The sequence below is a fragment of the Methanobrevibacter sp. TMH8 genome (assembly GCF_020148105.1).
Taxonomy (GTDB): domain Archaea; phylum Methanobacteriota; class Methanobacteria; order Methanobacteriales; family Methanobacteriaceae; genus Methanobinarius.
The window spans coordinates 1-57,671 of sequence record NZ_JAHLZE010000015.1 but is presented as its reverse complement, the minus strand read 5'-3'; the positions used below and the strand labels follow the sequence as shown (position 1 = coordinate 57,671).

At 24.1% G+C, this 57,671-nt stretch carries 54 protein-coding genes and 2 pseudogenes; 19 read left to right on the top strand and 37 right to left on the bottom strand.

Features of this window, described 5'->3' with window-relative positions:
• Nucleotides 1–57: 57 nt before the first annotated feature.
• The 3 genes from KQY27_RS03550 to KQY27_RS03540 form a co-directional block, all read right to left on the bottom strand.
• Complete coding sequence (locus KQY27_RS03550) at nt 58–543, bottom strand: TIGR00645 family protein (RefSeq protein WP_224425206.1); 486 nt, start codon at nt 541–543, stop codon at nt 58–60.
• Between the two features lie 315 nt (nt 544–858).
• Nucleotides 859–1,497, bottom strand: coding sequence for a TMEM175 family protein (locus KQY27_RS03545; RefSeq protein ID WP_224425202.1), 639 nt, complete (start codon nt 1,495–1,497; stop codon nt 859–861).
• An 82-nt stretch (nt 1,498–1,579) separates the two neighbouring features.
• The gene (locus KQY27_RS03540; RefSeq protein WP_224425201.1) at nt 1,580–2,965 is read right to left on the bottom strand and encodes a cation transporter; all 1,386 of its coding nucleotides are present in this window, start codon (nt 2,963–2,965) and stop codon (nt 1,580–1,582) included.
• Between the two features lie 605 nt (nt 2,966–3,570).
• Between KQY27_RS03540 and KQY27_RS03535 the strand changes: the two genes are divergently transcribed.
• The 7 genes and pseudogenes from KQY27_RS03535 (at nt 3,571) to trpA (ending at nt 10,728) form a co-directional block, all read left to right on the top strand.
• Complete coding sequence (locus KQY27_RS03535) at nt 3,571–5,112, top strand: anthranilate synthase component I family protein (RefSeq protein ID WP_224425200.1); 1,542 nt, start codon at nt 3,571–3,573, stop codon at nt 5,110–5,112.
• 159 nt (nt 5,113–5,271) lie between these two features.
• Entirely contained in the window at nt 5,272–5,850 is a 579-nt protein-coding gene (locus tag KQY27_RS03530) for an aminodeoxychorismate/anthranilate synthase component II (protein ID WP_224425199.1), read from the top strand.
• Between the two features lie 75 nt (nt 5,851–5,925).
• Entirely contained in the window at nt 5,926–6,936 is a 1,011-nt protein-coding gene (trpD, locus tag KQY27_RS03525) for an anthranilate phosphoribosyltransferase (RefSeq protein WP_224425198.1), read from the top strand.
• Between the two features lie 52 nt (nt 6,937–6,988).
• Nucleotides 6,989–7,819 carry an indole-3-glycerol phosphate synthase TrpC gene (gene trpC, locus KQY27_RS03520; RefSeq protein WP_224425197.1) on the top strand — a complete coding sequence of 277 codons (831 nt, stop codon included), beginning with the start codon at nt 6,989–6,991 and terminating at the stop codon, nt 7,817–7,819.
• Nucleotides 7,820–7,938: 119 nt separating this feature from the next.
• Nucleotides 7,939–8,553: pseudogene (locus KQY27_RS09335) on the top strand (phosphoribosylanthranilate isomerase); the annotation flags it as partial.
• A 210-nt stretch (nt 8,554–8,763) separates the two neighbouring features.
• A complete protein-coding gene (trpB, locus tag KQY27_RS09330; RefSeq protein ID WP_224425205.1) occupies nt 8,764–9,954 on the top strand; it encodes a tryptophan synthase subunit beta in 1,191 nt (396 codons plus the stop codon).
• Entirely contained in the window at nt 9,955–10,728 is a 774-nt protein-coding gene (gene trpA / locus KQY27_RS03505; RefSeq protein ID WP_224425196.1) for a tryptophan synthase subunit alpha, read from the top strand. It begins immediately after the preceding gene.
• Between the two features lie 273 nt (nt 10,729–11,001).
• On the opposite strand, the gene KQY27_RS03500 is transcribed toward trpA, so the two are convergent.
• On the bottom strand, nt 11,002–11,178 hold the full coding sequence (locus tag KQY27_RS03500) for a hypothetical protein (RefSeq protein ID WP_224425195.1): 177 nt from the start codon (nt 11,176–11,178) through the stop codon (nt 11,002–11,004).
• A 2-nt stretch (nt 11,179–11,180) separates the two neighbouring features.
• On the bottom strand, nt 11,181–11,525 hold the full coding sequence (locus KQY27_RS03495; protein WP_224425194.1) for a ribbon-helix-helix domain-containing protein: 345 nt from the start codon (nt 11,523–11,525) through the stop codon (nt 11,181–11,183).
• Nucleotides 11,526–11,684: 159 nt separating this feature from the next.
• On the opposite strand from KQY27_RS03495, the gene KQY27_RS03490 reads away from it, so the two are divergent.
• Together KQY27_RS03490 and KQY27_RS03485 are read left to right on the top strand one after the other, a co-directional pair.
• The gene (locus tag KQY27_RS03490) at nt 11,685–12,179 is read left to right on the top strand and encodes a nucleoside deaminase (RefSeq protein WP_224425193.1); all 495 of its coding nucleotides are present in this window, start codon (nt 11,685–11,687) and stop codon (nt 12,177–12,179) included.
• A 13-nt stretch (nt 12,180–12,192) separates the two neighbouring features.
• Complete coding sequence (locus KQY27_RS03485; RefSeq protein WP_342765738.1) at nt 12,193–12,696, top strand: GNAT family N-acetyltransferase; 504 nt, start codon at nt 12,193–12,195, stop codon at nt 12,694–12,696.
• Between the two features lie 154 nt (nt 12,697–12,850).
• On the opposite strand, the gene KQY27_RS03480 is transcribed toward KQY27_RS03485, so the two are convergent.
• Complete coding sequence (locus tag KQY27_RS03480) at nt 12,851–13,558, bottom strand: SprT family zinc-dependent metalloprotease (RefSeq protein ID WP_224425191.1); 708 nt, start codon at nt 13,556–13,558, stop codon at nt 12,851–12,853.
• Nucleotides 13,559–13,795: 237 nt separating this feature from the next.
• Here KQY27_RS03480 and KQY27_RS03475 point away from each other — a divergent pair, with 237 nt between their 5' ends.
• Both KQY27_RS03475 and KQY27_RS03470 read left to right on the top strand, forming a co-directional pair.
• Entirely contained in the window at nt 13,796–14,143 is a 348-nt protein-coding gene (locus KQY27_RS03475) for a VOC family protein (protein ID WP_224425190.1), read from the top strand.
• A 97-nt stretch (nt 14,144–14,240) separates the two neighbouring features.
• Nucleotides 14,241–15,194: a radical SAM protein gene (locus KQY27_RS03470; RefSeq protein WP_224425189.1), complete on the top strand. Its 954-nt coding sequence runs from the start codon at nt 14,241–14,243 to the stop codon at nt 15,192–15,194.
• An 83-nt stretch (nt 15,195–15,277) separates the two neighbouring features.
• On the opposite strand, the gene lysS is transcribed toward KQY27_RS03470, so the two are convergent.
• The 3 genes from lysS to thiC all read right to left on the bottom strand — a co-directional run bounded on the left by lysS (nt 15,278) and on the right by thiC (nt 20,315).
• A complete protein-coding gene (lysS, locus tag KQY27_RS03465) occupies nt 15,278–16,864 on the bottom strand; it encodes a lysine--tRNA ligase (protein ID WP_224425188.1) in 1,587 nt (528 codons plus the stop codon).
• A gap of 604 nt (nt 16,865–17,468) precedes the next feature.
• On the bottom strand, nt 17,469–18,572 hold the full coding sequence (locus KQY27_RS03460) for an acyltransferase family protein (protein WP_224425187.1): 1,104 nt from the start codon (nt 18,570–18,572) through the stop codon (nt 17,469–17,471).
• Nucleotides 18,573–19,010: 438 nt separating this feature from the next.
• Nucleotides 19,011–20,315 (bottom strand): phosphomethylpyrimidine synthase, encoded by a 1,305-nt coding sequence (gene thiC, locus KQY27_RS03455; RefSeq protein ID WP_224425186.1) that lies wholly within the window; start codon nt 20,313–20,315, stop codon nt 19,011–19,013.
• A 376-nt stretch (nt 20,316–20,691) separates the two neighbouring features.
• On the opposite strand from thiC, the gene KQY27_RS03450 reads away from it, so the two are divergent.
• Nucleotides 20,692–21,411, top strand: coding sequence for a hypothetical protein (locus tag KQY27_RS03450; RefSeq protein ID WP_224425185.1), 720 nt, complete (start codon nt 20,692–20,694; stop codon nt 21,409–21,411).
• A 120-nt stretch (nt 21,412–21,531) separates the two neighbouring features.
• Here KQY27_RS03450 and KQY27_RS03445 read toward each other — a convergent pair whose 3' ends face one another.
• The 12 genes from KQY27_RS03445 to KQY27_RS03390 form a co-directional block, all read right to left on the bottom strand.
• A complete protein-coding gene (locus KQY27_RS03445) occupies nt 21,532–22,587 on the bottom strand; it encodes an acyltransferase family protein (protein ID WP_224425184.1) in 1,056 nt (351 codons plus the stop codon).
• Between the two features lie 549 nt (nt 22,588–23,136).
• Complete coding sequence (locus KQY27_RS03440; RefSeq protein WP_224425183.1) at nt 23,137–23,850, bottom strand: BRO family protein; 714 nt, start codon at nt 23,848–23,850, stop codon at nt 23,137–23,139.
• Between the two features lie 389 nt (nt 23,851–24,239).
• A complete protein-coding gene (locus KQY27_RS03435; protein ID WP_224425182.1) occupies nt 24,240–24,680 on the bottom strand; it encodes a hypothetical protein in 441 nt (146 codons plus the stop codon).
• A gap of 242 nt (nt 24,681–24,922) precedes the next feature.
• Entirely contained in the window at nt 24,923–26,050 is a 1,128-nt protein-coding gene (locus KQY27_RS03430) for an endo alpha-1,4 polygalactosaminidase (protein ID WP_224425181.1), read from the bottom strand.
• A 213-nt stretch (nt 26,051–26,263) separates the two neighbouring features.
• Complete coding sequence (locus tag KQY27_RS03425; protein ID WP_224425180.1) at nt 26,264–26,869, bottom strand: hypothetical protein; 606 nt, start codon at nt 26,867–26,869, stop codon at nt 26,264–26,266.
• A gap of 162 nt (nt 26,870–27,031) precedes the next feature.
• Entirely contained in the window at nt 27,032–27,310 is a 279-nt protein-coding gene (locus tag KQY27_RS03420) for a hypothetical protein (protein ID WP_224425179.1), read from the bottom strand.
• A 110-nt stretch (nt 27,311–27,420) separates the two neighbouring features.
• Entirely contained in the window at nt 27,421–27,807 is a 387-nt protein-coding gene (locus tag KQY27_RS03415; protein WP_224425178.1) for a PIN domain-containing protein, read from the bottom strand.
• Nucleotides 27,804–28,280: a hypothetical protein gene (locus tag KQY27_RS03410; protein ID WP_224425177.1), complete on the bottom strand. Its 477-nt coding sequence runs from the start codon at nt 28,278–28,280 to the stop codon at nt 27,804–27,806. The genes KQY27_RS03415 and KQY27_RS03410 overlap by 4 nt, the downstream gene beginning before the upstream one ends.
• Before the next feature lie 349 nt (nt 28,281–28,629).
• On the bottom strand, nt 28,630–29,367 hold the full coding sequence (locus KQY27_RS03405; protein ID WP_224425176.1) for a methyltransferase domain-containing protein: 738 nt from the start codon (nt 29,365–29,367) through the stop codon (nt 28,630–28,632).
• A 163-nt stretch (nt 29,368–29,530) separates the two neighbouring features.
• Nucleotides 29,531–30,991, bottom strand: coding sequence for an aminoacyl-histidine dipeptidase (locus tag KQY27_RS03400; protein ID WP_224425175.1), 1,461 nt, complete (start codon nt 30,989–30,991; stop codon nt 29,531–29,533).
• Between the two features lie 211 nt (nt 30,992–31,202).
• The gene (locus KQY27_RS03395) at nt 31,203–31,475 is read right to left on the bottom strand and encodes a transcriptional regulator (RefSeq protein ID WP_224425174.1); all 273 of its coding nucleotides are present in this window, start codon (nt 31,473–31,475) and stop codon (nt 31,203–31,205) included.
• Between the two features lie 371 nt (nt 31,476–31,846).
• Nucleotides 31,847–32,134: a winged helix-turn-helix domain-containing protein gene (locus tag KQY27_RS03390; RefSeq protein WP_224425173.1), complete on the bottom strand. Its 288-nt coding sequence runs from the start codon at nt 32,132–32,134 to the stop codon at nt 31,847–31,849.
• 453 nt (nt 32,135–32,587) lie between these two features.
• Here KQY27_RS03390 and KQY27_RS03385 point away from each other — a divergent pair, with 453 nt between their 5' ends.
• On the top strand, nt 32,588–34,648 hold the full coding sequence (locus tag KQY27_RS03385; protein ID WP_224425172.1) for a right-handed parallel beta-helix repeat-containing protein: 2,061 nt from the start codon (nt 32,588–32,590) through the stop codon (nt 34,646–34,648).
• Nucleotides 34,649–34,960: 312 nt separating this feature from the next.
• Here the strand turns inward: KQY27_RS03385 and KQY27_RS03380 are convergent, their stop codons facing one another.
• The 5 genes from KQY27_RS03380 to KQY27_RS03360 form a co-directional block, all read right to left on the bottom strand.
• Nucleotides 34,961–36,796 carry an AlwI family type II restriction endonuclease gene (locus tag KQY27_RS03380; protein ID WP_224425171.1) on the bottom strand — a complete coding sequence of 612 codons (1,836 nt, stop codon included), beginning with the start codon at nt 36,794–36,796 and terminating at the stop codon, nt 34,961–34,963.
• A 9-nt stretch (nt 36,797–36,805) separates the two neighbouring features.
• Nucleotides 36,806–37,711: a Dam family site-specific DNA-(adenine-N6)-methyltransferase gene (locus KQY27_RS03375; protein ID WP_224425170.1), complete on the bottom strand. Its 906-nt coding sequence runs from the start codon at nt 37,709–37,711 to the stop codon at nt 36,806–36,808.
• An 8-nt stretch (nt 37,712–37,719) separates the two neighbouring features.
• Nucleotides 37,720–38,862 carry a DNA adenine methylase gene (locus KQY27_RS03370; protein ID WP_224425169.1) on the bottom strand — a complete coding sequence of 381 codons (1,143 nt, stop codon included), beginning with the start codon at nt 38,860–38,862 and terminating at the stop codon, nt 37,720–37,722.
• Between the two features lie 1,058 nt (nt 38,863–39,920).
• The gene (locus KQY27_RS03365; RefSeq protein ID WP_224425168.1) at nt 39,921–40,169 is read right to left on the bottom strand and encodes a hypothetical protein; all 249 of its coding nucleotides are present in this window, start codon (nt 40,167–40,169) and stop codon (nt 39,921–39,923) included.
• A 39-nt stretch (nt 40,170–40,208) separates the two neighbouring features.
• Nucleotides 40,209–40,499: a nucleotide pyrophosphohydrolase gene (locus KQY27_RS03360; RefSeq protein WP_224425167.1), complete on the bottom strand. Its 291-nt coding sequence runs from the start codon at nt 40,497–40,499 to the stop codon at nt 40,209–40,211.
• A 362-nt stretch (nt 40,500–40,861) separates the two neighbouring features.
• Between KQY27_RS03360 and KQY27_RS03355 the strand changes: the two genes are divergently transcribed.
• The 3 genes from KQY27_RS03355 to KQY27_RS03345 all read left to right on the top strand — a co-directional run bounded on the left by KQY27_RS03355 (nt 40,862) and on the right by KQY27_RS03345 (nt 43,017).
• Nucleotides 40,862–41,827, top strand: a complete 966-nt coding sequence (locus KQY27_RS03355) for a hypothetical protein (RefSeq protein ID WP_224425166.1) — start codon at nt 40,862–40,864, stop codon at nt 41,825–41,827.
• A gap of 102 nt (nt 41,828–41,929) precedes the next feature.
• Complete coding sequence (locus KQY27_RS03350; protein WP_224425165.1) at nt 41,930–42,712, top strand: hypothetical protein; 783 nt, start codon at nt 41,930–41,932, stop codon at nt 42,710–42,712.
• Nucleotides 42,713–42,807: 95 nt separating this feature from the next.
• Nucleotides 42,808–43,017 carry a KTSC domain-containing protein gene (locus tag KQY27_RS03345; protein ID WP_224425164.1) on the top strand — a complete coding sequence of 70 codons (210 nt, stop codon included), beginning with the start codon at nt 42,808–42,810 and terminating at the stop codon, nt 43,015–43,017.
• Between the two features lie 32 nt (nt 43,018–43,049).
• Here KQY27_RS03345 and KQY27_RS03340 read toward each other — a convergent pair whose 3' ends face one another.
• From KQY27_RS03340 to KQY27_RS03300, 9 genes are all read right to left on the bottom strand, one after another.
• Nucleotides 43,050–44,774: an AAA family ATPase gene (locus KQY27_RS03340; protein WP_224425163.1), complete on the bottom strand. Its 1,725-nt coding sequence runs from the start codon at nt 44,772–44,774 to the stop codon at nt 43,050–43,052.
• Nucleotides 44,775–44,823: 49 nt separating this feature from the next.
• A complete protein-coding gene (locus KQY27_RS03335; protein ID WP_224425162.1) occupies nt 44,824–45,561 on the bottom strand; it encodes an MBL fold metallo-hydrolase RNA specificity domain-containing protein in 738 nt (245 codons plus the stop codon).
• 39 nt (nt 45,562–45,600) lie between these two features.
• Nucleotides 45,601–45,891, bottom strand: coding sequence for a nucleotide pyrophosphohydrolase (locus KQY27_RS03330; protein WP_224425161.1), 291 nt, complete (start codon nt 45,889–45,891; stop codon nt 45,601–45,603).
• Between the two features lie 34 nt (nt 45,892–45,925).
• The gene (locus KQY27_RS03325; protein ID WP_224425160.1) at nt 45,926–46,867 is read right to left on the bottom strand and encodes a hypothetical protein; all 942 of its coding nucleotides are present in this window, start codon (nt 46,865–46,867) and stop codon (nt 45,926–45,928) included.
• Nucleotides 46,867–47,277: a zinc-ribbon domain-containing protein gene (locus KQY27_RS03320; protein WP_224425159.1), complete on the bottom strand. Its 411-nt coding sequence runs from the start codon at nt 47,275–47,277 to the stop codon at nt 46,867–46,869. Before KQY27_RS03320 ends, KQY27_RS03325 begins: the two co-directional genes overlap by 1 nt.
• 60 nt (nt 47,278–47,337) lie before the next feature.
• Nucleotides 47,338–49,917, bottom strand: coding sequence for a HEAT repeat domain-containing protein (locus tag KQY27_RS03315; RefSeq protein ID WP_224425158.1), 2,580 nt, complete (start codon nt 49,915–49,917; stop codon nt 47,338–47,340).
• Between the two features lie 97 nt (nt 49,918–50,014).
• Nucleotides 50,015–50,563, bottom strand: coding sequence for a class I SAM-dependent methyltransferase (locus KQY27_RS03310; RefSeq protein WP_224425157.1), 549 nt, complete (start codon nt 50,561–50,563; stop codon nt 50,015–50,017).
• 220 nt (nt 50,564–50,783) lie between these two features.
• Nucleotides 50,784–51,704, bottom strand: a complete 921-nt coding sequence (locus tag KQY27_RS03305) for a carbohydrate kinase family protein (protein WP_224425156.1) — start codon at nt 51,702–51,704, stop codon at nt 50,784–50,786.
• Nucleotides 51,705–52,620: 916 nt separating this feature from the next.
• Nucleotides 52,621–53,535, bottom strand: coding sequence for a LysR family transcriptional regulator (locus tag KQY27_RS03300; RefSeq protein WP_224425155.1), 915 nt, complete (start codon nt 53,533–53,535; stop codon nt 52,621–52,623).
• Between the two features lie 394 nt (nt 53,536–53,929).
• Here KQY27_RS03300 and hxlB point away from each other — a divergent pair, with 394 nt between their 5' ends.
• A complete protein-coding gene (gene hxlB / locus KQY27_RS03295) occupies nt 53,930–54,520 on the top strand; it encodes a 6-phospho-3-hexuloisomerase (protein WP_224425154.1) in 591 nt (196 codons plus the stop codon).
• 89 nt (nt 54,521–54,609) lie between these two features.
• Here hxlB and KQY27_RS03290 read toward each other — a convergent pair whose 3' ends face one another.
• Together KQY27_RS03290 and fdhD are read right to left on the bottom strand one after the other, a co-directional pair.
• Entirely contained in the window at nt 54,610–54,918 is a 309-nt protein-coding gene (locus KQY27_RS03290; protein ID WP_224425153.1) for a carboxymuconolactone decarboxylase family protein, read from the bottom strand.
• Between the two features lie 167 nt (nt 54,919–55,085).
• Nucleotides 55,086–55,841: a formate dehydrogenase accessory sulfurtransferase FdhD gene (gene fdhD, locus KQY27_RS03285; RefSeq protein WP_224425152.1), complete on the bottom strand. Its 756-nt coding sequence runs from the start codon at nt 55,839–55,841 to the stop codon at nt 55,086–55,088.
• A 482-nt stretch (nt 55,842–56,323) separates the two neighbouring features.
• On the opposite strand from fdhD, the gene KQY27_RS03280 reads away from it, so the two are divergent.
• Entirely contained in the window at nt 56,324–56,563 is a 240-nt protein-coding gene (locus tag KQY27_RS03280) for a hypothetical protein (protein ID WP_224425151.1), read from the top strand.
• A gap of 981 nt (nt 56,564–57,544) precedes the next feature.
• A pseudogene (locus KQY27_RS03275) lies at nt 57,545–57,671 on the top strand (formate/nitrite transporter family protein); the annotation flags it as partial.

Below are 57,671 nucleotides of genomic sequence, written 5' to 3'. Positions count from 1 at the left end.
ACAAATTCTCTTTTCATAATATTTATTTGAAAAAATTTTGTTTTTAATATTATAAATTTATTCTTCAGTTTTACTTTTTGCAGATATGTAATCCATTAATGCAAATAATACACCAGATATAACAAATACTATGTGTAATAATATTCTCCAAAATTCAATGTTTGGATCAACACCTTGTGCAGCTTCTAAAAAATCATGAAGTAATTCTATTAAGGATATTACAACTATTGAACCTACTATTTTGAGTTTAAGTCCTGAAAAATCTAAATTTCCCATCCATGATGGTCTGTCTTTGTGATCTTGAGCAGGATTAATTTTTGATACAAAATTTTCATATCCTGAAAAAGTAACCAATAAGATAAGATTTCCTAACAAGGCTAAATCTAAAAGGTTTAAGGCACCCATAGCTACTTCTTCAAAAGACATTCCCATACTTTCTGGAATAAAACCAATTAATAGCTGGAAGAACTTTATAAAAATTATTGCTATAACAACTATCATACCTAAAAAGATTGGAGCAAGTAACCATCTACTTGAGAATATTATACTTTCTGCACTATCTTCAATAAGATTTAAGATTCCTTTATTTTCATCGTCTTTACTTATATTAAAACCTCTGTTAGAATAAATGCTTAATTTAAATTAAATTTATTTCATATTTCTTAAATTTATTTTATTTTATTTATAAGTTAATATTTTTATTTAAATTCCTATTATTAAATAATAATTTCAATTATTTTTTATATATTTCTTCAAAGGTTTTTATAATTTTTTATATAATTTTTTATTCAAGATAATTAATAAATAAATTCTTATTTTTATAATATTTCTAAAACTTCCTATTATAAATCAAATAAATTAACTTTTATTGGATCTAAAATAATCAGGGATTTTGACTATGTAATCATCGAAAAATAGTAAGAAGTAAATGATACTACTACCAGATTCTAAGAAATATGATAAAATTAAAGCAATTAAAGCAATCAGTGGGAAAAATACTGCAGTTCTTTTCTTATAGCCATAATCTTCGATATTACCAAAAAATTCTTTTTTTTCTGCATAGATATATTGAGTTAACATCAAAATTCCTATCATTAAAAGATTTATATCAAAGAAATATCTAAAAATAGGGAACTGTGTTCCAAAATCACTTATCAAAGGATATGTAACAGGAACTAAAACAACAAACATTAAAATTAATAATGTTAACCACATAAATATTTTATTAATTTTTTCTAAATTATGGAGTAAAAATCTCATTTCAATCCATATTGATCCTAAAATTAAAAAACAAAGAATAAATAGGGATATATCAAGTGTGAATCCTTGTAAATATGAATTTAATTGAATCATAGTAGTTAATTCATTTTTAAGTGGAGTATGAATAGCTAAAACTAAAATTGTCATTGCAACCGCAAATATTCCATCAGTAATAGCCTCAGCACTTTTAGTAGACACAAAATCTTTTTCATCCCTTTGATTAAAAATACTCTTCATAATTTCGCCTTTGATCTTTCATAATTTAATATTAAGCCATTTTATTTAATCTTTATTAGGTAATTTATCTAGTAAAAACCAATCAGCTCTCATCAGACAATTTAAGAAACAATGAGTCTGAAAATTTCACATCAAAATCATCAAAATCACTCAATATAATATCTAAATGTTCAAGTCCAGATTTAGTTATTTCATATCTATTTTCATTCTTTTTTATCCAATTATTCTCTATTAAATGATTAATAACTTCATCAAAATTATTTTTAAAGTCTAAATATTTATTTGGTAATAATTCAAGTTCTGATATAACAGGAATATAGCTATCATTAAGCATATCATTAAAGGATTTAATCAAATCTTCTTGGGTATTAACATTTTTATTAGGAATTGCAAATAAAATCCATAATCTAAAAGTTTCTAAATGATTAATATTCATATAATCTCCGAAAACTGTTTTATATTTAGAAAAATCTGTTTTTTCACCTTCATATGAAGATTTAGCATCTTTTAAAAGGTTAAACGCATCTCTTAAAATTCCAATTCCTATAAATATACCTACTATTGCATCAACCCAAAAAATATTAAACAATGATAAAACAGCTCCAATTATAACAGCTGATCCAATAAAAATATGATTTTTAGAATCAACAGATTGGGAAATAATAGTTAAATTATTAAAAGATCTTCCTATATGGCGTTGATATACAAATAACCCAATAGCAGCTAATATTGCAATTGTTTCAACTCCAACAACTAATGGAACTTGATTAATAGGGTTAACAGTATTATTTAAAATTTCAATAATCCTAGATATAGATTCATAAGTAGCACTTATCCCTGCTACAAATAACATAAATATAACAAGTATTGTACTTAAAAACTCATGATGGAATTTAATTCCCAACCAAACAAAAAATGCAGAAATAGTATCTGTTATTGCATCTAATCCATCTGATATTAAACCAACACTTCCGCTAATAAAACCAGCAGATAATTTTAAAACAGCTAATAAAAAATCAACAAAAATATTATTTCTAGCTACAGCATTAGTACTGAATAAATATTTATCAATCTCTTTATTTCTTTTTTTCATGGTATTAACAAGAGATTCTCCTGTTCCATGGCCAAATTCAGTTAATTTATAGGTTTTATCATCTTTTTTTTCAACCAAACCAAATTCAATCAATCGAATAAAGTTGTTATGGGAATTTATCTTTCCAAGCTCTGCTTCAAATTTGTTTCCATTATTTGCATGACCTTTTTTGAAGAAATATCTTGCCTTTTCTATACTATCAATCACTGAATTTAAAAAAGATTTATCTTTTTCACTCCATTGTTGATACCATATTGATGAAATAAAAATAATCGTTTTATCATTAATCTGTTTTAAACTTAATGCGCCTTCAACATATAAAGCCATTAAAATAAATTTGTCAAAGCCTCCCAAAGTTTTACCATTAATTTTCATGGAAAATATCCTGCAGAATCTTTTAAAAATAATTGGGTTAATTTATATATTAATTGAGCTAATTGAATTAATTAAATTAATTTAGATTAATTATAAAAATTGTTTGTATAAAATAATTCATATATAAATAGGTAATTCTATGAAATACCTTCTCATATATATTAACTAATTATATAATTATATGAAAAATATATAAATCTTTCTATAATTCATAATAAAGCTTATATTTAATATAAAAAATATACATGTTTACTTTAAACATATATATCTTATAAAAAAACTATTGAAAAATATTTCAATGATTTTTTATCTTTTTTATCTTTTTTTTCACTTTTTTCTACTTTTTTTACTTTTTTTAGAATTATATTTCATAATATCATCTACATTATTGCATATTTATAGTACATAAAAGTACTACAAAGGTTTAAATAATACAATAAACAACTTATTCATACTATGTCATAAACATTTTGAAATGACATATTTAAAAAAACATTGAAAAATTAAAAATATTAATTAATTGTTTTAAAATCGATTAATTATTCTTAATAGCTATAATTTAGATTTAAAATTAAAAAATTTGATTTACCAAAAGGAGGTATACAATGATTTTCCCATTATTAAAGGAAGCAAAAAAAATTATTAAAGAAGGAGATTATAACTCTATTCCTATTGCTTATGAGATAATGTCAGATATAAAGACTCCAATTGAAGTACTTAAAATCTTAAAAAATAATAGTAAGCATTGTTTTATGTTAGAAAGTATAGAGGATCTGAAAAGATGGGGAAGATATAGCATATTGGGATTCGATCCAATACTAGAAATTACATGTGAAAATGAATTTCTTCAAATAACTGATTATTTTGATTCAGGATATTTGATGGGAGAAAAATATTCAGACTTTCAATTTTCCAAAGATAAAAAAACATTATCCAAAAAAACTAAAAATCCTAGAAAATATATCAAACAAATCATTTCTGATAATAAAGCTCCAAATTTAGCTAATTTGCCTCCTTTTACAGGAGGATTAGTAGGATATTTTGCTTATGATTATATAAAATATAGTGAAAGTTCACTTAATTTAGATAAAAATTCTATTGAAAATGAAGAATCTTTCAAAGACGTTGATTTAATGTTATTTGATAAAGTCATTATTTTTGACAATTATAAACAAAAAATGATTCTTATTATTAATATTAAAACCGAAAATATTGAAAAGGAATATAAAAAAGCTACTCTTGAATTGGTTAATTTAATTGATTTAATTGAAAATGGTGAACCAATTGATGAAGTAGAAAATAAAATCAAATTACAAGATGATTTTAAGCCATTATTTTCTAAAAAAGAATATTTTGGCATGGTTAACAAAGCTAAAAACTATATAAAAGAAGGAGATATATTCCAAGTTGTTCTCTCTAATCCATTGTCTTGTGATATGGAAGGTAGCTTATTAGATACTTACAGAATACTTCGAACAACAAATCCTTCTCCATATATGTTTTATTTTTCAAGTGATGATATGGAAATAGCTGGAGCTTCACCAGAAACTCTAGTAAAATTACATAATAAAAAATTATATACTTTTCCATTAGCTGGAACAAAACCAAGGGGAAAAACTGATATCGAAGATAAAAAATTTGAATCAGAACTACTTTCTGATGAAAAAGAACTTGCTGAACATAATATGTTAGTAGATCTTGGAAGAAATGATATTGGAAAGGTGGCTGAATTTGGTTCAGTAAAATTAGAAAAATATCTAAGTATTGAAAGATTTTCTCATGTAATGCATATTGGTTCAACTATAAAAGGAAAATTAAGAGAAAATAAAGATTTTCTTGATGTGATTGATGCAATTCTTCCTGCAGGAACCTTATCAGGAGCTCCAAAGATAAGAGCTTGTGAAATAATAGAGGAATTAGAAAATAATAAAAGAGGAATTTATGGAGGGGCTATTGGATATATAAGTTTATCTGGTAATCTGGATACTTGTATAGCTATTCGAATAGCTTATAAAAAAAATAATAAAGTATTTGTACGCTCGGGTGCAGGAATTGTTGCAGATAGTATTCCAGAAAATGAATTTGAAGAATGTATGAATAAAGCAGAAACAGTTTTAAATGCTTTAAAATTAGCTGAAAACATATAATAAAAGATAAATTTTAAATTAAATTGTATAAAACAAAAATAAAATAAAAATAAAATAAAAATAAATTAGAAATAAATTAGAAATAAATTAGGAATGAAGTAAAAATAAAATAGAAATAAAAAAATGAAACATAAAAATTGATATTAATGTGGTGATTGTATGATTTTACTTGTAGACAATTATGATAGCTTTTCATATAACCTTTATCAAATGATAGGTGAAATAAACTCTGATATAAAGGTAATAAGAAATGATGAGTTAGAACTATCTGAAATTCGCGATTTAAATCCCGATTCAATAGTTATATCTCCTGGTCCTGGAAGACCAATTGATGCAGGATTTTCAATAGATATTGTAAAAGAATTTTATAAAGATATTCCTATTTTGGGAATCTGTTTAGGTCATCAATGTATTTATGAAGCTTTTGGAGGAGAAGTTAGCTATTCAAAAAAATTAGTTCATGGTAAAACTTCTAATATAGAGATAGATAATTATAATTCATTATTTTCAAATTTAAATAATGAAATTATTGTAGGGAGGTATCATTCACTTTCTGGAATAGAAAGTTCAATACCTAATGATATTTCTTTAATTGCTAAATCAAAAGATGATGATGAAATAATGGCTATAGTTCATAAAAATTATAATGTCTATGGTCTTCAATTTCATCCAGAATCAATACTAACTCCAGATGGATCTATTATTCTAAAAAACTTTTTAGAAATAGCTAAATCTTAATTATATTTATTAAAATTAGGTTTTATGATAAAATTATATGATAATAATCATTCATGATGAAAAGAGTATGATAATATGATAAAAGAAGCTATTTTAAAATTAGCTAAAAGTCAAGATATTTCCTATGAAATGGCAGAAAATTCAATGGATGAGATAATGCAAGGAAAAGCTAGTGATGTTCAAATGAGTTCATATTTAACTGCATTATCTATGAAAGGTGAAACCATAGATGAAATCACTGCTTCAGTTGCATCACTTAGAAATCATTGTATAAAACTACTTCCAGACATGGATGTTTTAGAGATAGTTGGTACTGGTGGTGATGGTTCTAATTCATTTAATATTTCAACTGTTTCAGCACTTGTAATTTCTTCAGGTGGTGTTCCAGTAGCTAAACATGGAAATAGGGCTGCATCTAGTAAATGTGGATCAGCCGATGTTTTAGAATCTTTAGGTGTTAATATTGAATTATCTCCAGAAAAAAGTAAGGAAATGCTTAATAAGATTGGCATATGCTTTTTATATGCTCAAAATTATCACATAGCTATGAAATATGTAGCTCCAATAAGAAGAGAATTGGGGATTCCTACAATATTTAATATTTTAGGTCCTCTTTCAAACCCAGCTGGAGCTAATATGGAAGTTCTTGGTGTTTATGATGAATCTCTTGTTCTTCCTATAGCTATGGTTATTCATAATTTAGGTGTTAAAAATGCTATGGTAGTTTATGGCCAAGATAAATTAGATGAAATTTCAATTTCAGCTCCAACAACTGTTTGTGAAATAAAAGATGGTAAATTTTCACAATATACATTAAATCCTGAAGATTATGGTTTTAAAATGAGTCAAAAATCAGAGATTGCTGGAGGTTCAACTAAAGTAAATGCACAAATAGCTTTAAATGTTTTAAATGGTGAAAAAGGCCCTAAAAGAGATGCAATTCTCCTTAATTCTGCAGCTGGATTGTACATTGGTGGAAAAGTAGCTAATTTAGAAAAAGGAATATCATTTGCCGAAAAACTCATTGATAGTGGTAAAACAAATGAAAAATTAGATGATTTTATTAGTATTTCTAATAATATTTGATTATAATTATTAGTTAGTTATTAGTTAATTATTAATTAAAGGTTGAATTTTCATGATATTAGATGAAATTGTAGAAGTTACAAAGGAGATTGTTGAAAAAAAGAAAAACAATCTCTCTTTAGAAGATTTAAAAAAAGAATTAGATATCAAATTCAATCATAGTGAAAATTCTAATATTAATTCTAATATTAATTCTTTTGAAAAAGCATTGAAAAGTGAAGGAATGTCTTTTATTTGTGAAGTAAAAAAAGCTTCTCCTTCAAAAGGGTTGATATGTGAAGATTTTGATCCTTTGAAAATAGCTAAAGATTATGAAAGTGCAGGAGCATCAGCTATTTCAGTTTTAACTGAACCTAAGTTTTTCAAAGGAAATGATAATTATCTTTTTGAGATAGCTAATTCTATAGATATTCCAATTCTTAGAAAAGATTTTGTTGTAGATGAATATATGATTTATGAAGCAAAATTATTAGGTGCTTCAGCTATACTTCTTATAGTTTCAATTTTAGATAAAAAAGAATTAAAGAATTTCATTGAATTAGCTTATAAACTAGATCTATGTCCTTTGGTTGAAACTCATACAAAAGAAGAGTTGAAAATAGCTATTGATGCTGGAGCAAAGATTATTGGAGTTAATAATCGAAACTTAATGGATTTTTCTGTTGATATTGAAAATACTATATATATAAAAAAATATTTGGAAAAATATATGTCTGATTATAAAGATAATGGAATTATATTTGTTTCAGAGAGTGGAATAAAAACTCCTAAAGATATAAAACTTCTCAATGATTATGATGTTGATGGTGTATTAATTGGAGAATCTTTAATGAGGAGTAATGATAAAAAAGTAGCTATTAATGATTTAAAATCATTGATTTAATTATATTAACTATATTTAAATTTAATTATAAACTAATTTATTTATATTAAGTTAAATTATTTATATTAAATTTAATTAAATTTAATTATTCTTAATTTGTTTAAATTTACTATCATATAATGGAAATTGATAATATGAATCAAAATCAAACAAAAATTAAAATATGTGGATTAAAAAGAATTGAAGATATTGAAATTGTTAATAAATTTAATCCAGATTATGTTGGTTTTGTTTTTGCTGAAAGTAAGCGAAAAATCGATTTTGAACAAGCTAAAATCTTGAAAAATAGACTTAATAAGAATATTTTGGCTGTTGGTGTTTTTTTAGATCATGATATTGAGGATATATTTTATTTACTAAATAACAATATCATAGATATGGTTCAACTTCATGGAAATGAAAATAAAGAGTTTATAAAAAAATTAAAAGATTTTGATAAAAAAATTGAGATTATTAAATCTATTGAAATCAAAGATAATGAAGATAAAAAAGATATAGAAAATAGGATTAAATATTGGGAAAATTCCCTTGTTGATTACTTATTGCTTGATAGTGGAAAAGGCAGTGGTAAAACTTTTGATTGGCAATTGATAGAAGATATCAAAAAGCCATTTTTCTTAGCTGGAGGAATTAATAGTGAAAATATTAAGGAAGCTCACAAAATTAACCCTTTAGTAATTGATTTAAGTTCAGGAACAGAGGAAAATGGTGTTAAAAGTTCTAAAAAAATAGCTAAAATTATGAATGTGTTAAATAATCTGAACAACTTGAATAAATTGAATAATCCAAATGATGTGAATGGGGTGAAATATATGGTTAGCAATGATTTAAATGATGGAAATATTAAAAATGATATAAATGATATAAATAGTGGAAATCTTGGAAATGAGGGGAATAGTCGAAATAGTCAGAATGATGGAAATGGTGGAAGTGGAAGATATGGAATATATGGTGGGCAATATGTTCCTGAAACACTAATGAATGAATTATTGAGCTTAGGAGAACAATATGAATTTTATAAAAATGATCCTGATTTTAAAAATGAGTTACAAACTTTGCTCAATGAATATGCTGGAAGGCCTTCTCTTTTATATTATGCTCAAAGAATGACTGAAGATTTAGGAGGAGCTAAGATTTATTTAAAACGTGAAGATCTTAACCATACTGGTTCTCATAAAATCAACAATGTTCTAGGTCAAGTTCTTCTAGCTAAAAAAATGGGAAAAACACGAATTATTGCTGAAACTGGTGCTGGTCAACATGGAGTAGCTACAGCTACAGCTGCTGCATTTTTGGACATGGAATGTGAAATTTTCATGGGTGAAGAAGATACTAAACGTCAAGCTCTCAATGTTTATCGTATGGAATTGTTAGGAGCTAAAGTAAATACTGTATATAGTGGAACTAGAACTTTAAAAGACGCTGTAAATGAAACAATGAGAGAATGGACTACAAGAGTTCATGATACTCACTATGTTTTTGGTTCTGTAATGGGTCCACACCCATTTCCAATGATTGTTCGAGATTTTCAAAGTGTTATAAGTGAAGAAATAAAAGAACAACTATATAAAGCTGAATCAAGATTACCTTCTGCTGTTGTTGCATGTGTTGGTGGTGGAAGTAATGCTATTGGTTCATTTTACAACTTTATAGATGATAAAGATGTGAAATTGATTGGATGTGAAGCCGGTGGTGAAGGAATTGATACTGAGTATCATGCAGCAGCTCTTAGTAAAGGAAAAATTGGAATATTTCATGGGATGAAATCTTATTTCTGTCAAGGTAATTATGGTCAAATATCACCTGTTTATTCAATTTCTGCAGGTTTAGATTATCCAGGAATTGGTCCAGAACATGCTAACCTTCATGATACAAAAAGGGCTGAATATGTTCCAATTACGGACAGCGAAGCAGTAGAAGGATTTGAATATCTAGCTAAGCAAGAAGGAATCATTTGTGCAATTGAAAGTGCTCATGCTATAGCTCAAGCTATGAAAATGGCAAAAACAATGAATAAAGATGATATTATTGTAGTTTGTCTTTCTGGAAGAGGAGATAAAGACGCTGAATCCATCCAAAAATATAAATTAGCTAAATCAAGAGACAATGATAATAATTATGGTGGGGAATTCTAAATGAGTAAAATTACAGAAATTTTTAAGGATGAAAAAGCATTTATTGGATTTTTAACAGCCGGAGATCCTTCAAAAGAAAAAACAATAGAATATATATTAGCTATGGAAGAAGCTGGAGCAGATATTATTGAGATAGGAATTCCTTTTTCAGATCCCATAGCTGAAGGACCAGTAATACAAAATGCTAATACAAGAGCTTTATCTCATGGAATTAATACTGATAATATTTTTGACTTGGTAGGGGATGTTCGAAAGAAATCTGATGTTCCTTTAGCTTTTTTAACTTATTTGAATCCAGTTTTTTATTATGGTTATGAAAAATTCTTTAAAAAATGTAAAAAAATCGGAATCAATGGAATTGTAATTCCTGATTTACCATATGAGGAGAAGGGAGAAATTTCAGAGATTGCAGAAAAATATGATGTAGATATAATATCTCTTATTGCTCCAACTTCAAAAGATCGAGTTAAAATGATAGCTAAAGATGCAAAAGGCTTTATTTACCTTGTTTCATCCATGGGAGTAACTGGTGTTAGAAGTGAGATAAAGACAAATCTTGAAGATATTATTGATGAAATTAAAAAAATTACTGATGTTCCAGTAGCAGTAGGGTTTGGAATAAACACTCCTGAACAATCTAAAAATATATCTAAAATAGCTGATGGTGTAATTGTTGGTAGTGCTATAGTTAAAATTATCGAGGAATATGGAGATAATTCAACTCAATATATAAAAGAGTATGTGGCTGAGATGAAAAATGCTACTAAAATTTAATCTATATTAATTATATATTTCTCATATTTTTATTTATTCTTATTAAATTAAAAAGATTATTATTTATTAAAAATCAAGATTATAAAAAGAATATGAAGGATATAATTGCATAGAACGATTATGGGGTGCTATATAATGATATGGAGATATAAAAGGGTATAAAAGAACATGAAAGGATATAAAAATATAAAATAATATATATATAAAATAATAGTGGGTTGTTTTATTATGAGTTATATATTGGTAGTTTTGGAATAGATATTAATAGTAATATTATCTGATAAATTTAAGTTTTTTATCAATATAGCACATTCCATTATCTTTTAAGGTTATTCTTTGTGCTTTATGTCGGCCACTTTTAACTATAACTCTAACATCGGATATTTTTCTAGCCTCAGCTATTATACGATCTCCTTTTATGATTGTTCCTGTTTGAGTATATATTGTCATTATCACACCTCATCTAATCTTCTTTCTTTTTTTAATTCATTGGTTATTTTTATCACTAATTCAAGATCTAATTCAAGATCTTCAGCTACTTCAGAGATATATGCTTCTAAATGAGATCTATAATATCCCAAAACTTCTTTTTTAGCAATTTCATAATCAACATCTCTTATTTTAACAACTTTTATAGCTTTGAGCTTATCTCTTATAGCTTCTCTTACAAAATCTGAACTATTCAAGTATATTCCTGCTTCTACAAGTTTAGTTATCTCTTTATATTCTATTGGTGTTAATTTAGTAGCTACACTTTTGTTGTGTTTTACTTTGCCTTCATTTTCAATAGAAATCATATATCGTAATATATGGTTTACTATATATAACTTTTACTATATGAAGAAATTTTATAAAAATTAAATTTAAATATAAAATGTAAGAAATTAAGTTATAGATATAAAATTAGATATAAAATTTAATTTTGAATAAATAACAAATTTATTATTGGTGTTTTGATGGATAAAATGAATAAAATAGATGATAATTATTTTATGAATGAAGCTATTAAAGAAGCTAAAAAATCTTCAAATGAAGGAGGAATACCTATTGGTGCTGTTTTAGTCAAAAATGGTGAAATTATAGGTAAAGGTCATAATAAACTTATTCAAAATAATTCAGCTATTTTACATGGGGAATTAGATGCTATTGAAAATGCTAATAAAGAAGGCAGGTTAACTGGAGAAGATTATAAAAAATCTACTCTTTATACCACTTTATCTCCCTGTCCTATGTGTTCTGGAGCTATAATTCTCTATAATATCCCAAAGGTTGTTATTGGTGAAAATAAAACTCTTATTGGTGCAGAAGAGCTATTAAAAAATAATAATGTAGAAATAATTAGTCTAAATAATCCTGAGTGTAAAGAGCTTCTTGAGGAATATATTAAGGAAAATCCTGAAGAGTGGGAAGAAGAACTAGAAAAAGTTGATAATAATACTACAACAAACTAAACTTCTATAAAATATTCAAATTAGGGGAGATATCATTAAATTCAGTTGTATTTGCACAAATGAAAAGAATCAAGATTTTCTTGATTTATCTAAAGATCTTTGGGATGAATATTATGAAAATGCTGGAGATATTGTAGACAAATATAAAGAAGTGAATAACCTCGAAGGAAAACACTTTGTAATACTTATTTCTGATGAAAATAATGAATATAATAAAAATAATGAATATAATGGTCCAATAGCTTGTGGAAGTTTTAAAGAGCTTTTTAATGATACTGTAGAAATTAAAAGGGTTTTTGTTAAAAAATCATATAGAAATATGGGACTAGCTACTTTTATAATGGAAATATTAGAAAAAGAAGCCAAAATGCAAAATTATTATTTTTCTATATTAGTAACTGGAGTAAATAATATTCCTTCTCAATCCTTATATAAAAAACTAGGATATAAGTTAACTGAAGGTTTTGGGATTTATAAAGGAGATCCAGATTCTTTTTGTTTTAAAAAAGAGTTATAATTTATTTTTATAATTTATTTTATAAAATTATTTTATAATTTACTTTATAATTATTTTTTATAACTAATTATTTTATATTTTTATATTTTAGTATTATCTTATATAATTGAATATTATATAATTAAATTCTATATATTCAATTGAATTTTAACATCTACTTTTTTTTATTTAATTCCCAATTTTCTTTACTGAGTTTTTCACCAAGTATTTTTAATTCTTCTTTTTGTTCTTTATAATCTGGCATCATAGATTCTACAATATTCCAGAATTTATTCGAATGATTGTGTTGCTTTATATGGGCTAATTCATGGATAATTACATAGTCAATTGTTTTATCATCTGCCATAATTAACTTCCATGAAAAATTAACACTATTTTTCCCACTACAACTTCCCCACCTTGTTTTTGCACTTGTTATCCTAATAGCTGTTGGGGTTACATTCATTTTTTTAGAAAAATATCTGATTCTAGAAGGAATATAGGATTTGGATATTAATTTATAGAATTCAATTATCAGTTCTTTAATTTGATCAGTAGTAGCTATCTCAGGAATATAAAATATTCCTTTTTCTTCATCATAACTGGCATTATTTCCTTTTATAGGGCGAATATACGCTTTTTTACCACGTAATATAATATAATCATTAAAATTAACATTAAACTCTTTTTTCAGCTGATATTTTTCTGAAATTTCTTTGGTGTTTTTAGCTATCCATTTTTCTTTTGAATTAACAAAGTTGTTTATTTTTTCTCTCGATAAATAAAGAGGTGCCTTTACTTCTAAGCTACTATCTTCATTTACTCTAATTGCAATTGTTTTCCTTTTTGAACGAGTTAGCTTATATTCTCTCATATTATCCATTGAAGAATTTTAAAATCTTTTTATTTCTATTATTTATTTTAGTTCTATTATAATTTCTATTCTAATTTATTTTATAACTTATCTTATAATTTATCTTAGAATTTATATTATCTATTTTTATATTACTTTTCATTAACATGGATTAACAATTTATATATTAATTTTTATATATTATTTTAATATTTTATATAGTATTATTATAAAAATATGTAATTGAAATAAAAGTGAAGTGTTATAATGAAATATGATAATTTTTTCGTTCCAATCGATGATATGGAAAAAGCAATGGATTATTATGGAAATGTATTGGGGTTAAAACTAAAATTTAACTTTCAAGATAAAGGGATGGTATCTTATAATGTTGGTGATGAGGAACCAGCAATTATTTTAAAAGATAAAAAAATATTTAAAGATATGAAACTTACTATTTGGTTTGTTGTGGATGATGTTAAAGAAGAATATAAAAAGATGAAGAAAAATGGAATAGAATTTATTTCTGAACCTTTCGAGATTGGAACTGGAACATCAGCAGAATTTGAAGATCCATTTGGAAACAGATTTGGTATAACAGATTATAAAAAATAAAAAAGGATACTTTTAATAGAATAATAAACTTTATTTTTTTATTTTTTTTATTTTTAATATTTTATTTTTAATATCTAATATTCAATATAGTGTTCATATGAAACAAGAATATAAAGAAATTATCTGTAAAAGTGCATGTACAAAAACTAAACCTCGTATGCCTTATAAATGGGATTTGAATGTTTATAGGGGTTGTGAACACAGGTGTAAATATTGTTATGCTATATATTCTCATAAATACCTTGAATCTAACTATAAAGGAGCTGTTAGTTCAAGTGGAGCAAATTCTAATAAATTTTTTAATAATATCTATATAAAAACTAATGTGGTAGAAGAATTAGATAAACAGCTATCTAAACCATCTTGGAAAAATGAAATGATAGCTATTGGTACTGTTACAGATAGTTATCAGTCAATTGAAAAAGAATATGGATTAATGAGAGAAGTTTTAGAGGTTCTCATAAAACATAAGAATCCAACTGTTATTTCTACTAAATCGGATCTTATTCTTCGTGATTTAGATTTGATTAATGAATTATCAGAGTTAAATTTTGTTAATATAGCTGTAACCATCACTTCACTTGATAAAAAGATTCAAAAATCTATTGAACCAAATACAATAAGTTCACAAGATAGGTTGAAAGTGTTGGATATAGTTAGATCTCAAACCAATGCATCAACAGGACTCCATTTCATGCCAATAATTCCTCATTTAACTGATAGCTATGAACACATTGATTCAATGTTTAAAAATGCAGAAGAACGCGATATTCACACTATATTAACTGCACCACTCAATCTATATGGTAAAACAAGAGGATTTTTTCTTAATTTCATAAAAAAAGATTTTCCAGAACTTTATGATGATATTTTTCATATGTATGAAAAGGGTAGAGTTGATAGAACTTATAGTAGAGAATTATTTACTAAAATAAAAAAAATTAGAACTAATTATAACATTGAAACTAATTATATTAAAATAATTAAAGAAAAATTAGTAGACTATTCTGAAAAAGAGAATTTAAAACAATCTACTTTATTTGATTATTGAATAATAAAAAATTAATAAATGAAAGAAAATATTATAAATATTTTTGCATATTTAATTAATATATAATATTATGAAAGATAAGATTATTCTTCCATTCTTAATCGTTTAACTACAAAGTCTTTATCTAAGGATAAAATGAAAGAAGCTGCTTTGGGTCCTTGTTTTTGTCCAAGAATCATTTTGTAAATAGCTTGGAATGCTTTCTGTGGTTTTAAACCATCTGAATTAAGGATTTCATACATTTCATCATGAAGTTCTTCAGCTGAGTTAAATTCTTTTTTTTCCAATAAATTAGCTAAATTTCCAAGAAATGTCTTTTGATCATCAGATAGCTCTAATCTTGGTATTTTCTTCATAACCTGGAACTTAACAAATTTAGGACCATATTTATCTAACCAATTTTTCACATTTTTAATTCTTTGATTGAAATCAGCTAATTCTTTTTCTGTAAGGCTTCCAAATTCCTTATTTTCAAAGCTTTTTGTTAGTTGTGAGTTTTTCTTTAGTATTTCAAATATTTTTTCTGGTTTGTTTCCAGCTATTTGATAAGCTACTGTTAAGAATCTATAAGGTGGTCTAAATGGTAATCCTTCATTTTCATGAATTTGAGCGATTTCATAAATCTTTTTGAACTTTTTAGCTTCTTTTTCTGATGGGGCTTCTTCTTCATCAAAGAAAACCTTTTCAACTTTGTCAAATTGATCCATAAAATCAAGAAAAGCCATATTTGGTGAAAAATCTTTGTGTTTCATTGGTTTACTTCTAAATATAAAGTAGTTAAGACTTTCAGCAGGCCCAATTTCTAACCATTGTTTAGGAGTAAAGAAAACACCTTGGGATTTACTCATTGCATCTCCATTTAAGGTAATCCATTCATAAGGCACTGGATATGGAGCTTTGTAATCAAATATCTCTTCTGATATTACTTTACTAACATCATATGATCCACCACTAGCTGCATGGTCTTTACCAAATGGTTCACAAGTTACTCCAAAAATTTTCCATCTAGCTGCCCATTCAACTCTCCAAGTTAGCTTTCCATTTCCTGATGTTATGTTAATAGTGCCATCATGACCGCATTCACATTTGTATGAAATTTCATCATTTTCTTCATTATAGTCATAGCTAGTTGTAGTATTAACTCTTCCACATTCATCACAAATTGGGTTGTAAGGTAACCAATCTTCAGATAATGGGTGTTCTCTGTATTGATTGAATATTTCTCTAATTTTATCAGCTTTTTTTAGAGCAATTCTAATATATTCATTATAACTACCATCTTTATACATTTCAAAGCCAGATTTTGGAGTAAGTTCTATTCCAAAATCATCAAGAACATCAAGTAATGGTTTTTCAAAGTGTTCTACAAAAGAATCACAGCATCCATCAGGACAAGGTATATTAGAGTAAGGCATACCAAGGTATTTATCATAACTTTCTGGTAGTGGATGTGGAACTTTCCTAAGAGGGTCGTGGTCATCAGCTATCCAAATAGTCTCGGATTTTTCTCCCATTTCTTTTAATTGTTTTCCTATAGCGTTAGCTATAAAAACATCACAGGAATTACCTATATGTATTGATCCAGATATAGATGTACCACTTGCAATAACATGTTTTTCAACGTTCCATTCTTTTAAATCATCAGCTATTCTTTCTATCCAATGCTTCATCATGTCACCAGTAAATAATAAGTTGTAAATTTAATTTAAGACAAATATATTATATATTTTTCACTATTAATTTATAATAATTATATTTTTTTAATATATTATTTAATATATTAATATATTTTTAGTACATTTTTAGTATATTTTTAATATTTTAAATTATAATATTTTTAATAAGCACATTTGAATATTATAATATTATATTTAAATAAATTATATATTTAAATAAGTATTTTTTAAATAATGATATAAATAATGATATTTATATAACAAATATTATTTTATAAAAATATATTTTAATATATAATTAATTTTATAGTAAAATTTTAATTAATTTTTTAATTACAAAATAAATCATAAACAATTTTTTAAAATATTTTTAGATTTAAATTAAAATATATTTAAATTAAAATATAATTATTTAATTATTAATATAATAAAATTATTAATATAATAAATATATTAAATATAATAGATATATAGATATAATTAGTAAATATATATTAGTAAATAAATTTTATTCATATAAAATTTAAATATTTTAAGGTATATGTTATTAAATCTATTTTTAACTATTATAAAGATTTGTATATTAAAATTTTCATATCTATTCTATTCTTTGTTTTGGAGCTTCGTCTTTCATTAAAAAGTTCCCTACTACTTCTATCAATTTTCGCATATTCTTTTCTACAATATCTCTTGATAATATAAATAGTACAAATGCACTTAATAAAACTGAATAAATAATAGCAAGATAAGGATCATGTAATATAGTAGAACCTATTCCAGTTTTTAAAAAAATTCTACTAGAAAAGGATGAAAAATAGAAATGCAATATATAAATAGATAATGAATTCATTCCTAATTTTGTTAAAAAAGTTTTTTTATTTGTCATTAAGTAGGTTATTAAAAGTACAAGTGTTATACTTGCTAAAATAACAAATAATCTAATTAACATTCCTATTTTCCTACCATAATCGAAATTAATATAGCTTCTTTTATATTCGAGGAAAGAAACAGGAACATGCTGATATAAAATAAATAATGATATTAGAATACCTATTAAAATAATGAAAACAATTTTTTTATTTTCTTTTAGAAATTTACTTATTTTAAAAAAGATAGGTTTTATTTTTGAGCCTATAGTAGATCCAAAAGATTGGAAATATTCTTCATTATTTTTAAAATAATAACCTACTAAAAAAATAGGTAGATAACCAAAAGTTCTTCCTATTGTTAAAAAATCCCCCATATCCTTTGGAAAAGTGATTAAACCAACAAGTAATGCTAATATAAGAGATATTACAAAAATATACTTTATTCGGACTAAAATTGGCAAAAATGACCTTAACCAAAATAATGCAAGAAGAAACCAAAGTCCTGCAGTAGGAACTAAGTAAGGTAACTTAGGAATATTTGTCCCAAACAATAAAACGGAATATATAATCCATGTTGCAGTAAATATAATAAAAGGGACTAGAATTTTTTTAAATGCTTTTATTTGGGTATTTTCATCAACTTTTGTGAAGTAACCACTAACAAAAAAGAAAATTGACATAGATAATGGAGTTATTAGTAAAGTTATATCATTACGTATAGGAAAATGTGAAAATGGATTTGACATATGAATAAAAACTACAAATATGATTGCCAATCCTTTTAAATTATCATATTTATTCAATCGTTTTTTATAAGTTGTTATTGTATTCATTTTTTTCCCCTGATTTTATACTATTTTATTTTTTTAGTAATGCCTTATTTAAATCTATTTATTTCTTATTAAACGTTAAGTTTATATTGGAGTGTGTTCATTAATGTTAGCTAATAAAAAAGTTATATTTTTTATAGGTATAGTCTATAAAATTAGTTTTATGAGTTAAAAATGAAAAAGAAAAATATATTTTACTTATAAAGTATATTTTACAATAAAATTAAGTATTTTCATAATTTAAGAATGAAAAAGAAAAATATATTTTGCTTTATAAAGTATATTTTACAATAAAATTAAGTATATAATTTATAAAATTCCCAATAATGAACTAAATAATTTAGAAAAAGTGTTAAATAAACCTTAAAAAGGTATTGAATAAAATAAAAATTAATTTATTAATTTATTAAAAAATAAGAATAAAAATAAAAGAGATGAAGATTAAACTTCATCAAAGAAATCAGGTTCAGCTTTGTCCAACCATTCATTTACTAATTTTACTGCACAGTAGTTTCCACACATTGTACAAGTATCTGGATCTTCTGGAGGTCTATTTTCTCTTTTAGCTCTTGCATCGGCTGGACAAATTGTTGCTTCATATTGTGCTTCCCAGTCTAATTTCTTTCTTGCATTAGCCATGGCTAAGTCTTTTTCTCCATTGTGGACTCCTTTTGCCATATCTCCTACATAAGCACCAATTCTTGTAGATATAACTCCAGTTTTTACATCTTCTGGACTTGGGAGTGCTAAATGTTCAGCCGGGGTTACATAACATATGAAGTCTGCTCCTGCTTTAGCTGATGCAGCTGCTCCAATAGCGGAGGATATATGGTCATATCCTGGTGAAATATCAGTTACAAGTGGTCCTAACATATAAAATGGTGCTTGTCCACATAATTTTTTCTGTATTGTAACATTTGCAGCTATTTCATTTAATGGTATGTGTCCTGGTCCTTCAATCATAGATTGAACTCCAGCTTCTCTAGCTTTTTCAACTAATTCTCCAAGAATTATTAATTCTTGAACCTGCGCTCTGTCTGTGGAGTCAGCTATTGCTCCTGCTCTCATTGCATTTGCAAGGGAAAGGACAACATCATGTTCTTTAGCTATTTCAAGTATGTAGTCAAAGTTAGTAAACAAAGGATTTTCTCTTTCATTTTCAACAATCCATGCAGATACGAAAGCTCCTCCTCTAGATACTAGGCCTCCTTTTCTTCCTTGTCTTTTTAATCTAGCTAAGGTTTCTATATTTACACTACAATGTATAGCCATAAAGTCTATTCCATCTTTAGCTTGTTTTTCTATGTTTTTAAACATATCTTCTTCTTCCATAGCTATAGATGAGCCAGTTTCTCTTATAGTTTCAATAGCTGTTTGATAGATTGGAACACTTCCAACAGGAAGTGGAGACATTTTTAAAATCCTTCTTCTTATTTCATCTAAATCTCCACCTATACTTAGCTCCATAAGAGTATCTGCACCATTATCAATAGCTATTTGAGCTTTTAACTCTTCTTCATCAAAATCTACTATGTCTGTAGAGGTTCCGATAGTTGCATTAACTTTAGTTCTAAGTCCCGCTCCAATAGCTCCTGGTGCTATATCTCTATTTACATTTGAAGCTACTACAATAGTACCGTTTGCAACTGAGTTTCTTATGAATTCTTCAGAAACTCCTTCGTTTTTAGCTACTGCCTTCATTTCGTCTGTAATTATTCCTTTTTTTGCATCTTCGAGTTGTGTCATAATCAACCACTTTTCTAATTAATATTAAAATTTTAAACTTGATTTAATTTAATCATCGAGTTATTATAAGTATTTATAAATATGCAATGATTTTTTATACATATTTGAAATATAATATCCAATTTTTTAAATCATATTTTAACTACTTTAATTAATATATTTATTTATAAATAATATTTTCAATTAATATTTATTTTTTTAAAGTTAAATTGAATTTAAATACATTTTACTTGAATATATTTTAATATAGTAAAGTATAGTTTATAAGCATTTCTTATTTTTTTTAATTTTTTTAATTATTGAAATATAGATCAATATAAAATAGCTAAATTATATATCGAAATATTTAAATATATAGATTTAAAGATAATTTCATATGAAAAATCATAAGTTTAATAATAACAATGACTTTAATACAAAAATAGAGTATCAAGTAGATAATGAATTTTTCAAAGCTTTTGAAGATAAATCAAAAGATTTAGGTATTTTCAAAATTGGTTATACGAAAATTGAAACTAAAAACATTAACCAAGAAATAATCTATAAAAATGTTATTATATTAGCTATTGAGATGGATGAAAGAATTATTAAAACAAGTCCTGGTGAATTAGCTAAAAATTTAAATAAAAATTTTTATGATAAATTTAGGAAAATCACAGAAAGTCTATCAGAATATTTAAAAACTAAAGGATTAAAAACACAAATAGTTTATCCTAATGAAAAATTATTAGATTTACCTTTTTTAGGTCAAAAAGCAGGTTTAGGATATGTTGGAAAAAGTGGATTATTAATTACTTCTGAATTTGGATCTAAAATTAAACTATCTGGAATATTAACTTCAATAGATAATCCTATTTTTAGTAAAAGTAGTAATGATCATAAATGGATAGAAGAACGGTGTAAAGATTGTGATGAATGTATTGAAAGCTGTGAAAGTGAAGCTTTAGCTATAAAAGGTGGAGATTATATAGCTGAACTATTAGAGTCTAAATGTATTGGATCAGAAGAAGGATGCACATATTGTATTGAAAAATGTCCGTTTAATGAAAAAGGTTATTTAGCTGTTAAAAAAGAGTTTTTAGGGAATACTGGGTAATTTTTTATTTTAAAATTATTTAAAATAAAACTATTTAATTTTTATTAATTTAAATAATAAAAATAGGGTTTTAAAATGTCTAATTTTTTAAATTTGATTTTTATTTTACATTATAAAACTTTATTTGATTCCAAAAATGAATCTAGTAACTTTAAACTTCTTACACAATATATATAATCCAAGTGATAGAGATATAGTCAATATTAAAATTAAAATCATTTGTACATAAATATTAGGTATTATTTGTATTATATAAAATCCAACTGCAACAAGTATTGATTCATGGAAAATGTATATACTAAAAGAGGATTCTGACAAATATTGTATTAAATTGCTAGTTTTATTTAAAAAGATTTTACCTAAAACTAATAATAAAAGAATACATATCCATCCATAAAATGCTTGATAATAAAAAATTATAGGAACGAAAACAGTACTAAATGATAAATTTCCTACAATAAATATAATTGTTAATATCAATGTTAAAATTCCCAATAGAATTTTATTTTTTTCAAGTTTTTCCATAACATGATCATTTGATAAAACAAAATACCCTAACAAAAAGAAACCAAGAGACATACCAATACTCTTACCTTCACCACTACTTAAAATTGGATATAAAACAACCGGAATAAGTCCTAAAAGAATTATTGAAGGAAGTGAAAATTTTTTATTAGTAAAATCAACCCTGTCTTTTAGTAATTTAATGATTGGTATAGCTAAACATGAGACTATAAATAAAAATAAAATAAACCATGCTGGTCCAAGTGTTAACCCTCCATCATAACCAGTTAAGTCAGTAATTTTAGTAAAGGGAACTAAATAATAATTAAAATAACTAATTGGAAGATTTTCATGAAATTTCATTCCAAAATATGATAAAATAGGATTTAATAAAATCATTGCTGAAATAAAAGGAATAAGTAATCTTTGAACTCTTTCTTTAAAATATTCAGTAAAACTTCTTTTTTTCAATGCATAAAATGATGTTATCCCTGCAATAGCAAATAATAAAGGCATTAACCAAACTAAAAAAAACATAATAACATAATTTAAAAAATAATTACTTCCTTCTTTTATATAATAAGGAAAAGTAGAATAAATTAAAAAAATATGTAAAATAATTACTAAAAAAATTGTTACAAGTCTTAAAGTATCTAAATAATATTTTCTCATGTTTACAACCAATACACAGATTTATTAATTTGTATACATATTATTTAATGAATGTAAAAATACCATTTTTGCATTAAATCTAGAGATAATTTATTTTACATTATATTTAACTTTATTGTGTTAAAATTCAATTATTAATCTATCTATTATATCAAAATCAATAATAATTTTTATACTTAGCTTCATGGAAAATATTATGTAGATATTAATAGATATACTAAAAATATATGAATTAAAAGATCATGACATAATCAAAAAACTATCTTTATGAAAAAATAAGACATCAAACAATTCCATTTAGAAAAATTTGGATATATTAGTTGTCTTCTTCAATAATTTCAATATAACTATTAATAAGAAAATCTAAAATCTAAAAACATCTTATAATGTATCATCAAGTAGTTTTGGGTTTTTAGCATTATTTCGTGTTATTACTTTTCTACCACTTCTTTTTTCTAGGTTCTTACGAGCATCTCCAGCAATATTTCCACCATCACGTGCTACTTCTTTACTTTCTTCAAAACCCTGAGGATTAACACTCTTAGATATTTAGAAAATCGAAGATTTTCTAACATTGCAAAATCGAAGATTTTGCAAAGTCTCTGTTGTACTTGCCTCAGCTAACATATTAAGAACTAATTCAATATTACTCATATTATCTCTAAGGTTTTCTTTTCTGACATCTTTAAATTTTTTGTATTCTTTTGTTGTCATTCCAGACCATGCTTTGCTAATTTCATCGCTGAGTAGTGCATATTCTAAACCTTCTTCGACTCCTGATCTGTTCCATTCAGCTGTTAGATCTTTTCGAAATTCTGTTGTTTTTAGTCTTTGTGTTATCCATTCTTCAGAATATCCTTTTTTCCTGTAGTTGCTTATAGCCCTTTCAATAGCTAATTGGGGATCCGCTATTTCATCAAGTCTTTCTTTTCCTATTTCTGCAAGCCAACGTTTAAATGGTTCTGCATTTGGTGAAGGTATGGATTGAATGATTCTTAATATTTGTTCGCTGTCAGCTACATCTGTTAATCGCATTTTACCGTCTGATGAATGCATTTTTAACCGTCCGATATTTTCGGACGCTTGGCTACCTTCTTTTTTTAACTTTGTTTTTAAGTCGCTCCAGTATTTTTTAGGTCTTTTTGATTCACTCAATACTCCTACAACATCGATGACTGAAAAAAACCATTCTTCTTTATCTTCGTCCCATACTGCTCGTATTTCTCTATCTTCAAATAATTTTATGCTGTTTTTGTTTGGCATTTAAATACTTCCTTTTTATTTTATGGACTACTTGTTTAATCTCATGTTTTGTTTTGCTAATATTTGTTTTAACACCTTGATAATTTTATGTTTTATTAAATATTTGAGATTTTTCTTAGAGCTAGTGAGAAGTATTTTAATTATTTAAAAATTTAATATGCTGATTTGAGCTTAATGATTTATCATAGTCATTATATGACTATTTTATCATTTTTTTCAATTTACTATAGAATAGATCATTTATTTAGTAAAAAAAATGGCTGATATTCAAATATCATAATAATAAAAATTAAAATAATTAATTAAAAAATAAAGGGTAAAAAATAAAGTAAAAATAGAAATTAATATAAAAATTATGAAGTAAAGTATTTTTATTAACCTATATTTTATTACAATATAATTTCTTTTGTAAACTGAGATGTGGTATTGTTTCCACTATATATGTCTATAATCATTTTATAAGGTTTTGATTTTTCTTCAGTTAATAATCTAAAACCATACTCATGGAAAGCAATTGCTTCTGTTTCATTAAATGCCTCATAATGCTTTTCGAATTTTTTCCCATTTTTATCATAGAATGTGACATTAACATAGAAGTCTTTAGAGTCTTTTTGAGGTATAACAACTCCATCAATAATTACATCATAAAAATTTGTATTATTATTTTTATTAACACTTGTTGTTATGTTTTCTACAACGAATTCTTCTTTGTTATTCATTAAATTCAGAATATTTCCTTCATTATTTGTATTGTTAGCTGTATTTGCAATAACTAAAAATGCGAGAAATATTAATACAACTATTAATATTACCCAATATGATTTTTTCATAAATTAACCTCTTTGTGGATTTTTACTGTCTTTTATGGCTTGAATTTTTTAATCTTTTATTCTTTGTAATAGTTCATTATTAATAACTTTTAGTAATATTGTATTTATTTATTATTATTTTGCTTTTTTACAAAATAAAGCTAACTATTAATTTTTAATAATTTTTTTCTAGGATAAAATAAAGTTAAAATGTGTTGATTTTTAGGATTGATGTTGAAATTTATTCTTAATATTGCCTATAATTAATTCAATTCAATAGATTTAGAAATATAATAATACCAACCTTTCTTTTTACAATAAATAATTATTTTTTTCATAAAATTAGTATCAGTAGTATACTCTAAAAGAAATATTTTCTTATTATTTTTTATTAATTTCTTAAAATAAGAGATATAATAAGTTCTTGTACTATAATCAGATTTTCCAAATGTATTTTTAGAAAAATTAATAGTTGTAAAAACAGTTTCTTGGTTTATTCCATCAAAAATTGATTGAGAACTCTTTTGTCTTTTTAAATATTCTTTAATAAAAGTGTCTCCACCATTTATTATGATTTTTGTATTTAATGATTTTATTGATTTTAGTATATTTGTAAGACCCTTGAAAATTCCTTCATTTTTATAAAGATAGTAAACATCACAATTATCAACGAAGAAGCCATCTACTCCTTTATTTAAATAAGTTTTAGCTGTTTTATTTACTATGAAACTTTGCCAATCTTTATTAGAAACATTAATCCATCTTTCATCGTCCCAATTTTGATACTTTCCTAAAGTAATATTTTTATAGGTGTTATAATAAGACCTAAATTTCTCAATAGATCCAATGTTAAGATATGAATAAACTTTTTGATTATTATTATGTAGTTTTTTAATATCTTTACTAGTAAAATACTCGGCATCAATTACAACAGTTTTATAATTGTATAATTTATTAATATTGTTTCTGTTTAATCCAATAAATACTCCATACTCATGTTTGAAAGTCTTTGCAGTAGCTAATAAACTGGGTTTGCTATATTTTACATTATTTTTAGATAATTTATAGGATTTTATTTTGTAACCATATGTTTTTCCTGGTGAAAGTTTTTTATTCCTCCATTTTACAATATTAGAATTTTTTATGATCTTAATTTTATAGTATTTCTTGTATTTTGGATTATATTTATAAATGATATAACCATTAGCTCCCTCAGCCTTTTTCCAAGAGAGGTCTATGGCCGAAGTACTATATTTTTCTGCTTTTAGCTGTGTTGGTGATTTTAAAGAAGTTTTTTCCATTCCATAAACTTCATTGGGGGCTATAAAGACAATCAAAAAGCATGCAGCTATAGCTATTATGGCTATAGATTTAAAGACCTTGAATTTCATGGATATTCCTTATTATATTTTTTTTATTAATAATATATTTATTAATATAATATTTGAAATAATAATTATAAATATTTTTATTATTCATAATAATTTATAATACAATGTCTTTATTTATTATATATTTATTAAACAATTTTTATAATTATCTAATATTAGGATTTAGCTAGGAATTTTAATTTTAATATTCTTAATATAAGATAAAAAAAATTCTTATCTTTCTTTTGATAAAAAATGAGGATATTCTGCATTAGATTCAGATTTTTCAAATGTTTGAGTATCAACATCATAGACTTTTCCAGTATATTTAAAATGAACTTTATTATTCTCAATATAAATACGATTCTCAGCATCAAAAGATGTTGCTGTATATTTATCATCTTTACTTGGTTGGTCACGATATAAACCTTGTTTTTCAAACCAAGAAAGACTATTGTTTTCAAATTTTATATCATAAACACAATTAACAATAGCTTCAGCAGGGGGATTATTTAAAGTTCCAGAGATAAATCGCATTGTCCCAGTTATCTCATTACTACTATGACGTTTAGCTAGTTCATATCTAAATAATGCTACTCCACTAAAATCCTTTCTTATATTTACTTTTTCTCCAATTTCATTTAATTCATATATTTTTTCATTAGCTAAAACAAACATATCAAAATTAAAGCCATAGCTATTATATTTTAAATTCGAAAAGGTAATTTGATCAGAATAAACTCCTTGAAGTTTACCATCATCAAGTTTATACAATAATTCATCAGTAAATAATGGTTTAGATAAAACATTATTCTCTAAAAAGCTAATTATTTGTTTCATTATTATCACAACTTATTAATATCTTTTAAAATATTCTCATCTTTTAATTTATATAATAAATCATTTATTTAAACAAATTATTAAATTTTTTATAAAAAACTCAATCTTAAGATCAAAGGCTTAAAATTTTGATTTTCCTCAGTTACTCTAAAAATACCATAATCAATATTCTTTATTTCTTACTTCTCTTATAGCTTTAGTAACATCAACAGGTTCATCTGTTTCAATTATACCTGAATAACTCATAATTCTTTCATGATCTGGATTATAAGTATCTTTGTTAGCTATTAAATGTTCTGGTATTTTAATTTTTGACATGGATTCTATTCCTTTTTCTAGTATTTCGATTATAGCTTCTTCTTCAGTTATATTTTCATCTTTAGCTATTTGACTAATTTTTTTTAATATTTCTGGTTTTATATTTTCAATTCTAATAGTCATAATATCACTTAGTTCTTTAAAATGTTTATTTATAAAATAAAACTATTAACTCTTTAATTATATTCCAAAATTAGTTTTAATAATAATACTGTTTTTATAATAATTTTAATTCATGAAATTTTTACTATATTTTCTTTATTATCAAAGTCAGAATCAAAACTTATTATTTCATATATATTTAAATCATTCATTAATTGGATAGTTACACTGTCTGCAAGTGATAAATTATTGTATTTTACTAATATTTCTATAGCTTTGTCATAAATTTCTTGATTAGGTCTTATTATTATAAAATTATCTAGAATATATTCATAAACAATTTTTGCAGATTTAGATCCTAATTTTTTGTTAATTAATGTTATAGTTTCACTTAAAATCAATATTGAAATAAATTTTTCTTTATTTCGTGTGTAAAATTCTTTTTCTTTGGCTTTTTCATGCCATTGATCATTTTTTACAAATAAACCAACAATATAGGCTGTATCAAGAAATATCAAATATCTTCCCCACTTTCCATTTTCTTAATCTCTTCAACACTATCAAAAGGTTCTTTAGCTTCAAATATTCCTATTATTTCTTCAGTTTCTAATGATTTTCCACTTTTTCGAGGTAATTGAATTATAATTTTATCATTTGAATCAGATATTTTATTTATTTTATCGTTAAAGCATTTATTATTAGTTGTTTCTATCGCTTTTTCAAGTAATTCATTTATAGCTTCTTCTTCAGTAATTTTTTCATTTTTAGCTATTTTACTAATTTTTTTTAATAAGTTAGGTTTTATATTATCTATAATTAGAGTTCCACTATTATCATTAATGAAACCATTAACTTCTTCATTGTTTTTTAAACCTTGTTTAATGAATTTTTCAAGTAATTTAGTTTGACTAGTTCCTAATTCAACAGCTTTCATCTTTAAATCTTTTAATAAATCTATGTTTAATGTAAAACTAGTTTTTTTCTTAGACATTTAAACACCTTTTTAAAATAATTAATTTATATTATAAAATTTTCCTTATTTAATTATTTCGGTATTTCCTTAAATAGGTATTTATTTAATTATTTTATTATTTTATTATTTTTTCTAATAAAATTAATAAAATTAGAATAATAATAAGAATATAATCTATAGTTAAAAATATATAATAAATATCTATTATATAATCTGAAAAAAGAGAAATAGCTGTTAAAATAAGTAAAATTATATTAAAAATAACTTGGGTATTATTTAAAGAAATAATACTAAAAATAAAAAAATAAAAAATATAATATAAAACCAAATAGTAATATCAGTTTGGGTTTATAAAGATTTAATTGAACTATTTTTTCACTGCTGTCATTGCAAGTAATGTTATTTGATCTTCTGTATCTGCATCTAGAAATTCAATATCATCAAAGCCAACTTCATCTTTTAAATATCCTAAATTTTCTCTTGCCCAATGTGCCCAAGAATACCATATTTTTTTTGCATCAGGAATATTATAACAAGAGGTAATATCAACAAGCTCTGTTTTTTCCCATAGATTTTTCCACCAATCAGCACTGTGAAATGAAAACATATCTTCATACCAAAATGATTCATGGGTTTCAGGATAACCCTTTTTAAATTCTTGCATTAACCCTGGACAAACGATTCCAAATTGACCTCCTTGTTTCACTAGCTTTGAAAAAGTTACCGGAAAATAAATCTCATCTGCACCATAATATTGGTAGCTGTCAATAGCTATAGCTGCATCAAAAAATCCTTCAGCATATGGAAGGCCGTGAGCTTCTGCTTTAAGTGGAAATACTTTATCATCCACTCCTGCCTCTTTAAACCTTTCAAGATTTTCAGTTGGATCAATCCATAAATCATTGGCAAATACTGTCACATCAAATTCTTTAGCTAAAAAGATAGAAGTCAGACCTTTCCCACATCCCATGTCTAAAACTTTCATACCTGGGGATAAGTTCATATTATTACATAATTCTTCTAATAATTGTAATGGATTAGGTCCCATCCAATTTTCTTCAATCCATTTTGATTCATATTTTTCAGTTTTTGGATAAGTGTTCATTATAATTTACTCCTATATTTATATTATTTCTAAAATAATTAGATTATTAAAGATTATCTTTTTATTTTTAAGTATTTCTTTAATCAGCTTATTATTTAAATCTTATGAAAAAATAATCTTAAAATCGTTTCCAAATCAGTCTAATAAAGTTATTATGTAATTCTTATTTTTGTATTGGAGCATTTTCCAATGTTTCTATTAATAATTCCCAAAATTTTTCAACAGATTTAATATTAACCTTCTCTTGAGGAGTATGTGCATCCTTAATGGTAGGTCCAAAAGATATCATATCTAAATCTGGATATTTTCCTCCTAATACTCCACATTCTAAACCAGCATGTATTGCTTTAACTTCAGGAACTTTTCCAAATTTTTCAAAATATGTTGATTTCATTATTTCCAATATCTGAGAATCTAAATTAGGGTCCCATCCAGGATATTCTCCATAAATCTTAGTATCGCCTTTTGATAATATAAAATTATTTTTCAATAGATTTTCTACAACAACTCTTGCTGAATCTACTGAACTTCTTAGTAAGCACTCAACTATAATTTGATCATGGAGAGTTTCAACAATAGCTAGATTATTAGAAGTTTCAACTAAGTTAGCTATATTTTCACTCATAGCTATAACTCCATTAGGACAGAAGTATAGTGAAGATAATAATCCCCATTTTGTTTCATTATCTAAAACATATTTAGGTATATCACATGTTTCATATTTAATATTTAAACTCACTTCATCAGGGAATTTAGCTATTATATCTTTATTAAGTTTATCAAATAATTCTTTGAATTTGGAAAATTCTTCTTTTTTAATTGTAATAATTGCAGAAGCTTCTCTAGGAATCACATTAGCTGCTGATCCACCATTGATTGAATTTATATCTATATTACATTTTGAAAAGGTTTTCCATAATATATGACTTAATATTTTTATTGCATTAGCTCTATTAAGATGTATATCTGCACCACTATGACCTCCCATCAGTCCAGATACTTTTATTTCAAAGGCAATATTTTCTTTTTCAGCTGTTTTCTTTGAATATTTAAATATAGCTTTAAAATTAGATCCTCCTGCAGAACCTATAAATAGAGATCCTTCCTCTTCAGTATCTAAATTTAATATTATTTTCCCATCTAAAACATCAGATTCTAATCCATTAGCTCCAGTCATATCAGTTTCTTCATCACTTGTAAAAAGAGCTTCAATTGGACCATGGGATATATTATTTGACTGAAGAATTGCCATTGCAGCTGCAATTCCAATACCATTGTCAGCTCCTAATGTTGTACAATCTGCCCTGATCCAATCTCCATCAATGATTGGTTTTATAGGATCTTTTTCAAAGTCATGATTGCTTTCCACACATTTTTGTGGGACCATATCTATATGTCCTTGCAGAATAATTCCTTTTCTATTTTCCATTCCTTTTGAAGGAGGTTTTTTAATTATAACATTTCCAACTTTATCTACAGTAGTTTCTAATCCTAAACTTATTCCAAAATTCTTGATAAAAGTTATTATTTTAGTTTCATGTTTTGAAGGCCTAGGTATTTGTATTATATCATAAAAGATTTTCCATAATTCTTTTGGTTCAATGCTAGAAATATTATTTTCCATGTTTTGCACCTTTTTAGTGATATCTATTATAGTTATATTTGATTATTTTTTTAAAAACAAAATCAACTTCTTTATCTCTGAATTTGCTAATTGCCACATGTAATCCCTTGGATTAATTCATTTTAAGCAATGTTTTCAAGAGTTTGGCTGATATCTCAGTTATTATTTTTGAAAAGTACTTGTCTAAAACCTAAATCAACTACAAAAACATTTATTCTATATATTTTAAAACCTTTTTCCCCAATTCAGTATCAGTATAAAGCCTTCCTTGTCTCTTTTTAGGATTTAAACATTCAATTAATTTTTTATCTTTTAATTCTTTTAGTACTGTACTAATATGACTCATTTTTATTTCTGTTGATTTGGATAGCTTTGAAGGTGTTTTTATTTTGTCCATTAAATCGATTAAGATTTTTTCTCTATAGCTAGACATTTGAACATAGGATATTAAATCTATTAATTCATCATCTAATTTTTCTTTCATGTTTTTTTCTTGTATTATATAAAAAATTTAATTATTCCCAAAACAATAACAATTCAATACCTAAACTTAATAGGTATATGTATTTTAGTTAATATATAACTTAATTCATTGAGCATATATTTAAATTTTTGTAGAATTATTAGGAAAAACATTTAAGTTAACATATTTCTCAATAAATTGTAGAAATAAATGTTTATATTTTAAAAAAAGAATTTATAAATTTTCAAATTAGATTTAAAAAGGATTTATCTATTAATAGATAATATGAAGTTAAATTTACTTATTCTTTATTTTTCACTTTTTATTACTATGTTTTATACAAATATAGGAATTTTTGATAGTTTTCTTTGGAATAATTTATAATGTTGAAATTATTCAATATAGTTTAAAACTTTTCTTCCTAAAGGAGTAATTTTATAAAGTCTGCCTTGTTTTTTGTGAGGATTTAAACATTTGATTAATTCCATATCTTTTAATTCTTTTAGTGTTGTGCTGATATGACTCATTTTTATGTTTGTTGATTTGGATAATTTAGAAGGTGTTTTTATTTTCTCCATTAGATTAATCAAAATCTTTTCTCTGTAATTGGACATTTGAACAAAAGATATTAATTCTATTAATTCATCATCTAATTCTTCTTTCATATGTTTTTGTTGCATTAAGTACAAAATCTATTTAGTCCCATAACAATACCAAAATAATACCAAAACAACTATTTAATTTATATATTAGTTAATACATATTATAACAAAATCATTATAAAATCAATTTTTAAAATCATGGAAAAAAATAACAAATAGGAGAATAAGTTAATATAAAAAGTTTATTTTTAAAATTAAGGATATTTAATATTATTAATAAGAAGAAAACTACAAAAAATAGTTTTCTTCTGATTAATAATTAAAAAATCTAGCTATTTCATTAAAAATCCATGATTTATACCAACTAATGAAAATAGCTATAAATTAAATGTTATTAATCAAAAAAAACATACGATGAAAATTTATGCTTAGTAAAAACCACCCGAGATAATTAAAATATCCATTTTTTTTACTAAGCTAATTTTCACAATTTAAATAAATAAATAAAATAAAAAGGGAGGGAAATAACCTATGAAAATAAGAAAAATAACCTTAATATTATTAGCTATGCTTTTATTAATTTGTAGCTTATCAACAATTAGTGCAGCTAACAACACAATCAGTGACACTAGTACTGGTGGTATATTACAAGGTATTGCTGACACTGGAACTGGAGACACATTATACTTAAACCCTGGAACTTACAACAAAACTAACCAAGACACTAACATAACTATAAGTAAAAACATAACAATTCAAGGAAATGGATCACAAAATCAAGTTATTATTGATGCACAAGGATTATCAAGAATATTCACAATAAATAACAATTTGAATGTTAGTTTTATTAATATTACATTTATAAAAGCGGGTAATGGAAGTGATTATGGAGCAATCTTCAATAACTATCAAGGAACAATAATGAAATTCATAAACTGTACATTTATCAACAACACTGCACTATCAGGAGGCGCTATTTATAATGTAGGTAGTGGGATGACTATAATCAATTCTATATTCATAAATAATGACGCAACATCAACTAGTGGAGGTGCAATAAGTAGTAGAGGTGCAAATATAACTGTGATTAACTCTACATTCATAAATTGTACTTCTATAAGAAATGGGGGAGGTGCAATAAGTAGTAGTGGTGATAAAATGACTGTAATTAACTCTACATTTATCAACAACACTGGAATGAATTCTAGTGGTGGTGCAATCTATCTCAATAGTAATAATTCAATTATAGAAAACTCCATATTCATAAACAACACTGCACTAGCAGGAAGTGGTGGAGGTGCAGTCGCCGTATTTGGTGAAAATGCAACAATAATTAACTCTATATTCAATCAAAACAGTGCAACCAATAATGGAGGTGCAATACGCATCGGAACTACTAGTAAAAATACAAAAATAATTAACAACACTTTTACAAATAATTCCTGCATAAATAATGGAGGAGCTATTTATAATGTTGGGGATAATATAACACTTTCTAATAATACCATGACAGGCAATAATGCAAGTTCAGGTCAAATGATTTATAATAATGGTTCTATGGGCATTTTAAATCTAACTTATCTCAATAATTCTACCTTAGCTGTTTTGAATGGCTCTACAATAACCATTTATGCTACTTTAACCGATGATATGGGTAATACTGTTACTGGTCAAAATATAAGAATTTATATTAATGGAATTCTTGGAGGAACTCTCATTCAAAATATAGAATCTATTGAAGGCTATGTAAGCTTTAACTTAACTGTTATTGGTGAAGATAGTGCTTTATTCCCTGTCAATGGTACATATGATGGAATCGGAGACTGTCCACTAATTATCAATGAAGGTTTGATAAGTGTCTTTGCAATAGATCCTTACAATATTACTAAAATAGCTACTAACTCAACTATATCTACAAAAAATGTTACTGTTGGTAAACCAACTAATATTACTGGTATTGCAAAAGATGAAAATGGAAATATTTTAGCTAATATTGAACTTAGTGTTATTGTTGATGGTAAAACATACACTGTAACTACTAATAGTAATGGTGAGTGGACTTTAACCTATATTCCAACTAAAGTAGGAAATATAGATGTTTCCGTACAATGGAAAGGAAATGATACTCATAATGGATTTAATAATAAAGCAAAACTTAATGTAGCTAAAAGAAATATCATAGTAACTATAACTACTGAAGAAAATGATGATGGTTCTATAACCATAATAGCTAATGCAACCTATGAAGACGACGGAACCCCAGTAATTAACCATCCAGTAGACTTTATACTAGATGGAAAAATTATAGGAACAGGAATCACAAATAAAAACGGAATAGCTAAACTAAAAATACCAGCTAACAAAATCAATGGCCAAACACACAAAATAACAGCTCTGGTATATGGTGATGATAATTCCAATGATGGAAAAGCAACCACTACTTTCACAAGAAAAAACCCAGATAATCCTAATCCAAACAAAACAAGTAACAACCCAGCTGCAACAGCAGCTATGAAAAAAACAGGAATACCAATAAACTTAATAATATTAGTAATTTTAAGTTGTTTAGGAATAGTTATTAGAAAAAAATAAACAAAATTTTTAAAGGATAATTAATTTTTTTATCCTTTTTTCTTTTTTAAGATATAAAATAATTATAATCTTTTTAAAAAAGTCAAAGATGAATCTTGAAATATTTAAACTTTTAAATGAACAATAATGATAAATATTATTATGATGGCTTATCTATTTATTCTTAAAATATTCTGAAAAAATCCAAAAATTCGAATTAAAATAAAAATATTTTAAATTTTTTCTAATTTAATCAATGATTATTAGTTTATATACTATTTTTTGAAATTTTCTTTGAATCTGAAAATACATATTATTCTGTCCTTATTTCTATTATATGGATTTTTCCCATTTGCAAATAGTATAATTTAATTTATCTTTCCACATTGTAGACTTAATATCATTATTATGAGGTATTTGAGACAAATTATCAAATAATTTTTTTAAATCAGAATTTTTGACAATTTTATTGTTTTTTCTTTTTTTAATTATTATGTCTAATATATTAATATATTGTGGTAATGTTAAAGGAATTATATTTTGTTTTATGTCCTCATAACCATCTTTAACATAAAAACGCAACTGATTATATGTATCTCTATGTATAACTGGAGCTATGAACATACAATAAAATTTTTTATCAGCATATTTTTCTTCTAAACTTCTTAAATGTCTCATAATGGGTTGAACTTCATGTACTGTTTGACTCCTACTTTTCATCATAGTAACTTCTACAGACAAATTAAATTTATCATAAAAACATTCAATGTCTGCTTTATTACCTGGAGCAGTGAAAACAGGTTCTCCATCATCCCCCATTTTTAAATTAGGCTTTATTTTTTCAGCATCATTTATAGCCATCAAACTTAAAGAAGTGTACCACTCCAATTCAAGAGGCTCTTTAAAATTAGATTTAGATGGTTTTAATCCAGATAATCTCTCAAGTTCATCTTTATATTCATTTAAATTATCTTTATTTTTTTCTCTAACAAAAATAAATTGGTTATTGACATTTTCCATATTATTTTTCAAATTATCAATTAGCTTTTTAAGATCAATATTTTGAATATTTGTAATATCAATATCTAACGAATAGTCATTTAGATTGCTGTGAGGATACTGATCAATTATTTCATTTTGTTTATTTTTAATATTTGAATTCAATTGTGAAAATACTTTTTCTAAAGTTTCTCTACTTTCCCATGGCAATTCTGGAGAGTTTATGTCTCCTAAATACTCAATATATTCATTTTTATCGTCATAATGTGAAGAACTTTGAGTTATTTCTGATATGATCATTTTCACTTCTTCTAATCTATTAAAATTGATATTAATCCCATATCGTTCATTAGTATAATTTATATAACCGGTTATTCTAAAATAACGAATTGCCGAATCAGCATAAGCTTTCAATGTGTCAGTTTTTTTAATAATTTCTCGATCATTATTTGGATCCACATCAAAAGTATTTATGATACAATCTTCTAGCATTTTTTGTTTAAAAAGTGCTTGATTACTTGAATTTTTTAAATTATCACGATATTGAATTATTTCTAAAATACTGTCATTTATTTGCGTATAGTTTTTAAGCGTTATGACAAACATCTTAAATTCATCAATACTAATGCCTTTAGATTTATTTCCTCTTTTTTCTTCAATAGAATTTACTTCATAAATGACATTTAACAAAGCAATAAATGGTTTAATATCAAAATCATTCATTCCTCTATCTACAGGATTTGGAATTTCCCATTTTAGACAAAATTTAAACATGAATTCTTCAAAACTTATATCTTCTTTTAATAAAAGTTTACCAAGTTCTGTGATTTTGAGAGGAGTGTCATTTTCCCACATTATAAGTCCTGTTTTTTTTAAAGGAGCTGCTGCTGTTCTACCTCGACAACTTTTATCACATTTATCACTAACATATGTTTCATATATCCTAGTTACATCATCATCTTCAAATAGTCCATCAAATTCATATTCCATTATAAGATTCTCTGGAGTGGTTGTTGGTTTATAATATTTATTTTTAATTAATGTCCAAAAGTATTTAGCTTGATTTTCATGATTATATTCTAATCCTTCAAATTCTTCAATAGCTTTTAGATTATTTATAATTCTAACTGGATTTCGAACAGTTGTATTAAAACTCCATACTTTTACCATATTATCTTCCTAATAATTGCATATTAAAACTTCTACTGTTTTGTTATTTTTTTTTATTTGATAATTTGAATTAGAATAGTTGTGATTTAAATAATTAACATTGTAATTTTTAGACCAATCAATTAAAAGTTCATTAGTTTTTCCTTTACTTTCTAAAACATTTGAAAGCGCGAATCGTATGTTATTAGAATCAATCCAATCTAATAAATCTAATAAATCTTTTTCATTCTTTTTTAACCAACCATCTTGCTCATTATATGAAGCTAATGTAATTAAATAAGGAGGATCTAAATATAAAAAATCATTTTCACCAATATCATTTAAATTAAACTTTTTAAAATCAGAACTTTTAAAATTAAAATTTTTTTCTTTAATACAAGAAGCGAATTTAATTAAATTATTCTTAGAATTTTTATTAAAATCTCTTTTGCCAACAGGGACATTAAAATAGTTTTTCTTATTAAATCTAATTTGATTGTTGAAAGAATAAGTGACCAATATAAAAAAATATAAAGACCTGTCTGAGCTTTTTAAAAAATTTTTCTTATTAAAATCATCTCTTAGTTTGATATAATTATTTTTATTGTATTTACTAAGTCCATAATTTGAATCACATTTATAAAAATTATATCCATTTAAAAATGTGTTGGATAATTCATAATACTCAATGATATCATTTATTTTATCTAAAATAGTATTAATCTCAGTATCTTTAATAAATTGAAATAAATTTATAATTTCTTTTTCTATGTCATTACAATAAATTTGATTTGCATTAACATTTAAAGATACATTACATCCTCCACAAAATAAATCAATGAATTTATTAATATTTTTAGGAAAAAGAGGTAATATTTGATTTAATAATTTATATTTTCCACCAGTATAATTAATACAAGACTTAATTAGATTCATATCCATCATTAGTATACATTACAAAGATATAATAATTCTTTATGGTCAGATATATCACTTTTACCAGTGGTATACGCTTTATAATTACAAGCAAAAATTTCAACATCTCCTTTAGTTTGTAATATCTCTAAAAGTTCATTATAACTTATTTTAGCATTAGATCTTCCAACGCCTTTTTGAGCCATATTACTATATGAAACTAATATATATTTAGAATCAATTTTTTTAATTAATTCTTCAAATGCAGAAACTGCTTTAACTGTACAATATTTACTTTTAGTTTTTGACCTATCTTTCATTTTTTTAGCTATACCCACAACTTCTGGTTTTTTCCAATCAGCTAAATTTTCCAATAGGTGGTATGTATCACCATATTGTCTAGAATTATAAGGAGGATCTATATAAACTAAATCTGCACTAATTGATTTTACTAACTCATTTGAATCCATGTTATATATTTCATTGCTCTTATTATTTTTTTTTATACAAGGAAACATTAATTTTACATCTTTATCCATATCAAGTGATCTTCTATAAGCATCATAATGTCCACAAGTATTAGCTACCTTATCTGTTGCATATAGTAAACTTGTTATTAATATACATTTTTCTCTAAAATTCAAATCATCTAATTCCTCTATTTGCTCCCTAATATTCCCTATTTTCATGGCATTTTTTTCAGTAAAAAAAGAGTTTCCAAAATTTTCTGAAAAATAATTTGTTTCTTCTATCTCCATATTATTAAAATCATTTATAAAATTTTTTATTTTATCCAAATCAAAATAATCATTAGAAAAAAATGTATTATAAACTATATAATTTGATTTTAAAATATCATTAACAATTATTTTTTTATTATCATTGTTAAAATAATCTGCTATTATTCCCGTGCCTGCAAAAATATCAGCAACTGTTTCAATTTTTGAAGGAATATTAAAAGTAACCCAATGAATAAAATTCAATAATTTATATTTGCTACCTAAATATCGCCTATTATGTATATAAAATCGATTTTGTGAAACATCAGCATTATAATTAAAATCATGCCTTTCACTTTCAAAATTAGTAATTTTAATATTACTATTTACATCAATTGGAGATATGATATCATTTTTATTTATTCGTAATTTAGTTTGCGTTTGGCTCAACATAATATCCCTTTAATCCTCCAAATAATTTTAAGCTAATAATCTAATAATACTTTATAATTACTACCATTTAAACATTAACTAAAAATTTACATTTGATAATATTATTATTTTTAATAATAATTAGTATTTTATATGATATCTTAATATTCATAGCATATGAGAAGTAATAAAAAACTATCTAAAAAAATCTCAAAATATTAAAAATTTAGTCAATAAATTATCAAGAGTAGAAAAGACGCCATTAATCAATATGATTTAATAATTTATGCAGGAATATTATTCATAAAATATCTTAATGATTTTTCCAGCTTCAAATTTGTCTTTACCAAATAATACCTTTTTTCAAAATTATTTATCTTTCAGCAACATTTTATTTAATTTTATCTCATATATTGTAAATGTTCTAAATTTGGTTTACTTATTTAAGATAATAAAGTTTTTGGATTATTTCAATATCATTTTCATGATAAATATAAACGCTGAACTTTAAGTCTTCTAAAATTATGTGTATTCAAAACTGATATTATTTCATTGGTTATTTTTTTATTAATTTTTCGTTGTTTCTTTCTAAATAGGTCATGTTGTTTTGTTTAAAATTTTATTCATTAGAATCTTTAATAAGGAAATAATCATCATCGACTAATTTTTTATCTTTTATTAGTTTTTAACGTTTTTTATATCTTTTATCATTTTATTTTGAGTTTTGTATCATGTTTTTTCTTAACTATGTGAAAAGTTATTTCATTATTCATGAAATATGATTATCATTTAATTTTAAAGTAGTTATTTCTTGGCTTCTTTTTGCATAAAAGTATTGAAGTTTTAAGTAACTTATAAAAGTACTTTTCAAAATATTTCTCATATTCCTTTATTTTATATAATAATAAGATGATTTCTTTGTTGTTTAAGTTTATCATTGCATCTTGTTCCTACTTTTACGAGAATTTTCTAATGAAATTAATTTTTATTAATTAAATATAGGTCTTGATAATACATAGATATCTTTATCATGGAACAAAAACGCAAATGTCATGACATATTGGGAAAATACTTATATTTTAAGGATAATTTCGTCCAGATAATAATATTAAAGGAATATTATATTCAATAGCTACTCCAGTATTATTTGGAAGTTCATTATAGTTCAATACTTTATACATATATTCCATTGAATTTTCCCAAGATCTATATTCAGAAGGACTTGGTTTTCCAAAACGTGTTTGACATCTATCTGAAATTCTATCTGCAATTTCCCCAGATTCTACATCTTTCATAAAGCCTTCTTTAGTTGAGTCATAGATAATCATGTTAAGACCTTTTCATAATTTATTATATTTTTTAGAACTTCATTTAGATTCATCAATAGGATATTTTTGAGCATTTAGCTTGATTTTATTATTGATGATCTCATCAATATCCACACCTAATGTGTCTGCCATTGAAATTGAATAAATAAGTACATCAGCTAATTCTTCAAGAACATCAGATTTATTATATTCATCATCCCATTGAAAACATTCTAATAATTCTGCAGCTTCAATAGATATTGATTTAGCTAAATTTTCAGGACTATGAAATTGTTTCCACTTTCTATCATCTCTGAATTTAATGATTTTATTAATTGTTTCTTTCTTCATAAAATCACATTTAAGAAATTTAAACTATTTTTAATTTAATTTGAATAATAAAATAATAAGTATATTTTATTATATTTAAATATTCTAATTTAAAATATGTTTTCTGTCTATTTTGTTTAACTTATATTTTTTTCTATATAATCTCAAGATTTAAATTTTATAGAAAAATAATAAAATTACTCCAAATTATTCAAAACTATATATTATAACATACAAATTAAATTATATGCAATAATAAAAATAATTTTATAAATATAAAAATCGGTGCAGTTAACTAATTACTGAATAAAGTGAATATATAATTAATTTAATCTAAATTTAATGAGAAAAATATATTATTATATATAAACTAAAAAATAATTATGAAACTATCTAAAAAAATAAATATTACTCTTCTAATATTGATAGCTTTAAGCATAATATTTATTTTATATAAAACTTCTTTGATTAATGTTCCTAATTTTGAAGATCTTATTAAACCTAAAGAGATAATATTGGTAATTTTAGCATCTACTATAACTATTTTAGCAATTTTTTTCACATTATCTCAATTTATAGTTCAAAAAGCCTCCGAAATGAGTTCTCCTAAAATTTTAGATGAATATAAAGATGATATGATCTTGAATTTCTCAACAGGAATTTCATTATTTATTATTTCTGCATGTTTTATTTATATATTTTCAACTGGATATTATAACAAATTATTATTCTTTGTGATAGTTTTATTATTTTTAATTATATTAATTCTTTTACTATTTCATACTGAAAAAATGATCATTTATACAAGTAAGACGGAATATTCTAAAAAAGTAATGAATCTTAATAAACTTATTAAAAATGAAATTCAAAAAGAATCTTATTTTAAAGACAAATATAGAATAATTCAAGATATAACTATCAAAAGTGTATTAAATGAAGAATATTATGTTGTGAACTATAACATTGATCTATTATACAACTTTATTGCAAAAATTGGCCATCTAAAAAATTGTTACTCATTTAAAAATAAAATTTTTTTGAAAAAATATCAAATTTTAAAAGAAGATAAAATAAAAATTACACAAATAGTTTTAGAAAACACAATAGAAACATACTATCAAATTTATAAAAAATCACTACAACTAGAAATTATTGATATTTGTGAGTTGATTATTGAAAAAATGAGAGAACTTATTTCTCTTTTAAATTATGAAGATACTTTGAAAATTGTCTTTAAGAAAAATTCTAATATTTATAGTCAAAATAATATAGAAATTAAGAAAAAATTTTATTTTCACTCTTACATAAATTTTTTGAAAATTACATTAAAAATAAAACATGAACTATGATATAATATAATGCATATTTTTTTAGAATTATATAAAAATTTTATTAAAATAGAAAAAATTGAATTAAATTTAGAAAATTTAAATGAAATTTTCTTTAATATAATGATATTAATAGTAATAAATAGAGATTTAAAACTATTTAGTTTTTCAATAAAACAAATTTTAGGACCTGAAAATAAAAAAATTTTACTAAATCCCGAAGAATTATATAAAAAATATGAAATGAATACTTTTTCATTCATCAATTATTTAAATTTTCAAAAAAATATATCTGAAAGTATATATAGTGATAATTTATTTATCGAAAAAGATTTTAAAGAAAATAAAAAAAAAGAAATAATGAACTATATCTCAAATATCGAGATCCATAATTTATTTTTTAAGATAGGAGCTTATATTCTATATTTAGACAATGAAAAAGAAAATAATAAAAAATGGATTAATTACATTAAAAAATTGCCTAATGATTATTCTTTTACTGATTTAATGCGTCTCTTGATTTTTGGAGATTTAAATGGAGTGATAGGGGATTTAATCGATCCAAATTATAGTTATGATAGTTACAGTAAATATTATTTGAATTATTTTTTATTTTGTTTAATTGAAAATAAAATTAAAGGAGAACCTGATTTTGAATATCAATTAGATTATGATAAAAAATCAGCTACTAAAGAAGAATATTATTATTTAGTAGAAAATACACTTACTTATCTAAAAACATATAGAAAAAATTCTAATATACACATAATGAAAGGATTCAAAGAATATTATAATAGTAGAACTTATGAAAAAGAAAATATTAAACAAAAATACAATCCTATTGAAAAAGAAATAAATGAGATATGTAATTTATTATACCAAATTAAGATAAATTTTAAATATTAATAAAAAGTATTATTATATAATTAAAACAATTTTGATTTTTAAAATAAGATTTAATTCTTAATTATTATTTATTTAAAAAATATGGAGGTGAAAAAATGAATAGAGATAATGTTGTTTCAAGTAATATAAATTCTATTGGCTATGATTCTGCAACAAAAACATTGGAAATTGAATTCCATAGTGGAGGAACATACCAATACTATGATGTTCCTGAAAGTGAATATAATGGATTAATGGCTGCTAGTTCTCATGGCAGTTATTTTCATGCCAATATTAAAAATAGATATACTTATAAAAAAATTTAACAAAATAATTTTTGATTTTTAAATACGGCATTTTATTCTCTCAACTTATTGATAAGTTCAATAAATTTGTCATCTAATCTTTCAAATTCAACATATTCTCCTAAAGCTTGAGCTAAAATGGGTTTTGTCATTTTTATGCTACCAGTATTTAATTGTCTTAATTTTTTACTGAATTTTTTATTATTATTCAAGCAAGATTTTTTAAGATTATCTATTTTTTCAATTGTCCAATTAGTACCTATATTTCTATTTTTAGATTCAACATGTTTTTTCCAACAATAATAAATAACTTTTGAGTCAAAAGCATCCTCAAATTCTTTATTACCTATATAAAACACGTTTGAATCAGGTAAATCTAAAGAACTCATTAACTCATAGAATTTTTCATCACCATCATTATCACTCATCACATATGTTTCTAAAGGATAAATAAATTCATTCAATACACTTATAAATCTAGGAATATCCGTTATTCCCTCCCTATTAACAAGTTTTATTAAATTACTTTGCATTGTGCACCCAAATTTTCTTTCAAAAAGAATTTTTAAAAATATTAATTCAGAAACTCCCTCTAAAATTAGAATTTTTTTTGAAAAAAACAAATTTGTGTTTACTATGCCTAATGAAGTTAAAGTTGTTGTTATCTTTGAATCATTATTTATGCTTTTTATTTCTGTTTGATTATTAAACAATGAAAATATTCTAATTTGTTGTGGTTTAAACGCATTCATTAAAAAAGGAGAATGAGAAGTTAAAAGTACTTGACGATTATTGTTATTAAAATTTCTTATAATATCAACTAATTCATATTGAGCTTTAACATGTAAATGAGTATCAGGTTCATCAAAAATTACTATAGAATCTTCAGGGTCTTCGTTTTTATGCTCAAACAAGGCCATTGTTATGCGTCTTTTAGTTCCATCACCTTTTTTATTCAAAAGAATAGAATTTCCTCCATCATCAATTAACTCAACATTTAGTTCAATTTTAATATCGTTTTTTTGTAAAATAGGTTTTATTGATAAATCATTGAAATTTGGAACAAATGTACTTATTTGATCTTTTATACCTAAAGAATCAATTTTTGAATTTAATTCAGAAGCATAACTTTTTAAATGATCATCTATAAAATCAAACAGAGTTTTTTCAGAATCTAAATTCAATTCCCATATATCTTTCTTTTTTTGTTTAAAATAAAGTTCATTAAACATTACATTAATATCTTCAAAATGTTTTCCATCTAAAAAATAAACATTAAAGTTTAAATTTCCATCAAAACTAAAATAATCATTGTTATTTTTTAGTTCATTTAATTTATCTAAAATTTTATTTTTTAGATTATTTAAATTAGTATTAGAACGAATAGGAAATGTAAATAGTGAAGCAAAAAAAATTAATGATTTTTTTTGATCTTCTTCATTTAAAGCATTGAAAGATTCTGAATTATATTCATTTATACAATTTTCGATATATTCATCTCGAATATAAATAGTATTTATATGATTTCCTAAATTATCCCTAAAAATTTTTTTATTTAATTTAAATTGATTTGTTTCAACTTCAATGTTAATTTCATCTTCTTCAAGATGAAAATCATTTTCATCAACTTTTTTATTATCAAAAAAAAATTTTAAAACATCAATCAATGAAGTTTTTCCTGCATCATTTTCCCCAATTATTAAAGTAGTATCTTCTTCTAAATTCAAATCAATCTCTTTTAATGATCTAAAATTTATTACCTTAACTCTGGTTATCATTTTATCATCCCCTAAATTTAAAAAATATTTATTTAACAAATTAATATTATTATGATTCAACCTCAGGCCAAACAACTTCAATCCCATCATCTTTTAAAACATCAAATATTTCAATATTTTCAGTATGAATAGGATATAACTTCTCAGGAGCTATTTCCCTTATCATTCCCAAGATCTCTTCACCACTTCCATGGCCTGAAACATGCATTTTATAGATAGGATATAAACCAAAATGCTTTAACCAATTTTCAACTCTTCTAAAGTCTATTTCCATTTCATCATTAAATGGTTCTGTCATTGAATGAATATATATCCCATTTTTTGGTTTTATATCTATTAATTCTTTTAATTCAAAGAAATCACATCTAAAAATATAATCTTTTCCGTTTTCTTTTACGTCTTTATATGTGATTACATTACCATTTTCTAAAAATTCTCTTTCCCATTTGCCATATTCTTTTTCAACTTCCTCATCGTCTGAATCCAAGATTTTCCAATCTCCATCATAGCAAACGTAATGTTCACCTGAAATCAATCCTTGTTTTCTTCTAGGGAAGTAAACAGCTATATTTGGATCATTTAAGCTAGGATATTTATTTTGTTCTATTCCATCATCTTCTTCTAATAGCTTTAACATATAAGCTTGTTTAATATCAATATCTAAAATCCTATCTGTATTTTTAGAAACATTATAAAAAGTGATTAATCTATCTGAAATTCTATCTGCAATTTCCCCAGATTCTACATCTTTCATAAAGCCTTCTTTAGTTGAGTCATAGATAATCATGATTAAAATCTGTTATAATTTATTATATTTTTTAGAATTTCATTTAGATTCATCAAGAGGATATTTTTGAGCATTTAACTTAATTTTATCATTGATAATCTCATCAATATCCACACCTAATATATCTGTCATAGAAATAGAATAAATAAGTACATCAGCTAATTCTTCAAGAACATCAGATTTATTGTATTCATCATCCCATTGAAAACATTCTAATAATTCTGCAGCTTCAATAGATATTGATTTAGCTAAATTTTCAGGAGTATGAAATTGTTTCCAGTTTCTATCATCCCTAAATTTGATGATTTTATTGATTGTATTTTTATCCATACTTTCACTTCGAAATTATTAAAGAAATTTTAAATTAATAACATACCTTACATGGTTCATAATATTGTTTTGCATATGATAAAGAAACATATTCTATATATTTCATATTACCATGGACATGACTATGATATTTTGATCCAGTTGCTGTTATTATTACCTCTCCTCCGGCTGATGTGTCAGAACTATCGGACGAAGAACTTGAACTATCTGATTCAATTGTTGGCTCAGGTTCAGGCACAGGTTCGGGAGTTAATGCTCTTACAATAGATAATAAATCACTACCTACTTTTTTACCAAGAACTTGAGATTCTACATTTATTTCAAAATTATTTTCATCATTTGGAACAGACAATTGATAGCTAAATAATCCATTACTATCAGCAGTTAAGCTAATATTTTCAATATCTAAATCAGAAGATGAAATTGTTACTTGTGCATTTGGATCAGTTTTACCTGAGACAGTTAAAGAAGTATCATTATCAGTAAAATTAACATCATCTAAAGATAAAGAAGTAGTTGGTCTTTCTATATGTACAAGAGTAGTGTTTTCTGTTTTACCATTTGCCACTGAAGTTAACTCAACATAAACATCTGTAACATTTTGAGGTATATTTAAGCTATATTTAAAATTTCCATTAGAATCTACAGTAACTGATACATTTTTTAATTTAAGTTCATTTGAAGATAGATGTAGGGATGCATTCACATCAGTAGTTCCCATAATGGTATAATTTGTTTCATTTGCACCAATAATTGCATCAACTGAATTTAAATGTAAGCTTGTTTCAGGCTCATAAAAGGCAGCACTATAAATTGTACCAACAATAATTGACACAGCAATAATCGTTATAAGCCATGCCACAATGATTTTTCCCCAAGAAGGTTTTTTAATACCATTCTCATCAGTATTATGGAAATGTGAGCTAAATTTCGCATCTTCGCCGTGAAATTTTTCTCTTAGCTCTTTAATTCCCATTATATCGCCCCATTATAGAAATAATTTCCATTATTCTCTTTTATATATTTTGCATTTTTATATGCATCATAGGCTGCATAAATAAGGAACAATAAACCTAAAAATATGTTAATATACCATAATATAATCAACAATAACACAAATACTATGCCTTTTAGTATTTGTCCATTATAAAACTGACCTAAACAAAAAAGAAAAAATGTCAAAATAGCTGCTAACGCAGGATTTTTTTCATATTTAACTACTTTAATATTTTGAGACATATCTTTATTATTAGTATTCTCTTTTTTACTCAGGGTTTCTTTTGCAATGTTTAGTTCATGCCCACAACTAGGACAATATTTACTCTGTTTATTTTTAATTTGTTTCCCGCATTTAGAACAAAAAATAGAAGGTATCTCCTCACTCATTCCAAATCACCTTAATTTATTGTATGTTTTCAGTTTATTTCCTTTATATTATATTTCTTTCTATTTGATTTTTAAAATATCATATGTACTTATTGCTTTTTTGATCTGTTTTTCTACAAAATTAATATCATAATTAGGAAAAACTTCAATTAACTTACAATTATTCAATTTACATAATTCTTTTTTTCTTCTATCTCTTTCAAGCGTATTATTAAATCCTTCTTTACCACCAAAATAAGGCACTGGTCGAAAATGTGGATCTCCCTGATATTCGATAGCTATATTTCTAAATGGTAAAAATATATCAAAATGTTGACGACCTAACCAATTAGGGCTTTGATGTCTTAATACAATTTCTTCTGGAAATAAATCTACAACTTTTTTAAACAAATTAGCTTCACTAATCCATTTTTCAGTTGTTAAATGATAATTATTATCTAATCTAAATTTATTCTCTGCTTTCATTATTAATTCTTTACAAAAATTACGAAAAGATTCTAATATTAAATCAGGTACAAAAAGTTCTTTATAAAAATAATTTTTATCTAAAAATCTTAAATTAACATCTAAAAAAGTTCTAAATATACAATATTCACTAGATTTCATAGTTTTAAACGAGTTTTCTTTCTCTTTCAAATACTGTTTTTTAAGTTTTTCATATTTATTTTCCAAAAAAACATCTCTATTATCTTCTATGAAATATATTTCAAGATTTTTTAGCTCGTTCTCAGATAATATTTCATTTTTATAGTTTTTATTAATAAAATTAGTCAATATATTCTTATTTTTGAAACTTTTTTCATTTAATAAATCATCTAAATATTTTATAATTTCTTTTTTATTTTTTATTCCTAAATCAGTAAGATATCTACTCCATTTATCTAATATCCATTTAGAATTTATAATATTCTCTGGAGATTTTAGTAATGGGCCATATAAAAATAAATCATAAAAACTTAAATAACTTTTTTTTCTAAATTCAAAAGATTTATCATAATTTTCAAGTATAAAATAGGAATCCGCTTTTAAACTATTTAGATCATTAATTATCCATGAATATTTATTAAAATTATTTTCAACCAATTTGATATTACTCAATAAGCTATCAATATTCCTATTTTCAATAAAATTAGAAGTTATTTGATGTAAAAACTTATAAATATATTCGTAATTATTTTCAAAATTCAATGTTTGGTTGTTATTTAGATATTCTAACCACTGTTTATATTCATTTTTTTCAAAATTATCATCTTTGATAAAGTCTTCTTTATTATAATAGATAATTCTACCATGTTCTTTTTTTAGATAATTGAAAGCATCTCTCCAAATGGTTTCATCTTTATCTTTTGCAAATATTTTGAAAAATTCTCTATATTCTCTTTCTCGTGGGAAACTATTTAAAATTTCTTTTCTAACTTCTAGATTCTCTTCTTTTTCATAAATATTGATTATCAAGGAGTTAACATTATCATTATAATATCTTCTTAATAAAGAAACAGCATATTTTCTAATTTTTTCATTATTATCATGTAATAATGATTCTAAATAAGGTTTTAAATCTTTTTCTTCATAATCCTCTAAAAAATTTCTAAGAAAATTTATATTTTCAATAAAATTCAATTTATCTAAAACTAAATCTTTAATAATTGTCACACTCTTTTTTGAATAAATTTCATCCGCAAAATAAATAAGTTCCTCTGCTTTTTTCACATATTTTTCATGGGATTGATTTATAAAGGATAATATTTTTTTAGAGATATTATTATTTATATAACCTCGATAAAGAAGTTCTAAAGCTTTCATTCTAACTTTTGTTGATTTATCCTTAAAAGATTTCATTAAAATATCATTCAACATATAATAACATCGTAAATATTCTTTTGAATCTAAATTTTCTTCAAAATTATATAATTTATTGAAGTTATTAAGGGCAAACAAACAACTTACTACTCCATGTCTAACTTTGGAGCTTGAATCATTAATTAATGGATAAATTAAATCAATTAAGTTTGGAATATTAAATCCCATTAGTAAATAAATAGCATTAAGCCTTACAGGCCAATAATCATCATTTAAAGTGTTTATATATTTTTTTAGTATTTTTTCATCAATATGGATTACTCTGCAATGATTTTTCAATTCTAAGTTTTTAATTTTTTTAACAAATGTATTATTAGTATCTCCATCTTTAATCTTAATTAAAGATTTAATAGCGCCTAAACGTATGTGCTTATCGGAATTTTTTAGCTCTCTTAATAATGGTTTTGTTGAAACTAAATGTAGTTTTGATAGACTTTTAATACATTCATACCTATATCCACTATTTGTCTCGCTTAATGAATAAATTAAAGGATCAACAGACCGTTCATCATAAAAACCACCTAATAACCTAGCGCAATCTCTTTTAACTTTTATATTTTTAGAATTCAAACCTTTGCATATTTCTAAAAAATTCTCATCAATAAAAGTAATAACCTCTACATATTTTTCATATGATTCTTTAGATCTCATATTAAAATATTTTCTCTCTATGGGATTCATAATTGTTAAATAACCATAAGGAGTGTATTCTAAATCTTTGAAATCTGAAGAAATATATCTCAAAAAATCTTTCTTCATAGTATCTGTTAATTCTCTCATTAAGATGCCTCATACTATTTTTCTAAATTCAAACGGATATTTTAAAAACAGGAGATTCAAATTATTAATTAGTCAATCACACAAATTATTGCCTAAATCATTTCTTTTCTAAAATCACACTCTGACTATAAAAAACTTTAGGTCCTTTAAAAACCTTAAAATATTGTTTCATTAACTCAATTGAATTTCCAAAATCTCTTTTGGAAACATGTCCTTTTGGTTCTACAATTAAAATTTTACCTTGATCATCTAGTAAGTCGTGTAATTCTTTTAAAGTTTTATTTTGATCAGGTACTTCATGTAACATGTAAAAAACTAGGGTAAAATCAAATTTATCTGATAATCCAATACTGTCCTTTTGAGTATTATGCAGTTCTATTATATTTTCAAGATCAGTTCCTTGTATTTTTCTTTTCACATTGTATAGCATTTCTTTTTGTAGGTCTGCTCCAACTACTTTTCCATTTTGACCTACTAATTTTGCCATTTCTACAGTAAAGAATCCAGGACCACAACCTAAATCAAGAACTGTCATTCCTTTATCAATATAAGGACTCAATATCTTTTGTGGATTTTGAAATAATTTACGAATTTTAGAATCAAAGAGTCCTGCATTTTTATGAGAAGCAACAGTGGTATTAGCCATAATTAACACCTTAACAATCAATTAAATATAAAATATATAAAATAATATAAACAGTATTATCAATATTAATGTCTTTAAAATTAATTAAATATAAAATATAATATAAAATATTATATAAAAATATAAAAATATAATTATATAATTATAAAATTAATATAAAAAATTTATAAATTTATTAATTTATTCATTTATAAAATTATCAATTTATAAAAATATAAATTTATTTTTCATAGAATTCATTCATTCTATTAATTGCTTCTTCATATTTCGGTATGTTTGTTTGGCAACCTTGTTTTTCTACTATAAATGATGAAACAGCTGATGCGAATTTAGCACAGTCTTCAAGGTCTTTTCCATTTATATAATTATGTAAGAAACCTGCTCTATAAGAATCTCCTGCTCCTGTTGGGTCAATAGCTGGACGATAAATAGAATCAACTTTTATCTTTTCTTTTTCTGTGTAGATTGTACTTCCGTCTTTACCACAGGTTTTAACAATAATATCTGGACCAAATTCTCTTAATTCATTTATATCAAAATTCAATAGCTTTTCCATTCTTTCTATTTCATGATGATTTCCAAAGAGAATAGTACAATTTTTTATAACTTTTTTAAGTTTTTCTCCATCATACATATTTAGATCTTGACCTGGATCAAAAGAAACAATTCTTTCATTTTCTTTAGCTACAACACTACTTCTTTGATTAAAAACTGGATCTCCTGTAGCTAAATGAACTGCTTCACATGATTGGATAGTTGATTTAGGAGGCTCTGATTTTGCAAATTCTTTTCCAGCTCCCCAATAAAAATAAAATATTTGGTCTTTATTATTATTTGTCATACCAAATGCAGTGGGAGTATCTTCATCTTCAGATATGATCATAGAGTCAGTATTAATTTTAACTTTATTCATTTGATTGTGGTAATCTGAATTTATGAATTTTTTTCCAATAGCTGAGATAATTGAAGTTTTAAGACCTAAATTAGCTGCTACCATTGCAACATTAGCTCCTGCTCCTCCATGGAATACTTTCAACGTGTTAATCGGAGTGGATGAATTAGGGTTTGGAAATTCTTCCACTGTCATTATGTAATCGATAGCTGTGTGGCCAATAACCAGTAAATCGCTTTTTTCGCTCATTTGAATTTTCCCATCCTTTTTTTGTTTTATTTCGAGTATAATATTATGTTGGTAGTTATAATAATATTTTCCTTAGTGTTTGAAAACTAAAATATTTAAAATATATAGATTAATTATTCTAGAACAATATTCTATAAATATATTCTAGAACATATTTTCATTGTTATTATTTATTAGATTATAATTTAATTTACATTTTTAGAAAATATTAAGTTAATTTTAGAACAAATAATTTTAGATTTATTAGATTATAATTTAAGTTAAATTTTTAGAAAATATTAAGTTAATTTTAGAACAAATAATTTTAGATTTATTAGATTATAATTTAAGTTAAATTTTTAGAAAATATTAAGTTAATTTTAGAACAAATAATTTTAGAATAAATATTAAATAATATAGTTAAAGATTATTATAATTATTTAATAATAAAACTATAATGCTATAATTTCATAAATAAATCTCAATATTAGTGTTTATTTTTCTATAAAACTATATTTTATTAGATTATCACATTATTATCTCTTTAAAACCTATTTTTATTACAATATCCAATGTAATTTTTATATAATATTTTTAATAATTACTTCTAATTCAAAGATATAATATTAGAAGATTATTATTTGTCATGATTAATATTAGTAGAAAGATATAAGTATTATAATATTAATAGTATTAATTTCCATAGAATAATATTATTTTGCATACTACTATTATCTAGTGCATGAAAAGACGAACCCATACATGAGCTTATTCTTATTAGTTTCATGAAACACTAGCTGAAATTAGTATGTGATTATATTATTTTATTTTTTGGGGATTTTTTTGATTTTATTACTTCTTTCTTTAGTTTTTTTAATTTTCTTTAGTTTTTTTGTTTTCATTTTGGTTTGTTTTCTTTTCACTTTTTTTGGGTTGTTTACAAATTGTCTTTGTCTTTTGTTTTCCAAGGTTTAATAGGTATAAATCCTTCATTTCCTACTAATATCTGTCCTTCACCTAAAATATATTCAATCAATTCATTGACTTCTTTTTTTTCAGAATTAATTGGAATTAAACTAATGGCATGTTTTGTTTCGTCTTTTAGTATTTCATTTCCTTTGAAATAGCTAGCATTTAGAAATGTATACAAGTTTTTTGAATTTTTAACAATTTTAAATGCATCAAATTCAGATTTTACTTCTTTCACAATTTCAAAAGGAATATTGATTTCATTAAAAGTATTCCAAGCTAACCTTTGAGCAGTTCCCTCAACTGAAATGAATTTCAAATTTTTTAGATCTTCTTTACTTTTTATATTTCTTTTATGTTGTGTTTCATCATCTGAAACTAAAACAAGGTAATCATAACCAATAGCAATAAAATCTAAATCATTAATAAAAGCTATTTGTGGATCATCAAGAGCTAAAATATCCACTAATCCACGTTGTGCTAATTTATAAGCACTAACATCATCACTACTATAAACATCAATTTCATATGGAAGTTTATTAGCTATAGAGTTTAAAAAACTGGTTACAATATGTCCTCCAGCTATAGTTATTTTATCATTTTCAACTACTCTATATTGATATTTTTCATGGGTATTAATAAGTTCTTTAGCATCATTTGTTAAATAAGTTTTAGATCCATAAACTTCAACCAATTTAAAACCTATTTCTTTTTCTGCCTTTTTTATTCTTCTATTTAGAACAGAATGTGATATATTCAATTGTTTTGCTGTTTGTCTTTGAGAATTATTTTCAGATAATATTTTTAGAGATTCAAATATTTTATAGCTATAAATTTTTCCATTAATCTCCATATCAATTTTTGGATGAATTTTCAGCTTCATTTGACTACCTGTTTATTTTTATCTCATTTTCAACTATTAAATTTTTAATTATAAATATTAATAAATAGTATTAATAAATAGTAATAATTATTAATATTTTATATTAATGGATAGGATATGTTTATAGATATTAATTATAAATATTAATAGATAATATGTGTTTATAAATAATAATTATTAATATTCATAGATAATTCTGAATATTCAAATAAATTTTAAATAAATAATTTCAAATAAATAATTTTAAATAAAATTAAAAATTAATAAATATACTTAGTATATTTAGTATTCTATAAATTATAGTTAATATTATAGTTAATATTTTCTTACTTAGTATATTAGTATTTTATCTTATATTAATAAAAATTTAATAAAAATTTTAAGGTTTATAATTATGAAATTAATGAAATCAGCTATTGAAGAAATTTTAAGCAATATTGAGGCTGCTACTGAGCTTCTTGATCCAGAAATTATAGATGAATTTATGGATGTTTTAACAAACTCTAAAAATGTTTTTGTTATGGGAGCTGGAAGATCTGGTCTTGTAGCTAAAGCTTTTGCTATGCGACTTGTTCATTTAGGAATAAGTGCATATGTTGTTGGTGAAACAATATCTCCTGCTATTTATGAAGATGATTGTATTTTAGCTATTTCAGGATCTGGTGAAACTAAAACTATTGTTTCTGCTGTAGATATAGCTAAAAACAGAGGTTCAAAAGCTTTAGCTTTAACATCATATCCAGAATCATCTCTTGGAAAATCATCTGACTGTGTTATGTTGGTTAAAGGAAGAACTAAAATCGATATTGATGATGAAGATTATATAAAAAGACAAATTGATGGTAATTATGTTTCATTGACTCCTTTAGGAACTGCATTTGAGCTAACTTCTCTTATATTCTTAGATGGTTTAATAGCTGAATTGATGCAAAGAATGGGCAAAACCGAAGATGATTTAAAATACCGTCATACAGTTTTAGAGTAGATTCATCTATTTTTAATTTTCTATTTTTATTTTATTTTTTTATTTTTCCATATTTTTTTATTTAAAAGGTTTAATATAATTCTATCAAATTATATATCAAGCATAATATCATCGGCCCATGAAATAGCTGCAGCTACTGATGGAAACCCTATTGTACTAGTTACTGATATTAATGCATGGTATATTTCTTCTTCTGTTGCTCCTGCTTCTAGTGCACGTCGAGTATGGCTATGTACAGATCCTTCTGATCTTATAGCTGCACTTGCTCCTAATTGGATTAAGTGGGCTGTTTTTTCATCAATAGGTCCTTCTTTTGTAGCTTTTCCAAGCTCTTCTAATGCATCTCCATATTCTTTAAATCTTTCTCTTATACTTACATATTGTTTTGGTAAAGACATTTTAATCTCTCCATTTTTTTATTTTATTCTATTTTTTATTCTTATTTTATTTTTAAATTAACTTTATATTATTCTGCATTAATTTTATTTTTACATTAATTTTATATTAATATGAATTTTAACAGGAATATTAATTATATAAGAATTATATTAACTTAATTTTTTATTCAGAATAAAATTCTATCTGCATGAGTGTAAACATTAAATCTATTTCCTCTAATAAATCCAACTAAAGTTATATTACCTTTTTCAGCTGTGGTATATCCTGAAAAAGATGGTGCAGCATTTGAGGCAAGAATCGGTATTCCAGCTCTAGCTATTTTTATAACCATATCTGCGGGCATTCTTCCACTATAAATAATGTATGATTTTGAAAAATCAAGTCTTTCTTTGGCTGCAGCTCCAATTACTTTATCAACAGCTACATGTCTACTAACATCTTCTCTAACAATAAATTTTCCTTTGTCTTTATTTACAAAAGCTGCTACATGTGTTCCTCCTGTTTTTTGCCAAATAGATGCATTTTTTCTCAATTTTTCGATATTTTTAATTAAATCATCTTTTTCGACTTTTAAATCAGATTCTACTTTTTTAATTACTTTGATTTTTGATCTCCATCCTCCAGAACTATCTGAACAGAGAACTAATTCATCATCATTTTCTTCTTTTGTTTTAGTTTGAATTTTAACGAGAGTTTTATCAATATTTATTTTAGATATTTCATCTATGTTCTTTATTATTCCTTCTCCAATCAAATAACCTGTTGCAAAATCTTCAAGTGCATTTGGAATAGTTGAAAAATTACGAGGGGTTGTATCATTGATAATCAAAGTAGTTGTCTCATCAGATACTAGTTCTTCACTGCTTTCTGTATGCTCATCATTTTTATAGATTATTGCATCTATTTGTCTTGTTATTTTCAAAAATATTCCCCTTTTATTATTTTTATCATTATATAATGATTTTATTTATATATGATTTAATTGAGATTTAATTGAGATTTAATTTAGATCTAATTGAGTTTTAATTGAGATATTATTTCATTAGTTAATGATTATTTTTAATATTGTATGTAATATATGTAATTTTTATTATATTATTTCTTTGATGAAATATAAATAGAAAATTTTTTATACAAGCATTTGACTGCAAATACTTTATTTATATTTATTTATAATTTTAATTATAATATTCTATTATAAGTTAATTATATTCATATTATATCTCATTTTAATCATATTATAATTATATTCATTATTAATAGATAATATGGACTAATTATCCTAAAATATATATTAATATAATTAATTCTATTAATATTCATTAATGATTCAACTAACAATATTTATATATTATGAAAAATAGAGGTATATTTAATATTCGATTATTACGAATAGGTGATTGTATGGGTATAGACAAAAAAATCGAGGATCAAATTAGAGGAAAAGTCAAAGCTGAAATAATGGCTGAGATTGATGATCAGATTAGAGGAAAAGTTGAAACTGAGATCGAAAGACAAATTCAGGATCAAATTAGAGGAAAAATTGATAAAAAAATAGATGAAGAAATTGAAGCTCAAATTAAAGGAGAAGCTAGTGACAAAATCAATAAAAAGATTCGTGAACAAGTTATAGGTAAAGATTAGATATTTTCTTTCTTATTATTATTTTTTTTATTTATTAGTTTTATTAATTCTTTTAATTTTTAATTTTTAATATCATTTATTTTTAATAATTTTTAACAATCATTAATAATTATTAATATTTTTCAGATTTATTTTTATTTTATAATTTTATTTTTTCTTTTTATATCCATTTTTTATCAATTTTTTATATTTTATTTTTTAATTTTTTAATTTTTTAAAATTTATAGGATTTTGTCTTGAATTAGTATTACCAATTTTTTATACTAAATTTAATATTATTTTCTATTTATAATACTATTTACAATGTTTTTATTATGAATATATTATCTTTTTCTTATTTTTATTACCACTGTATACCTTCAAGAATTTTTTGTAATAAGGCTTTATTATATTCTTATATGTTATTTAGTATTTAGTCATTAATTTATATAAAATAGTAAATAAAAAATATATAATATTCTATTCAAAAACAACTAAAAAATTATTTTATAAAAAATTTTAAACTGTTTATAAAATTTGTTTTTGAATTATATTTGATAAAAATAGTTTAAAATATTTATAAAATATTTATGATGGTTTAATATCTTTTTAAAGACTAATATGAATAAAAATGAGTAATTTTTTTGATATAATCATTATTCTTCTAGTAAATTGTTATCTTTGTATAAAATTATATATAAGCTTTATCTTTTGATTTCAAAAGATAAGTATTTTTATACTATACCACAAATGTTATCTTTAATAATACTTTGATAAAATATAAAAAATTTGTAACATCGCAGTATTATTGATGTTTTTAAATATATTAAATAATATATTAAAAAAATATAAAAATGTATTACGATTACTATATTGTATTTAGTAATAAAATATGAAATAACTATGTTAAACATGATGATGTGAACATAGTTTTCTAAAAAATATTGTGGATTACGTTTCATGGCGTATATCGTTTAAACACAATATAAAGAGGTTGAGAATATGGGTTCGTCTTTTAAGAGTCCTGCGGATACTGCTAAGGCTATTGCTGGTATTGCGGAGGTTAAGGAAAAAGCGCCTTTGGGAAATGTTGTTATTTTGAGTTTCCTTGCTGGTGCGTATATTGCGT

Excerpts from the sequence above, each read along its gene's own strand:
- KQY27_RS03545 (WP_224425202.1), bottom strand. The coding sequence starts at position 1,497 with ATGAAGAGTATTTTTAATCAAAGGGATGAAAAAGATTTTGTGTCTACT.
- KQY27_RS03540 (WP_224425201.1), bottom strand. The coding sequence starts at position 2,965 with ATGAAAATTAATGGTAAAACTTTGGGAGGCTTTGACAAATTTATTTTA.
- KQY27_RS03535 (WP_224425200.1), top strand. The coding sequence starts at position 3,571 with ATGATTTTCCCATTATTAAAGGAAGCAAAAAAAATTATTAAAGAAGGA.
- KQY27_RS03530 (WP_224425199.1), top strand. The coding sequence starts at position 5,272 with ATGATTTTACTTGTAGACAATTATGATAGCTTTTCATATAACCTTTAT.
- trpD (WP_224425198.1), top strand. The coding sequence starts at position 5,926 with ATGATAAAAGAAGCTATTTTAAAATTAGCTAAAAGTCAAGATATTTCC.
- trpC (WP_224425197.1), top strand. The coding sequence starts at position 6,989 with ATGATATTAGATGAAATTGTAGAAGTTACAAAGGAGATTGTTGAAAAA.
- trpA (WP_224425196.1), top strand. The coding sequence starts at position 9,955 with ATGAGTAAAATTACAGAAATTTTTAAGGATGAAAAAGCATTTATTGGA.
- KQY27_RS03500 (WP_224425195.1), bottom strand. The coding sequence starts at position 11,178 with ATGACAATATATACTCAAACAGGAACAATCATAAAAGGAGATCGTATA.
- KQY27_RS03495 (WP_224425194.1), bottom strand. The coding sequence starts at position 11,525 with ATGATTTCTATTGAAAATGAAGGCAAAGTAAAACACAACAAAAGTGTA.
- KQY27_RS03490 (WP_224425193.1), top strand. The coding sequence starts at position 11,685 with ATGGATAAAATGAATAAAATAGATGATAATTATTTTATGAATGAAGCT.
- KQY27_RS03480 (WP_224425191.1), bottom strand. The coding sequence starts at position 13,558 with ATGGATAATATGAGAGAATATAAGCTAACTCGTTCAAAAAGGAAAACA.
- KQY27_RS03475 (WP_224425190.1), top strand. The coding sequence starts at position 13,796 with ATGAAATATGATAATTTTTTCGTTCCAATCGATGATATGGAAAAAGCA.
- KQY27_RS03470 (WP_224425189.1), top strand. The coding sequence starts at position 14,241 with ATGAAACAAGAATATAAAGAAATTATCTGTAAAAGTGCATGTACAAAA.
- lysS (WP_224425188.1), bottom strand. The coding sequence starts at position 16,864 with ATGAAGCATTGGATAGAAAGAATAGCTGATGATTTAAAAGAATGGAAC.
- KQY27_RS03460 (WP_224425187.1), bottom strand. The coding sequence starts at position 18,572 with ATGAATACAATAACAACTTATAAAAAACGATTGAATAAATATGATAAT.
- thiC (WP_224425186.1), bottom strand. The coding sequence starts at position 20,315 with ATGACACAACTCGAAGATGCAAAAAAAGGAATAATTACAGACGAAATG.
- KQY27_RS03450 (WP_224425185.1), top strand. The coding sequence starts at position 20,692 with ATGAAAAATCATAAGTTTAATAATAACAATGACTTTAATACAAAAATA.
- KQY27_RS03445 (WP_224425184.1), bottom strand. The coding sequence starts at position 22,587 with ATGAGAAAATATTATTTAGATACTTTAAGACTTGTAACAATTTTTTTA.
- KQY27_RS03440 (WP_224425183.1), bottom strand. The coding sequence starts at position 23,850 with ATGCCAAACAAAAACAGCATAAAATTATTTGAAGATAGAGAAATACGA.
- KQY27_RS03435 (WP_224425182.1), bottom strand. The coding sequence starts at position 24,680 with ATGAAAAAATCATATTGGGTAATATTAATAGTTGTATTAATATTTCTC.
- KQY27_RS03430 (WP_224425181.1), bottom strand. The coding sequence starts at position 26,050 with ATGAAATTCAAGGTCTTTAAATCTATAGCCATAATAGCTATAGCTGCA.
- KQY27_RS03425 (WP_224425180.1), bottom strand. The coding sequence starts at position 26,869 with ATGAAACAAATAATTAGCTTTTTAGAGAATAATGTTTTATCTAAACCA.
- KQY27_RS03420 (WP_224425179.1), bottom strand. The coding sequence starts at position 27,310 with ATGACTATTAGAATTGAAAATATAAAACCAGAAATATTAAAAAAAATT.
- KQY27_RS03410 (WP_224425177.1), bottom strand. The coding sequence starts at position 28,280 with ATGTCTAAGAAAAAAACTAGTTTTACATTAAACATAGATTTATTAAAA.
- KQY27_RS03405 (WP_224425176.1), bottom strand. The coding sequence starts at position 29,367 with ATGAACACTTATCCAAAAACTGAAAAATATGAATCAAAATGGATTGAA.
- KQY27_RS03400 (WP_224425175.1), bottom strand. The coding sequence starts at position 30,991 with ATGGAAAATAATATTTCTAGCATTGAACCAAAAGAATTATGGAAAATC.
- KQY27_RS03395 (WP_224425174.1), bottom strand. The coding sequence starts at position 31,475 with ATGAAAGAAAAATTAGATGATGAATTAATAGATTTAATATCCTATGTT.
- KQY27_RS03390 (WP_224425173.1), bottom strand. The coding sequence starts at position 32,134 with ATGCAACAAAAACATATGAAAGAAGAATTAGATGATGAATTAATAGAA.
- KQY27_RS03385 (WP_224425172.1), top strand. The coding sequence starts at position 32,588 with ATGAAAATAAGAAAAATAACCTTAATATTATTAGCTATGCTTTTATTA.
- KQY27_RS03380 (WP_224425171.1), bottom strand. The coding sequence starts at position 36,796 with ATGGTAAAAGTATGGAGTTTTAATACAACTGTTCGAAATCCAGTTAGA.
- KQY27_RS03375 (WP_224425170.1), bottom strand. The coding sequence starts at position 37,711 with ATGAATCTAATTAAGTCTTGTATTAATTATACTGGTGGAAAATATAAA.
- KQY27_RS03370 (WP_224425169.1), bottom strand. The coding sequence starts at position 38,862 with ATGTTGAGCCAAACGCAAACTAAATTACGAATAAATAAAAATGATATC.
- KQY27_RS03365 (WP_224425168.1), bottom strand. The coding sequence starts at position 40,169 with ATGATTATCTATGACTCAACTAAAGAAGGCTTTATGAAAGATGTAGAA.
- KQY27_RS03360 (WP_224425167.1), bottom strand. The coding sequence starts at position 40,499 with ATGAAGAAAGAAACAATTAATAAAATCATTAAATTCAGAGATGATAGA.
- KQY27_RS03355 (WP_224425166.1), top strand. The coding sequence starts at position 40,862 with ATGAAACTATCTAAAAAAATAAATATTACTCTTCTAATATTGATAGCT.
- KQY27_RS03350 (WP_224425165.1), top strand. The coding sequence starts at position 41,930 with ATGATATTAATAGTAATAAATAGAGATTTAAAACTATTTAGTTTTTCA.
- KQY27_RS03345 (WP_224425164.1), top strand. The coding sequence starts at position 42,808 with ATGAATAGAGATAATGTTGTTTCAAGTAATATAAATTCTATTGGCTAT.
- KQY27_RS03340 (WP_224425163.1), bottom strand. The coding sequence starts at position 44,774 with ATGATAACCAGAGTTAAGGTAATAAATTTTAGATCATTAAAAGAGATT.
- KQY27_RS03335 (WP_224425162.1), bottom strand. The coding sequence starts at position 45,561 with ATGATTATCTATGACTCAACTAAAGAAGGCTTTATGAAAGATGTAGAA.
- KQY27_RS03330 (WP_224425161.1), bottom strand. The coding sequence starts at position 45,891 with ATGGATAAAAATACAATCAATAAAATCATCAAATTTAGGGATGATAGA.
- KQY27_RS03325 (WP_224425160.1), bottom strand. The coding sequence starts at position 46,867 with ATGGGAATTAAAGAGCTAAGAGAAAAATTTCACGGCGAAGATGCGAAA.
- KQY27_RS03320 (WP_224425159.1), bottom strand. The coding sequence starts at position 47,277 with ATGAGTGAGGAGATACCTTCTATTTTTTGTTCTAAATGCGGGAAACAA.
- KQY27_RS03315 (WP_224425158.1), bottom strand. The coding sequence starts at position 49,917 with ATGAGAGAATTAACAGATACTATGAAGAAAGATTTTTTGAGATATATT.
- KQY27_RS03310 (WP_224425157.1), bottom strand. The coding sequence starts at position 50,563 with ATGGCTAATACCACTGTTGCTTCTCATAAAAATGCAGGACTCTTTGAT.
- KQY27_RS03305 (WP_224425156.1), bottom strand. The coding sequence starts at position 51,704 with ATGAGCGAAAAAAGCGATTTACTGGTTATTGGCCACACAGCTATCGAT.
- KQY27_RS03300 (WP_224425155.1), bottom strand. The coding sequence starts at position 53,535 with ATGAAGCTGAAAATTCATCCAAAAATTGATATGGAGATTAATGGAAAA.
- hxlB (WP_224425154.1), top strand. The coding sequence starts at position 53,930 with ATGAAATTAATGAAATCAGCTATTGAAGAAATTTTAAGCAATATTGAG.
- KQY27_RS03290 (WP_224425153.1), bottom strand. The coding sequence starts at position 54,918 with ATGTCTTTACCAAAACAATATGTAAGTATAAGAGAAAGATTTAAAGAA.
- KQY27_RS03280 (WP_224425151.1), top strand. The coding sequence starts at position 56,324 with ATGGGTATAGACAAAAAAATCGAGGATCAAATTAGAGGAAAAGTCAAA.